Annotated in this window: 70 protein-coding genes and 1 pseudogene (2 of these 71 running past the window's edge); 38 read left to right on the plus strand and 33 right to left on the minus strand. The window is 49.7% G+C overall.

Annotation, left to right across the window (positions count from 1 at the left end; all coding sequences use genetic code 11):
* The 10 genes from A9180_RS12960 to A9180_RS13000 form a co-directional block, all read right to left on the minus strand.
* Nucleotides 1–244: the 5' portion of a recombination protein NinB gene (locus tag A9180_RS12960; RefSeq protein ID WP_062867350.1), read on the minus strand. 167 nt of this gene lie to the left of the window's left edge; 244 of the gene's 411 nt are visible here — the first part of the coding sequence; its start codon is at nt 242–244; its stop codon lies beyond the left edge, outside the window.
* A gap of 2 nt (nt 245–246) precedes the next feature.
* Nucleotides 247–567 (minus strand): hypothetical protein, encoded by a 321-nt coding sequence (locus A9180_RS12965; protein WP_064529142.1) that lies wholly within the window; start codon nt 565–567, stop codon nt 247–249.
* Nucleotides 568–578: 11 nt separating this feature from the next.
* On the minus strand, nt 579–779 hold the full coding sequence (locus tag A9180_RS12970) for a hypothetical protein (protein WP_000049638.1): 201 nt from the start codon (nt 777–779) through the stop codon (nt 579–581).
* A complete protein-coding gene (locus tag A9180_RS12975) occupies nt 776–1,102 on the minus strand; it encodes a hypothetical protein (protein WP_000796282.1) in 327 nt (108 codons plus the stop codon). The genes A9180_RS12970 and A9180_RS12975 overlap by 4 nt, the downstream gene beginning before the upstream one ends.
* A 12-nt stretch (nt 1,103–1,114) precedes the next feature.
* A complete protein-coding gene (locus A9180_RS12980; RefSeq protein WP_064529143.1) occupies nt 1,115–1,321 on the minus strand; it encodes a hypothetical protein in 207 nt (68 codons plus the stop codon).
* A gap of 72 nt (nt 1,322–1,393) precedes the next feature.
* The gene (locus A9180_RS12985; protein ID WP_064529144.1) at nt 1,394–2,770 is read right to left on the minus strand and encodes a replicative DNA helicase; all 1,377 of its coding nucleotides are present in this window, start codon (nt 2,768–2,770) and stop codon (nt 1,394–1,396) included.
* Nucleotides 2,767–3,588, minus strand: a complete 822-nt coding sequence (locus A9180_RS12990) for a replication protein (RefSeq protein WP_001608293.1) — start codon at nt 3,586–3,588, stop codon at nt 2,767–2,769. Before A9180_RS12990 ends, A9180_RS12985 begins: the two co-directional genes overlap by 4 nt.
* Nucleotides 3,575–3,736, minus strand: a complete 162-nt coding sequence (locus tag A9180_RS24530; protein ID WP_000166961.1) for a hypothetical protein — start codon at nt 3,734–3,736, stop codon at nt 3,575–3,577. The genes A9180_RS12990 and A9180_RS24530 overlap by 14 nt, the downstream gene beginning before the upstream one ends.
* Before the next feature lie 34 nt (nt 3,737–3,770).
* Complete coding sequence (locus tag A9180_RS12995) at nt 3,771–4,052, minus strand: CII family transcriptional regulator (RefSeq protein WP_000536662.1); 282 nt, start codon at nt 4,050–4,052, stop codon at nt 3,771–3,773.
* A 116-nt stretch (nt 4,053–4,168) separates the two neighbouring features.
* Entirely contained in the window at nt 4,169–4,399 is a 231-nt protein-coding gene (locus A9180_RS13000; protein WP_064529145.1) for a transcriptional regulator, read from the minus strand.
* Between the two features lie 108 nt (nt 4,400–4,507).
* Here A9180_RS13000 and A9180_RS13005 point away from each other — a divergent pair, with 108 nt between their 5' ends.
* The 13 genes from A9180_RS13005 to A9180_RS13075 all read left to right on the plus strand — a co-directional run bounded on the left by A9180_RS13005 (nt 4,508) and on the right by A9180_RS13075 (nt 10,228).
* Nucleotides 4,508–5,194 carry a S24 family peptidase gene (locus A9180_RS13005; protein ID WP_061357740.1) on the plus strand — a complete coding sequence of 229 codons (687 nt, stop codon included), beginning with the start codon at nt 4,508–4,510 and terminating at the stop codon, nt 5,192–5,194.
* A 677-nt stretch (nt 5,195–5,871) separates the two neighbouring features.
* Nucleotides 5,872–6,198, plus strand: a complete 327-nt coding sequence (locus tag A9180_RS13020) for an antitermination protein N (protein ID WP_000340008.1) — start codon at nt 5,872–5,874, stop codon at nt 6,196–6,198.
* Nucleotides 6,199–6,276: 78 nt separating this feature from the next.
* Nucleotides 6,277–6,477 (plus strand): antirestriction Ral family protein, encoded by a 201-nt coding sequence (locus tag A9180_RS13025; RefSeq protein ID WP_000213975.1) that lies wholly within the window; start codon nt 6,277–6,279, stop codon nt 6,475–6,477.
* A 28-nt stretch (nt 6,478–6,505) separates the two neighbouring features.
* Nucleotides 6,506–6,748, plus strand: coding sequence for a hypothetical protein (locus A9180_RS13030; RefSeq protein WP_064529146.1), 243 nt, complete (start codon nt 6,506–6,508; stop codon nt 6,746–6,748).
* 167 nt (nt 6,749–6,915) lie between these two features.
* Nucleotides 6,916–7,332 (plus strand): hypothetical protein, encoded by a 417-nt coding sequence (locus A9180_RS13035; RefSeq protein ID WP_064529359.1) that lies wholly within the window; start codon nt 6,916–6,918, stop codon nt 7,330–7,332.
* 83 nt (nt 7,333–7,415) lie between these two features.
* Nucleotides 7,416–7,550, plus strand: coding sequence for a hypothetical protein (locus A9180_RS24260; protein WP_000972063.1), 135 nt, complete (start codon nt 7,416–7,418; stop codon nt 7,548–7,550).
* Nucleotides 7,535–7,687: a host cell division inhibitory peptide Kil gene (kil, locus tag A9180_RS13040; RefSeq protein ID WP_001243355.1), complete on the plus strand. Its 153-nt coding sequence runs from the start codon at nt 7,535–7,537 to the stop codon at nt 7,685–7,687. Before A9180_RS24260 ends, kil begins: the two co-directional genes overlap by 16 nt.
* Before the next feature lie 75 nt (nt 7,688–7,762).
* Entirely contained in the window at nt 7,763–7,933 is a 171-nt protein-coding gene (locus A9180_RS24535) for a hypothetical protein (RefSeq protein ID WP_170171918.1), read from the plus strand.
* Between the two features lie 8 nt (nt 7,934–7,941).
* Nucleotides 7,942–8,649 carry a Rad52/Rad22 family DNA repair protein gene (locus A9180_RS13055; protein ID WP_064529148.1) on the plus strand — a complete coding sequence of 236 codons (708 nt, stop codon included), beginning with the start codon at nt 7,942–7,944 and terminating at the stop codon, nt 8,647–8,649.
* On the plus strand, nt 8,650–9,165 hold the full coding sequence (gene ssb, locus A9180_RS13060; protein WP_064529149.1) for a single-stranded DNA-binding protein: 516 nt from the start codon (nt 8,650–8,652) through the stop codon (nt 9,163–9,165).
* 8 nt (nt 9,166–9,173) lie between these two features.
* Entirely contained in the window at nt 9,174–9,722 is a 549-nt protein-coding gene (locus A9180_RS13065) for a 3'-5' exonuclease (protein WP_016248935.1), read from the plus strand.
* 16 nt (nt 9,723–9,738) lie between these two features.
* On the plus strand, nt 9,739–10,032 hold the full coding sequence (locus A9180_RS13070; protein WP_064529150.1) for a phage anti-RecBCD protein: 294 nt from the start codon (nt 9,739–9,741) through the stop codon (nt 10,030–10,032).
* A gap of 10 nt (nt 10,033–10,042) precedes the next feature.
* Nucleotides 10,043–10,228 carry a DUF2737 family protein gene (locus A9180_RS13075; protein ID WP_064529151.1) on the plus strand — a complete coding sequence of 62 codons (186 nt, stop codon included), beginning with the start codon at nt 10,043–10,045 and terminating at the stop codon, nt 10,226–10,228.
* Between the two features lie 129 nt (nt 10,229–10,357).
* On the opposite strand, the gene A9180_RS24270 is transcribed toward A9180_RS13075, so the two are convergent.
* The gene (locus A9180_RS24270; RefSeq protein WP_149025977.1) at nt 10,358–10,633 is read right to left on the minus strand and encodes a hypothetical protein; all 276 of its coding nucleotides are present in this window, start codon (nt 10,631–10,633) and stop codon (nt 10,358–10,360) included.
* Nucleotides 10,634–10,761: 128 nt separating this feature from the next.
* Here A9180_RS24270 and A9180_RS13080 point away from each other — a divergent pair, with 128 nt between their 5' ends.
* The 4 genes and pseudogenes from A9180_RS13080 to A9180_RS23125 all read left to right on the plus strand — a co-directional run bounded on the left by A9180_RS13080 (nt 10,762) and on the right by A9180_RS23125 (nt 12,330).
* Nucleotides 10,762–11,061, plus strand: coding sequence for a PerC family transcriptional regulator (locus A9180_RS13080; RefSeq protein ID WP_021560271.1), 300 nt, complete (start codon nt 10,762–10,764; stop codon nt 11,059–11,061).
* 434 nt (nt 11,062–11,495) lie between these two features.
* Nucleotides 11,496–11,561: pseudogene (locus A9180_RS24770) on the plus strand (hypothetical protein); the annotation flags it as partial.
* A 72-nt stretch (nt 11,562–11,633) separates the two neighbouring features.
* Nucleotides 11,634–11,978 (plus strand): hypothetical protein, encoded by a 345-nt coding sequence (locus A9180_RS24275; RefSeq protein WP_001608296.1) that lies wholly within the window; start codon nt 11,634–11,636, stop codon nt 11,976–11,978.
* Between the two features lie 121 nt (nt 11,979–12,099).
* Nucleotides 12,100–12,330 (plus strand): hypothetical protein, encoded by a 231-nt coding sequence (locus A9180_RS23125; RefSeq protein WP_001354056.1) that lies wholly within the window; start codon nt 12,100–12,102, stop codon nt 12,328–12,330.
* Here A9180_RS23125 and A9180_RS13090 read toward each other — a convergent pair.
* Nucleotides 12,288–13,496, minus strand: coding sequence for a tyrosine-type recombinase/integrase (locus A9180_RS13090; protein ID WP_001196928.1), 1,209 nt, complete (start codon nt 13,494–13,496; stop codon nt 12,288–12,290). The genes A9180_RS23125 and A9180_RS13090 overlap by 43 nt on opposite strands.
* A gap of 453 nt (nt 13,497–13,949) precedes the next feature.
* Here A9180_RS13090 and yniD point away from each other — a divergent pair, with 453 nt between their 5' ends.
* Nucleotides 13,950–14,057, plus strand: a complete 108-nt coding sequence (gene yniD, locus A9180_RS13095) for a small membrane protein YniD (RefSeq protein ID WP_064529152.1) — start codon at nt 13,950–13,952, stop codon at nt 14,055–14,057.
* 61 nt (nt 14,058–14,118) lie between these two features.
* On the opposite strand, the gene A9180_RS13100 is transcribed toward yniD, so the two are convergent.
* The gene (locus tag A9180_RS13100; protein WP_064529153.1) at nt 14,119–14,877 is read right to left on the minus strand and encodes a YdiY family protein; all 759 of its coding nucleotides are present in this window, start codon (nt 14,875–14,877) and stop codon (nt 14,119–14,121) included.
* Nucleotides 14,878–15,163: 286 nt separating this feature from the next.
* Here A9180_RS13100 and pfkB point away from each other — a divergent pair, with 286 nt between their 5' ends.
* From pfkB to A9180_RS13115, 3 genes are all read left to right on the plus strand, one after another.
* Nucleotides 15,164–16,093: a 6-phosphofructokinase II gene (pfkB, locus tag A9180_RS13105; protein WP_064529154.1), complete on the plus strand. Its 930-nt coding sequence runs from the start codon at nt 15,164–15,166 to the stop codon at nt 16,091–16,093.
* 101 nt (nt 16,094–16,194) lie between these two features.
* Nucleotides 16,195–16,482: a type V toxin-antitoxin system endoribonuclease antitoxin GhoS gene (gene ghoS, locus A9180_RS13110; RefSeq protein WP_064529155.1), complete on the plus strand. Its 288-nt coding sequence runs from the start codon at nt 16,195–16,197 to the stop codon at nt 16,480–16,482.
* Between the two features lie 105 nt (nt 16,483–16,587).
* Complete coding sequence (locus A9180_RS13115; protein ID WP_064529156.1) at nt 16,588–17,448, plus strand: fructosamine kinase family protein; 861 nt, start codon at nt 16,588–16,590, stop codon at nt 17,446–17,448.
* Nucleotides 17,449–17,488: 40 nt separating this feature from the next.
* On the opposite strand, the gene A9180_RS13120 is transcribed toward A9180_RS13115, so the two are convergent.
* Nucleotides 17,489–18,025, minus strand: coding sequence for a YniB family protein (locus A9180_RS13120; protein WP_064529157.1), 537 nt, complete (start codon nt 18,023–18,025; stop codon nt 17,489–17,491).
* Between the two features lie 146 nt (nt 18,026–18,171).
* Here A9180_RS13120 and hxpB point away from each other — a divergent pair, with 146 nt between their 5' ends.
* The 3 genes from hxpB to tcyP all read left to right on the plus strand — a co-directional run bounded on the left by hxpB (nt 18,172) and on the right by tcyP (nt 21,116).
* Complete coding sequence (gene hxpB, locus A9180_RS13125; RefSeq protein WP_064529158.1) at nt 18,172–18,840, plus strand: hexitol phosphatase HxpB; 669 nt, start codon at nt 18,172–18,174, stop codon at nt 18,838–18,840.
* Nucleotides 18,841–19,001: 161 nt separating this feature from the next.
* A complete protein-coding gene (locus A9180_RS13130; protein ID WP_064529159.1) occupies nt 19,002–19,592 on the plus strand; it encodes a metal-dependent hydrolase in 591 nt (196 codons plus the stop codon).
* Between the two features lie 132 nt (nt 19,593–19,724).
* A complete protein-coding gene (gene tcyP, locus A9180_RS13135; protein WP_064529160.1) occupies nt 19,725–21,116 on the plus strand; it encodes a cystine/sulfocysteine:cation symporter in 1,392 nt (463 codons plus the stop codon).
* Nucleotides 21,117–21,163: 47 nt separating this feature from the next.
* Here the strand turns inward: tcyP and cedA are convergent, their stop codons facing one another.
* Nucleotides 21,164–21,427 carry a cell division activator CedA gene (cedA, locus tag A9180_RS13140; RefSeq protein WP_074399577.1) on the minus strand — a complete coding sequence of 88 codons (264 nt, stop codon included), beginning with the start codon at nt 21,425–21,427 and terminating at the stop codon, nt 21,164–21,166.
* 182 nt (nt 21,428–21,609) lie between these two features.
* Between cedA and katE the strand changes: the two genes are divergently transcribed.
* Nucleotides 21,610–23,871, plus strand: a complete 2,262-nt coding sequence (gene katE / locus A9180_RS13145; protein WP_064529161.1) for a catalase HPII — start codon at nt 21,610–21,612, stop codon at nt 23,869–23,871.
* 47 nt (nt 23,872–23,918) lie between these two features.
* Here the strand turns inward: katE and chbG are convergent, their stop codons facing one another.
* The 7 genes from chbG to osmE form a co-directional block, all read right to left on the minus strand.
* Nucleotides 23,919–24,677: a chitin disaccharide deacetylase gene (gene chbG, locus A9180_RS13150; RefSeq protein ID WP_064529162.1), complete on the minus strand. Its 759-nt coding sequence runs from the start codon at nt 24,675–24,677 to the stop codon at nt 23,919–23,921.
* Between the two features lie 12 nt (nt 24,678–24,689).
* Nucleotides 24,690–26,042, minus strand: a complete 1,353-nt coding sequence (gene celF, locus A9180_RS13155) for a 6-phospho-beta-glucosidase (protein ID WP_064529163.1) — start codon at nt 26,040–26,042, stop codon at nt 24,690–24,692.
* Nucleotides 26,043–26,161: 119 nt separating this feature from the next.
* Entirely contained in the window at nt 26,162–27,001 is an 840-nt protein-coding gene (chbR, locus tag A9180_RS13160) for a transcriptional regulator ChbR (RefSeq protein WP_064529164.1), read from the minus strand.
* Between the two features lie 10 nt (nt 27,002–27,011).
* Nucleotides 27,012–27,362: a PTS N,N'-diacetylchitobiose transporter subunit IIA gene (gene chbA, locus A9180_RS13165; protein ID WP_064529165.1), complete on the minus strand. Its 351-nt coding sequence runs from the start codon at nt 27,360–27,362 to the stop codon at nt 27,012–27,014.
* 53 nt (nt 27,363–27,415) lie between these two features.
* Nucleotides 27,416–28,774: a PTS N,N'-diacetylchitobiose transporter subunit IIC gene (gene chbC / locus A9180_RS13170; RefSeq protein ID WP_064529166.1), complete on the minus strand. Its 1,359-nt coding sequence runs from the start codon at nt 28,772–28,774 to the stop codon at nt 27,416–27,418.
* Nucleotides 28,775–28,855: 81 nt separating this feature from the next.
* A complete protein-coding gene (chbB, locus tag A9180_RS13175) occupies nt 28,856–29,176 on the minus strand; it encodes a PTS N,N'-diacetylchitobiose transporter subunit IIB (protein WP_000412160.1) in 321 nt (106 codons plus the stop codon).
* A 298-nt stretch (nt 29,177–29,474) separates the two neighbouring features.
* Nucleotides 29,475–29,813, minus strand: a complete 339-nt coding sequence (osmE, locus tag A9180_RS13180; RefSeq protein WP_064529167.1) for an osmotically-inducible lipoprotein OsmE — start codon at nt 29,811–29,813, stop codon at nt 29,475–29,477.
* A gap of 200 nt (nt 29,814–30,013) precedes the next feature.
* Here osmE and nadE point away from each other — a divergent pair, with 200 nt between their 5' ends.
* Together nadE and cho are read left to right on the plus strand one after the other, a co-directional pair.
* On the plus strand, nt 30,014–30,841 hold the full coding sequence (nadE, locus tag A9180_RS13185) for an ammonia-dependent NAD(+) synthetase (RefSeq protein ID WP_064529168.1): 828 nt from the start codon (nt 30,014–30,016) through the stop codon (nt 30,839–30,841).
* A 229-nt stretch (nt 30,842–31,070) separates the two neighbouring features.
* Entirely contained in the window at nt 31,071–31,958 is an 888-nt protein-coding gene (gene cho / locus A9180_RS13195) for an excinuclease Cho (RefSeq protein WP_064529170.1), read from the plus strand.
* Here cho and ves read toward each other — a convergent pair.
* From ves to astC, 7 genes are all read right to left on the minus strand, one after another.
* Nucleotides 31,918–32,493 (minus strand): environmental stress-induced protein Ves, encoded by a 576-nt coding sequence (gene ves / locus A9180_RS13200; protein ID WP_064529171.1) that lies wholly within the window; start codon nt 32,491–32,493, stop codon nt 31,918–31,920. The two genes, cho and ves, sit on opposite strands and share 41 nt — an antisense overlap.
* Nucleotides 32,494–32,690: 197 nt before the next feature.
* Entirely contained in the window at nt 32,691–33,176 is a 486-nt protein-coding gene (gene spy, locus A9180_RS13205) for an ATP-independent periplasmic protein-refolding chaperone Spy (protein ID WP_064529172.1), read from the minus strand.
* 325 nt (nt 33,177–33,501) lie between these two features.
* Entirely contained in the window at nt 33,502–34,473 is a 972-nt protein-coding gene (gene astE / locus A9180_RS13210; RefSeq protein WP_064529173.1) for a succinylglutamate desuccinylase, read from the minus strand.
* Nucleotides 34,466–35,809 carry an N-succinylarginine dihydrolase gene (astB, locus tag A9180_RS13215; protein ID WP_064529174.1) on the minus strand — a complete coding sequence of 448 codons (1,344 nt, stop codon included), beginning with the start codon at nt 35,807–35,809 and terminating at the stop codon, nt 34,466–34,468. Before astB ends, astE begins: the two co-directional genes overlap by 8 nt.
* Nucleotides 35,806–37,284 (minus strand): succinylglutamate-semialdehyde dehydrogenase, encoded by a 1,479-nt coding sequence (astD, locus tag A9180_RS13220; protein WP_064529175.1) that lies wholly within the window; start codon nt 37,282–37,284, stop codon nt 35,806–35,808. Before astD ends, astB begins: the two co-directional genes overlap by 4 nt.
* Nucleotides 37,281–38,315: an arginine N-succinyltransferase gene (gene astA, locus A9180_RS13225; protein ID WP_064529176.1), complete on the minus strand. Its 1,035-nt coding sequence runs from the start codon at nt 38,313–38,315 to the stop codon at nt 37,281–37,283. The genes astD and astA overlap by 4 nt, the downstream gene beginning before the upstream one ends.
* Nucleotides 38,312–39,532, minus strand: a complete 1,221-nt coding sequence (gene astC / locus A9180_RS13230) for a succinylornithine/acetylornithine transaminase (RefSeq protein ID WP_064529177.1) — start codon at nt 39,530–39,532, stop codon at nt 38,312–38,314. The genes astA and astC overlap by 4 nt, the downstream gene beginning before the upstream one ends.
* Before the next feature lie 444 nt (nt 39,533–39,976).
* On the opposite strand from astC, the gene xthA reads away from it, so the two are divergent.
* The 9 genes from xthA to ynjE all read left to right on the plus strand — a co-directional run bounded on the left by xthA (nt 39,977) and on the right by ynjE (nt 48,325).
* Nucleotides 39,977–40,783, plus strand: coding sequence for an exodeoxyribonuclease III (gene xthA / locus A9180_RS13235; protein ID WP_064529178.1), 807 nt, complete (start codon nt 39,977–39,979; stop codon nt 40,781–40,783).
* Between the two features lie 167 nt (nt 40,784–40,950).
* Complete coding sequence (locus tag A9180_RS13240) at nt 40,951–41,661, plus strand: TVP38/TMEM64 family protein (protein WP_064529179.1); 711 nt, start codon at nt 40,951–40,953, stop codon at nt 41,659–41,661.
* 4 nt (nt 41,662–41,665) lie between these two features.
* Nucleotides 41,666–42,343, plus strand: coding sequence for a lipoprotein YdjY (gene ydjY / locus A9180_RS13245; RefSeq protein ID WP_064529180.1), 678 nt, complete (start codon nt 41,666–41,668; stop codon nt 42,341–42,343).
* A gap of 15 nt (nt 42,344–42,358) precedes the next feature.
* Nucleotides 42,359–43,066 carry a TVP38/TMEM64 family protein gene (locus A9180_RS13250; RefSeq protein WP_064529181.1) on the plus strand — a complete coding sequence of 236 codons (708 nt, stop codon included), beginning with the start codon at nt 42,359–42,361 and terminating at the stop codon, nt 43,064–43,066.
* Nucleotides 43,066–43,614, plus strand: coding sequence for a carboxymuconolactone decarboxylase family protein (locus A9180_RS13255; RefSeq protein WP_064529182.1), 549 nt, complete (start codon nt 43,066–43,068; stop codon nt 43,612–43,614). Before A9180_RS13250 ends, A9180_RS13255 begins: the two co-directional genes overlap by 1 nt.
* Before the next feature lie 9 nt (nt 43,615–43,623).
* Nucleotides 43,624–44,790 carry an ABC transporter substrate-binding protein gene (locus A9180_RS13260; RefSeq protein ID WP_064529183.1) on the plus strand — a complete coding sequence of 389 codons (1,167 nt, stop codon included), beginning with the start codon at nt 43,624–43,626 and terminating at the stop codon, nt 44,788–44,790.
* Complete coding sequence (locus A9180_RS13265; RefSeq protein WP_064529184.1) at nt 44,763–46,298, plus strand: ABC transporter permease subunit; 1,536 nt, start codon at nt 44,763–44,765, stop codon at nt 46,296–46,298. The genes A9180_RS13260 and A9180_RS13265 overlap by 28 nt, the downstream gene beginning before the upstream one ends.
* Nucleotides 46,298–46,951 (plus strand): ATP-binding cassette domain-containing protein, encoded by a 654-nt coding sequence (locus A9180_RS13270; RefSeq protein WP_064529185.1) that lies wholly within the window; start codon nt 46,298–46,300, stop codon nt 46,949–46,951. Before A9180_RS13265 ends, A9180_RS13270 begins: the two co-directional genes overlap by 1 nt.
* Nucleotides 46,952–47,017: 66 nt before the next feature.
* Entirely contained in the window at nt 47,018–48,325 is a 1,308-nt protein-coding gene (ynjE, locus tag A9180_RS13275) for a thiosulfate sulfurtransferase YnjE (protein ID WP_064529186.1), read from the plus strand.
* An 8-nt stretch (nt 48,326–48,333) separates the two neighbouring features.
* On the opposite strand, the gene A9180_RS13280 is transcribed toward ynjE, so the two are convergent.
* Complete coding sequence (locus A9180_RS13280) at nt 48,334–48,954, minus strand: CDP-alcohol phosphatidyltransferase family protein (protein WP_064529187.1); 621 nt, start codon at nt 48,952–48,954, stop codon at nt 48,334–48,336.
* An 87-nt stretch (nt 48,955–49,041) separates the two neighbouring features.
* Here A9180_RS13280 and A9180_RS13285 point away from each other — a divergent pair, with 87 nt between their 5' ends.
* A complete protein-coding gene (locus tag A9180_RS13285) occupies nt 49,042–49,449 on the plus strand; it encodes a pyrimidine (deoxy)nucleoside triphosphate diphosphatase (protein WP_064529188.1) in 408 nt (135 codons plus the stop codon).
* Here A9180_RS13285 and A9180_RS13290 read toward each other — a convergent pair.
* Nucleotides 49,415–49,687, minus strand: coding sequence for a YnjH family protein (locus tag A9180_RS13290; RefSeq protein WP_064529189.1), 273 nt, complete (start codon nt 49,685–49,687; stop codon nt 49,415–49,417). The genes A9180_RS13285 and A9180_RS13290 overlap by 35 nt on opposite strands.
* A gap of 323 nt (nt 49,688–50,010) precedes the next feature.
* On the opposite strand from A9180_RS13290, the gene gdhA reads away from it, so the two are divergent.
* Nucleotides 50,011–51,354: an NADP-specific glutamate dehydrogenase gene (gene gdhA, locus A9180_RS13295; RefSeq protein ID WP_064529190.1), complete on the plus strand. Its 1,344-nt coding sequence runs from the start codon at nt 50,011–50,013 to the stop codon at nt 51,352–51,354.
* A 160-nt stretch (nt 51,355–51,514) separates the two neighbouring features.
* Here gdhA and topB read toward each other — a convergent pair whose 3' ends face one another.
* Nucleotides 51,515–53,476: a DNA topoisomerase III gene (gene topB, locus A9180_RS13300; RefSeq protein WP_064529191.1), complete on the minus strand. Its 1,962-nt coding sequence runs from the start codon at nt 53,474–53,476 to the stop codon at nt 51,515–51,517.
* Between the two features lie 4 nt (nt 53,477–53,480).
* On the minus strand, nt 53,481–54,197 hold the 3' portion of the coding sequence (gene selD / locus A9180_RS13305) for a selenide, water dikinase SelD (protein ID WP_064529192.1). The gene runs 327 nt beyond the window's last position; only the last 717 of its 1,044 coding nucleotides appear in the window; the start codon falls outside the window, past its right edge; the stop codon is at nt 53,481–53,483.

Genomic DNA, 54,197 nt, shown 5'->3' on the forward strand with positions numbered 1-54,197 from the left:
CCACTGCATGACCGCTGATCAACAAAACCTTCCATTGTTCTGGTTTTAACCATTTATCGCACCATTGAACCTGACGTGCGATATCCGCCAGCATCGCGTGAAATTTTGCGTTCTGGTCAAGGTTGCGCTTGTAGTCAGTAATGCGGATGGTGACTGGCTTGTCTTTATCGAGTGGTGTTGCGAGGATGGCATTTATTGCAGCTTGCTGTTGTTGCTTAGTTCGGAGGAAGATTGTTTGCTTCATCGTTACTCCTTCACTTTGACTCCAACAGCGCGGATGTTTTCCTCATAAGCATCCATTGCATCACCGAAGCCATTGGAATAATCAACAGTAAACCCTTTGGCTAATGCTTCTCTGCTGTCGATAAACTTTGGCGCGGTTATTTCAATAGCTGATCGCGATGCCTGCCACGTTTGCCAGTGGCCTTGAACATCGACCATCACGTATTGACCACCAATATTACCGCTGCCAATTTCATGGTGATTTTCAGGGTAACGGATAAGGTCTGAAGATTCGCCCCCACGTCGCAACCAGCTTTCTTCAAACTGCTTTCTTGATTCGTCCATATCAATCCCCGTTATGACAGGTTAATTTTCACCCAACCCTTCCCACGCACATTTGCAACAAGCCCTTTCTTTCTCAGGTATTGCATACGGCGATCGATGGTTTCGATATACATTCCATTGCTCCGCCATTTAAGCCAGATATCAAAAACAGGTGTTGGTCTTTCACTCAGCATTGAAAGAATGTTTTGATCTAATTTTTCGTACTTGCTCACAAATACCCTCTCTCACTTAATCGCGCCCACGCTTCGTTAAACTCTTCTCGGGTTGCGCCGGATTTTCTTTCTTCAAACATCATGCATTCGCTGATGTCTCCCCATGACTTTGGTCGCTTTTCAGCGAACAGATCATCCCATTCGAATACCCAGCGGCCTGATTTTCGGTAGTGGTAAATGGTCAGCCATGTTGTGCTGTTCGCTGGATACCCATAGAGAACTTCGACTTTTTGATCACGGTCTTTATGCTTTTTCAGCAGGATAAAGCCAGCAACCAGCGAAGCTCCGGCAAGAATGATGATTGGAATTTGCCAGTCAGCCACGCTTACCTCCGCTTAACTCACAAAACGCCACGCCATTTTTGCTACGACAACAGGCATAACACCGATAATCACCCACAGGTGAATGCTACCGAAAAGCACACCCACCAGGTCTTTACCTTCGCCTACCAACCGGACAAAACTGCTGGCAACCACAATGAACGTCACCACCATCCACGACGCACCGAGAAGTCTCAATGCAGAGAAAATCAACTCAACCACGATTTACTCTCCCCCAAATAAAAAGGCCTGCGATTATCAGCAGGCCTGTTATTAGCTCAGTGATGTAGATGGTCATACGTCAGCCCCTTGTGCATATCGTCTGCCACGCGCAGCAGGTGCATTTGATGCTGTGCAAATCTGTCTGGCTTCATCCTGGTCACATGCAACAAAGTGTCCGTTACAGAACCGCTGGTAAACCGTACCAAGCGAGCCAAAACGGTTTTTCGTCACGATGATTTCAGCAAATGGCGCGGCGCTACTGTTCTCGTCATATACCGCTTCCCGATAGAGCATGATGATTGAGTCTGCGTCCTGTTCAATGCTTCCTGAATCACGCAAATCTGCGTTTGTCGGGCGTTTGTTTGGTCGCTTCTCAACATCGCGCGAAAGCTGGCTCAGGGAGATAACAGGCGTTTTCAGGTCTTTCGCCATCGCCTTCAGGCCTCCGGAGATGTGAGCAATTGCAAGGTCGTTGCGATCTGCTTTCGGCTTCTCAATCAGGCCAAGATAATCCACCATGATGAGTGACAGGTTTGGATTTTCCTGTTTGTGCCGTTCTGCGATTGAGCGTATTTCTTCGACCGATAACCGCGAGGCATCGACTACCCATACATCCAAATCTGCAAGCTGACTCATGCCATTAGCAACGCGCGCCCAGCCTTCGTCATCCATCGAAGCAGGATTTCGCAGCACGCTAACCGACATCCTCCCGGCGTTGGCAATGCTTCGCTCTGCAATCTGCAATGCGCTCATTTCCATCGAGAAAATCAACACTCCGCGCCGGACGTCAGAACCAGGAATAACGCGGCTTGCAACGCCTTCGGCAATCTTCAGCGCCAGTTCGGTTTTCCCCATACCAGGACGAGCAGCGATTATCACAAGGTCTTCTGCGTTCATCCCTCCGGTGATGGCATCAAGTTCTTCGATTCCGGTCTTCAGGGTATCTGACTCTTCTCCGTTCCTCAGACGCCTGTCAAGCGTGTCAGTGTAGTCAGTGATGATTTCCCCTAACCGTACCGGTTTAACCTCGTCACGGGGCTTTCTGATGGCTGAGAGACGCTTTACAAGCTCATCCATCGCCTGACTCGATGCGTCGATGGTTCCGCTCTGAATTGGTTCACGCATTTCATCCATGATTTCCAGCACCAGACGGCGGTGATAGTTATCCGCGACCATTCCGGCATATCCCTTCAGGTTTGCGGCACTCGGGCAGTTTTTGCTGGTCATCAGGATTGACGTGAAATGCTCCTCTCCGCACTCCTCGGCAACCATCAGCGCGTCGATTAAGTTTCTGTTTCGCGCCTGCTTACGGATAACCTCGAAGGCTTTCCGGTAGAGCGGAATTGAAAACGCTTCCGGCTCCAGCGTTGCCAGAACGTCGCTGGCGGTTGGTGTTAATCCACCAATCAGCAGGCCACCGATAACGCTCGCTTCGATATCCTGTCTCATGCAATCCCCCTGTCTGCAAACTTCCCTTCCCGAACTCCCGTTAACGAGTCTTCCCTCAGCAGGTAATCAAAATCGGCCGTCCAGCCCGTGTCGTTGTCTCCGAAGTAAAACGGCTTGGCCTGATGCACAAACGCCCTGACATACGCTCTGAAACCGTCTACGTTTGGCGTTTTCAGTTGCGGGATGATTTTCTTCAGGCGGCGTTTGCGTTTCTCGTTGACCGCAACAGCGTGCGGCAGTCTGTCACCGACTTCGGTGTTGTAGGCGTTCAGGAAGGATTCGTAGTCGATTCGTTCTGCCTTGCGACGTTCAGGTTTAACCTGCCCATCGCCGCCCCCGTTAGGGGGTAAGGGGGTATTTGTATTTATTGTCTTTTGTATATTGTCTTTTGTGTTTAGCTGACTTGGCTTATACCCATTAGCCGACTTGGCTAATGTTTTATTAGCTGTTTTAGCTAATGTTAAGCTGTCCTGGCTAATCCACTGAGAAACCACCTTGTTCACTCCGATTTTCACGCCATCAGCAATGAGGAATTTACGCTCAATAAGCTGGCGCTTGGCAGCGCAAACATGAGTGTGATGAATACCTGTCATGGCTGCTATCTGCGTGTTTGTGAGTCGATCCATCGGCTTATTGAATCCGTATGTCTTGCGCATGATAGCGAGCATCACCTTCAACTGCCGGACGGTTAAATCAGCCATCAGCAGACTGTCGGTAATCTCGTTAGCAACGCGCATGAAACCATCTTCGGTATCTGCCACGCGATGCTCCACGACCTCCAGTTGAGGCCTGTAATCAGCTAACTTAACGACGCCCATGTTTCACTCCTGCTTTGGCTAGTCTGTAAACACCAACAAGGCGCTCTGCGAACGCCCTGTTATTTGCTGCGGCTACCACTAATCCCTCAGGTGAATCAGGGTGTCGAATCTCTTCTTTTTCCTGGTATTTCTTACGACGTTTTGTCATAATTACTCCTGTGGATTGATCCAGTCTTTCTACATCAGGCCTCGAAGAATTCGCCGTTCTTCGGGGCTTTTTCTTTTGTCAGGTAATCGGCAAGCCGCTTAGTCAATTCAGCCATTTCATCGTCTTCGATTCCGTATTCCAGAACAGCCAGCATCATGCTTACCTGCGAGAAGAAACCATTCTTCCATCGGCTTACCTGATATTCAGGAACCCCCATTGCTCGAGCGAATGTCTTCTGCCCCATCAGTGCCAGTTTGTTCAGCAAGGCTGACTCGATGCGAGCCGCTTTCTTGCTTTTAGTTGCAATAGTACCCATAGATAATTTCCTTAATGATTAGATAGAGTTGGCTTCGCAAAGAAACGCAAAACCATAGAGATTTGTTTCTGGTAATGCCCTTTTTCAGGGCGGGGATGTGTAAGAGCGTTAATAACTTAAGCGACCATTAATTCAGGCCAGATGCTTTCCCAATCAACCGGATGAAGGTCTTTGCGAGTCACTTCACCATTGCTGAACTTCTCAATCAGAACACAAAGTGCTGCGCCCAATTCATGATTACGGCTAAGTGCTTTCCTCAAATAGCCGATAGAAGTTCCGCACTTGGTGGCAAATTCTCTCTGCTCTTCCAGTGAAAGGGAGTTCAGATACAAGCGGAGTTCTTCCATTTGCTATCTCCTTCCCGTTGTTGAATAAGGTGAGTTTACCTGTAGGTAAAAAGCAAATCAATACCCATAGGTTATTTACCGACAGGTAATCAAAGATAGAATTAAATCATGGATAAATACGAACAAAGACGACTAAGGCTGATAGAGATAAGAGACCGATTCTGTAATGGAAAGGCCTCAGAGTTGGCTCGTCGAATAGAAAGGGAACCATCATACGTTTCCAGAATGCTGTATCCGGAAGGAAAAAGCGGAAAAAAACGCATTGCTGACGATATGATGGAACTAATTGAAAAATCTTTTAATCTCCCACGCGGATGGATGGACATGCTTGTAGATGGTAAAGCTGGAGCTACAGACCATCTTGAGTTTGCGGGTAACGTTCGTGCGGGTTTTGTTCCGGTAATTGGTGAAGCCGTTTTGGGAGTTGATGGCTCAGTGGATATGATTGAATTCAGATCCGGTTGGTTAAGCATCTACAGCGGCGATAAAGATGCTTACGGTCTGAAGGTTAAGGGTGACAGCATGTGGCCAAGGATTCAGTCAGGAGAATATGTTGTTATTGAACCAAATACGCCAGTACATCCAGGTGATGAAGTCTTTGTAAGGACCAAAGACGGTCACAACATGATAAAGATCATGAACAAAACAAGAGACGGTGATTATCAGTTTAGTAGCATAAACAGTGATCACCGCCCAATCACTCTTCCTGTTGAAGAAGTTGATAAAATGCATTTTGTTTCAGCTATTGTGAAACACACCAGGTACGTAGACCAGGACGATCTGCCAAAAGTTTGAGGATAAAGCAGCAAATGTTTATACCCGGCATAGTAGTCGCTGTTGTAATCATCTGCTTCATATGGGCAAAGTTATCTCCTGTAAGCTCTAAGCATACAGCTGAACTCATGAGGAAGAAGCATCTTATACATGAGGCAGAATCGATAATTAAAAAGTTCAAAGGCATGTCATACGACGACATGTCATCAGAGCAGATTGCTATGTATAAATGCGCCATTGAGCGCCTTGACTACTTAAACGGACTCAAACCCAAACACACCCCAGTAGAATCAAAATTGCCGCAATGGCCAAGCAATCCAAATAGCTTCTGACATCTCCTTTCAGCCCGCAAAGCGGGCTTTTTTATATCAATCCAAAAAATTAATTACCTGAAAATTCAAGCAGGTAAACTCTCACATCAATTTTATTTACCTACAGGTATAGGCAGCGGTTTTACCTGTAGGTATATTTTAAGCCATCAGCAGGACGCACTAACCACCATGAAGGTGATGCTCTTAAAAATTAAGCCCTGAAGAAGGGCAGCATTCAAAGCAGAAGGCTTTGGTGTGTGTGATACGAAACGAAGCATTGGCCGGAAGTGCGAATCCGGATTAGCTGCCAATGTGCCATTGCGGGGTGTTTTCGTTCAGGACTACGACTCCCACACACAACCAAAGCTAACTGACAGGAGAATCCAGATGGATGCACAAACACGCCGCCGCGAACGTCGCGCAGAGAAACAGGCTCAATGGAAAGCAGCAAATCCCCTGTTGGTTGGGGTAAGCGCAAAACCAGTTAACCGCCCTATTCTCTCGCTGAATCGCAAACCGAAATCACGAGTAGAAAGCGCACTGAATCCGATAGACCTTACAGTGCTGGCTGAATACCACGAACAGATTGAAAGCAACCTGCAACGTATTGAACGCAAGAATCAGCGCACATGGTACAGCAAGCCACGCAGTGAAATGGGTGTGACTTGTGTTGGTCGCCAGAAAATGAAATTAGGCAGCAAACCACTTATTTGAGGTGATATATGGAAGAAGAATTTGAAGAGTTCGAAGAGCATCCTCAGGATGTGATGGAACAGTACCAGGACTATCCGTATGACTACGACTATTGATAAAAATCAATGGTGTGGACAATTCAAACGATGCAATGGATGCAAGCTGCAATCGGAATGCATGGTTAAGCCTGAAGAAATGTTTCCTGTAATGGAAGATGGGAAATATGTCGATAAATGGGCAATACGAACGACGGCAATGATTGCCAGAGAACTTGGTAAACAGAACAACAAGGCTGCCTGATGGTGGCCTTTATTTTTTAAGGATCTATATGAAAATTAAAACTATGGCAGCAAGCCCATTAAGCGGTCGTATTTTTCAAGGAACATTAAACACTGAAAAAGGAATGTGGGTAGGAAAGAAAGAAGATGTCACCGAACAAGCGATTAAGGCAGTAACTGAACACCTGATGATAAAAGACCGGAAATATGCATACGAAACGAATGATGGCAAATTGGTGATAATAATGCATCAACTGGTTGATGAATTACCAGAAGAGTTTATTGCTGATTAAAATTATTTTGGCATAAACAACAGAATAAACACTGCACTGTGTATTCATTCCAACGAGTGAATACACGGAGCAATGTCGCTCGTAACTAAACAGGAGCCGACTTGTTCTGATTATTGGAAATCTTCTTTGCCCTCCAGTGTGAGGGCGATTTTTTTGACGGAGAAATTATGAAAATTACAGATATTCTGGTTAATCCAGATAATTACGACCAATTCAATATCTCTACTAAATCGGTTGATTTGGGATGCGCAACTGTCAGCGCATGGCTACTTAATGGTAAACAGTTGGATAAATGCCTTGATGCACATATGACGGTTAACAGCTTCCTTGCAGAAAAGACACACTGGCAAGATGCTGGAGGGAAATATGCTGAATGGCTTGAAAGCATGGGATTTGAATATCAATCTGATGAAGGTTGGTGGAGCATTATAGCTGTAACGCCTGAGACAATAGAATGCTTCGTTAAATACTCCAACGACGATGACTATAAACACCAGATAGATTCTGCGATAGAAAGATATAAAAGAAAATCATTCAACCACGAAATATCATCAGTTCTTGATTTCATAGAAGTTTTCAAATAAGCCGCCAAGCGCGGCTTTACCGCATACCAATAACGCTTCACTCGAGGCGTTTTCGTTATGCAATCAAACAGAAGGAGTTACCCATGATGCACTTTCAGCTCGCGGGTAGCGGCGTCATGTCCGCTTTCTACCCGCACGAATCTGAATTATCACGCCGAGTTAAACAATTAATCAGAGCAGCAAAGAAACAACTGGAGGCGTTATGCGCAATGAAATAGCCATTAATCACCAGATGCTTCGTGCTGCACAGAACAAAGCAGTAATAGCCCGATTTATTGGTGATTCAAAAATGTGGCTTGAAGCAAATAAAGCGATGAAATCAGCTATCAACCTTCCATGGTATCGCAGGAAATGAGTTTTACAGATAACTGGTCAGACGAAGAATTCATTCGTCAGATGAAAGAATTAATCGGTAACGAAGGAGATATTCATGTCACTTGCAACCACAGTGAAGGAGAGCAAGTTACAGAGACGCATGTACACGCAGAAAGCTCTCTGGTATCGCCATAATGGCGACCGCGAAGGAATGCTGGTATGCCTTAATTTGTCCCGAGTCGAAGTATTAAATCAGCGTTATTTCCTTGGGCCGTGTCCATTCTGAGGTGAATTATGGATTTGAACAAATTCGATGAGCCATTCAGCCCTGAAGATATCGAATGGCGAATACAGCAAAGCGGTAAAACACGCGATGGCAAGGTGTGGGCTATGGTGCTGGCTTATGTCACGAACCGGGCAATCATGAAACGCCTGGACGATGTTTGCGGCAAAGCAGGATGGCGCAATGAATACCGCGATATTCCCAACAACGGCGGAGTTGAATGCGGCATATCAATCAAGATTGATTCCGAATGGGTAACCAAATGGGATGCTGCTGAAAACACGCAGGTAGAAGCCGTCAAAGGTGGTCGTTCAGGTGCAATGAAGCGTGCTGCCGTTCAGTGGGGAATCGGTCGGTATCTGTATAACCTTGAGGAAGGTTTCGCACAAACATCTCTCGATAAAAAGCAGGGGTGGCACAGGGCAAAACTGAAGGATGGAACAGGATTTTACTGGCTCCCTCCATCGCTGCCGGGATGGGCAATCCCAGCATCAGATAACAAACCATCACCAGAAAATACCAACCAGAAATCTCTATCGGTTGACTGCGAACGAATCCTGAAAGACTTCAGCGATTATGCTTCGACAGAAACTGACAAGAAAAAACTCATCGAACGTTATCAGCATGACTGGCAATTAATGGCTGGCAATGAGGATGCGCAGGCTAAATGCGTTCAGGTAATGAACATCAGAGTTAACGAACTAAAACAGGCGGCATAAATGGCAAGCAGAGGCGTAAATAAGGTGATCATTATTGGTCGCCTTGGGCATGATCCAGAAATCAGATATTCACCATCAGGAACGGCATTTGCAAACCTTACCGTTGCTACGTCAGAACAATGGCGTGATAAGCAAACTGGAGAGCAAAAGGAGCAGACGGAGTGGCACCGTGTGGTAATGAACGGGAAACTGGCAGAAATTGCCAGCGAATATCTGCGAAAAGGCTCTGAGGTTTATCTTGAAGGCAAATTGCGGACAAGAAAATGGCAGGATCAAAGCGGACAGGATCGGTTCACTACCGAAGTCATCGTGGGCGTTGGTGGAACCATGCAAATGCTTGGTGGCAAGCAAGGAGGCAATGAACAGTCTTCACCTCAGCGAAATAACGGTCAGCAACAAAGACAGCAACCTCAGCAGCAAGGGAATCACAGCGAACCACCTATGGATTTTGACGACGATATCCCCTTTGCACCAGTAACTCTCCCCTTCCCTCGTCACGCTATTCACGCAATTTAAGGACTTACATGAATCACTTAATGGTTGACCTTGAAACAATGGGCAACGGGCCATACGCGCCAGTTATTTCTATTGGGGCGGTATTCTTTGACCCGAATACCGGAGAAACAGGAGAAGAGTTCTCGGTAAATATCTCGCTTGAGTCATCAATGCGATATCGGGCACGTCCTGACGCTTCAACGATTTTATGGTGGATGGAACAGAGTGAAGAAGCCAGAAAATCGCTAACCAGCAACACTCAAGAGCTTTCAACGGCTCTTTCATGGTTATCTGAATTCATCATAAAGAACGCCAACCACAAACTCGTTCAGGTTTGGGGGAATGGAGCATCATTTGACTGCGTTATTCTCCGCAACAGTTATTCGCTGACAGGGCAGCCAGTTCCGTGGCAGTGGTGGAATGACCGCGACGTAAGAACAATCGTCGAACTTGGGAAGGTAATAGGATTCGACCCTAAGCGAGATATGCCATTCAAAGGAACTCGCCACAACGCGCTTGATGATGCCATTCACCAAGCCAAATACGTTTCAGCGATCTGGAAAAAGTTAGCTAAATAATCAACAGGAGAAAACCATGCCAGCGCCTCTATATGGTGCGGACGACGCGCGCCGCTGTTCCGGCAATTCCGTATTGGAGGTGCTGGATAAATTCAGAAAAAACTACGACCTGATAATGTCGCTACCGCAGGAAACGAAAGAGGAAAAGGAATTTCGCCATTGTATATGGCTTGCAGAGAAAGAAGAACGCGAGCGAATTTACCAGACATCAATCCGACCATTCCGCAAAGCCACATATACCCACTTCCCTGAAATTGACCCGCGCCTGCGTAATTACCGCTCACGCTATGGTGCTATCAGTAATGACTGAGGAATTTACCATGAGAGGACTTGCATACAATCCCGGCATTCTTCCGGCAGAAATGATTATTCGCCAACGCGTAAAGCCAATGCCATCGAGAGAGGAATTACTTAAGCGAGAGAGTTTCGGTTCTGTTAATGACAACAAATATCTGAATGCGATGCAATCAATTGGATGTCGCTGCCAGAACCGCTGCAGGAGGTGAGTCAATGAGCTGGCCTGAAGCATTCGCAACGGTAGGAATTGCAATGGCGGTAGCACTGGTTGTGTTTTCGATTTGCCGCTGGGGTGATAAGTAGAATAGCGCGGGGCATCGTGCGCCACGCTCATTTGATTATTTATTGGGGATAATATCCTGAAGTGTGACGTTCATTTCTTTGTCTGTATCTGTATCTGTATTTTTGAGGTGATATGTAATGTCGCCATTTTTAATAATGTGCAACACAAGCCATTCTCCATTTTTTTCACGTAAGTGAACAATACTGTTTTCTGATATGCCATACACTGTCATTTCTATGCCTTTTGTGTTGTGTGAACAATGAGTATAGCTGGGAATGAGACAAATGAATAGTGAGATAAAAAGCAACAGCTTATTTCTGTTGAGTTGCATAACGGCATCTGGCTTGAATTTCACCACCATCTTAGATTATTATTACCGCCCCCTATACTTAACTGTAATAATAACTATCTGATAAACCTGATAGTTATTATTTAATATTTAGTGTGATAGGAGACTGTATGGTTAAAGATAAAAAAGCTGAAGAACTTGAAAATAAAGGGCTTTGGCGCAGAGCTGCGGCTCGCTGGCAAGATGTGCTGATGGATTATCGTCAGGAGACTCAGACAGACCAGCGGATGTATATCCAGAGGCAAATTCAACGTTGCATTAAATCGGCTACATTAAAAAATGTAAGTTCAAGAGAAGTCGCGACCTCAAGAGCATTACGCAATGCAGCAATACGCGTAGAGAAAGAAATGGGAATACATCGCAATCGCAAGGTTGCACATGATGAACTATATACCTATCGGGAAAGGTAAATTAAATAATGTGATAGCGTTAAGAAAATTTTTATAAATTGTTTATATGTGACGGGTTAATCGGGGTATTACAGACATTCTTGATAAGACAATAAATATTTAAAAAAATCATTGACATAGCCTATCAAAAATATGCATGTTTTATTTCTACATCGTAATAGTGTACAGGTATATGAATTCGCCCATGCTGATGGAGCTTACCGTGGTGGCTACACCTTGCAGCCAAAAGTGAATAAGATATGAGGATTCGCCTCATTAATAACACCGACAAGCACCCGGGGAATTATTTGAATTGCTCATTAGCAGAGTGTGGAGTTTCCGTATGGGATGAGTTCGATGTGATGCATAAAACTGTTTACGGCTATGTCGCAATACATAACGGAGAAGAGTTATTTATTCGTCGGTCAGAATGCGCGGGATTGATATAAACGAAGCATCCGCACTTCGGCGATAAACCGGTAAAGGTATTCGCGATAAAGGTAAATATCGGCAATAAATAACAATCCTCGCACTCGCGGGGATTTCTTTTATCTGAACTCGCTACGGCGGGTTTTGTTTTATGGAGACAAGAAATGTCAGATTTGGCTATGAAGATTTTGAAATGGCAAACGACTGGCGATGTCGGCATCAGTAGCGCAACTCTTGCCTCAATCGCATGTGGACTGAAAAAGAATATCTATGGTCATCACTTCGGCGCTCCACATGACGCAGCCGATTTCCGACGATGCGTTGCACTTGTTGAGCAGATTCCAGAAATCAGAGATTCATTCGACAAGGTTGCAAAGCGCGTTCCGGCATTCAAAGGCATCCTCAACGAATGGGATTCCCTCGTTGCTCTGTTGAAGTCTGAAATGAAGATACACGGAAACAAAGCACCAGAGACTTACAGAAGAATCAGAGAACTACGCAAGGACTAACTATGGAATCATACAGCCTCACACTCGATGAGGCCTGACAGTTTCTCAAGATCGCCAGATCTACCGCAACCGACAATAACCGCCACTGAACGGTTTATTTCTTTATGGAGAAACCATACAAATGACAATCAATATTCAGCCGATTCTAATAAACCGCGAGCGTGTTCAGGAGATGCTTGGTGGTATCTCCAGAACTACTTTTTACCGGAAGCGTAAACAGTGGGAGCAATCAGGGACACCATTCCCTCGGGAAGTGGAAGAAATCCACCCACCGAAAGGCGGCGCCCTCTTTCGCTACAAGGAAGTTATTCAGTTTTGCAAAGATAAAGGATTGATTTCCGAACACTCTTGAATTTTCTTAGCCCATAATTCTGCTGCGTCCTGCTGCTCGGGGATGTAGTCATACTGGTCATAAACAGCCAGCATCCCCGTGAGCTTATGCCCGAGAATTTTCTCCGAAACATGAGGTGCTACTCCAAGTTCAGCCATTTTTGTTTTGCACGTTCTGCGCAGATCGTGCAATGACCAGTGCTCGCCCCCCATAACATCTTCTACCTGTTCTGCAATAGAAATTAGGGTGCTGGCAGACATTGGGCGATTTTCCTGTAACTTAGCCGGAGGAAATACGATTGACAGATCAGGGTATAGATCAAATACCTGCTGCAAATAATCTGCTGCGAGTTTTGAAATACCGCGAACAAATCGCTTACGCGTTTTTGAGTTCTCTTTCGGTATAGTCCATTCTCTAGACTTCAGATCAAAATCAGTCTTCTTAGCCAACCGCAATTCAACACCACGACAACCAGTTAACGCAACAATTCGAATAAACATTTTGTTTTGCCACGACATTTTCGTTTTGTCGATGGCATTCCAGAATGCGCCTATCTCAACATCGTTAAGAAAACGTTCGCCATTATTAGGTCTACTGCCGATATCATTAATCTCAAGAAGCATCAGTGCATTTGATGTTATGCGTTTTCTGCGTAACGCATAGCGGATCACTTGCTTCATCTTCACCAGTACATTTCCCGCCTGTACGGGTGACCCACCTTTTGTTATGCGAATGAATATTTGCTCCCACTCTACAGGACTCATTTCATCTGCAATCAGCTTACCGTAATTGTCGGTGATGTGAAGTTTCAGCATCCGCTTCCAGTATTCGTACTTCACCATCTCTTTTACTGAAGGAGTATCAAACCACTCGTCAACTAGGGTACTGATGCTTGGGGAACTTGATGCAATATCTTTGGCTTTCTTCCTTTGCATGGCTGGGTCTTTACCCTTCTCCAACCACCCTTTACACTCCTCCAATGCATCGCGAGCTTCCTTAAGCGACATCTTCCCGTACGTTCCGAGCTTTAACCTGGCGGGTTTTCCATTGAAACGATAGCGGTATTGAAAGGTGATAAGTCCCTTCGGGCTGATCCTGACAGAAAGTCCGCCTCCGTCAGCTATCTCCTCAGGTCCCTCATATGCTTTTCCGGATATACGTCGCAGCTTTGTATCGTTGAGTGCCATCCTAATACCTGTTCGTCATCGTCAAAATTGGTACACAATTTGGTACACAAATTTTACGACACGAGAACGATTGAGATGAACTAATTTGAAACAGATAAATCCAGAAAATCAAGGTGTGGCGCGGGATGTATGAAACAGGCAGAAACAAGAGTGAATGCAATGAAATCTCTGATGTTACTTACACGAAAGATCACATACAAAGATTCATATGAAATTTATCAAAAAGGTTTGGGCTGATTCCCGCTTCACTCTGCGAAATATGTCACAGCATGCTGATTGGCGATGCCAGACCTACACCCACTTTCTGATAATACCGCTTGGCGGTTTACACGGTAATTGTTATCGGGCAAAGCGACAATCATCATGTTCGATATGATATAAATCAATACAGGCAACACCTGACCCTTTTGTTACACTCGATTATTGAAGACTGGAAATCCCCTGGAAAAACGCATGCCGACAAAACGTTTCAACAAAAAACACTGGAAGATGGTGGTGGTCCTGCTGTCTATATGTGGCGCGATGCTGTTGCTACGCTGGGCAGCGATGATTTGGGGCTGAATGGTGAGACGCTATCAACAAACAAATGCAGCCAGACCGCATAACACGGCCCGGCACATAATTACATCCTGTAGCCCAACGATAACGTTGTGCGGCGATCGGTGTGTTCCGGCGCAGACTCAGGTGGTTCAGAGTTCCATGTGACGTTGTAGGCCACCTTCAGACCGAAATGTTCATTGATGGCAACATTTAATGCACTTTCCGAGTTTAACGTCGTGTCTTCCGCACCAAAAACGGATACCCCCTGGGTAAATTTAGCGTTGTCGGTCAACTGCCACGCATAAGCCCCGGAGGCATACCCCAGCGGTTGGGTTTCACTGGCATTGTCGGTATATTTGTCGTAACGCACACCTGGACCGAATTCAAAGCGGAAACTGTGTACCGGACCATTCAAAAACTGGCGACCATAACCCGCAGTCAATACATCTCGTTCACGATAACCGTTATAACGGTCTGTCAGCCAACTTGCCTGTCCAAACAGATAGTCATAGTCAGTTAAGTTAAAACGGCTACGCCCGCCCGCCGCATATTTTTCCGAAGAACGCTCATCATTAGAAGAAGTATTGCTGGCATTCCCCCACAGCGACCAGGCTGTGGTATGCCCATACCAGGTCATGGTGGTATCAGCCGTTAGTGAGGAACTTTTCGTGTTGCCTGATTGTGCAAGGTAACCTGCATTCAGATTACCTTCGAAAGGTTTTTTTGCGCTGGCAGGATCGTCCATGACAGTAAAAACGGAATCATCGGCAGTTGCATTCAGAGACGCAAACATACCCCCCGCCAACATAACGATGGCAGGAACTGTCTTCAAAAGCTTCATTTATTAAAAGTCCGAACAACAAAAAAAGAGACCATCGCGGTCCCGGAAACTTTCTTGAGGATCAAAGAGTAGCGTCCCTGGAAAGGTAACAAATTATAAAAAGGAGTGAAAAACTTAGCAATGACTTCTTATTTCATTTTTTGAATAAGCGCGTTGCGAAAACAGATATTTATTTATATATCTTTACCTTGTTAATTTTATATAAATATCCAATAAATCATATTGTTAATTTCTTCACTTTCCGCTGATTCAGTGCCAGACTGAAATCAGCCTATAGGAGGAAATGATGGTACGTATCTATACGTTGACACTTGCGCCCTCTCTCGATAGCGCAACAATTACCCCGCAAATTTACCCCGAAGGAAAACTGCGCTGTACTGCCCCCGTGTTTGAACCTGGTGGCGGCGGTATTAATGTCGCTCGCGCCATTGCTCATTTGGGCGGTAGCGCGACGGCTATATTCCCGGCCGGCGGCGCGACCGGCGAACATCTCGTCTCTCTGCTGGCCGATGAAAATGTCCCTGTCGCCACTGTCGAAGCGAAAGACTGGACCCGCCAGAATCTGCATGTCCATGTGGATTCCAGCGGTGAGCAATATCGCTTTGTCATGCCCGGCGCAGCTTTAAGCGAAGATGAATTTCGTCAACTTGAAGAACAAGTTCTGGAAATCGAGTCAGGGGCTATTCTGGTTATTAGTGGAAGCCTGCCACCAGGCGTGAAACTGGAAAAGTTAACGCAGCTTATTTCTGCTGCGCAAAAACAAGGGATTCGCTGCATCGTCGACAGCTCCGGCGAAGCGTTAAGTGCAGCACTGGCGATTGGTAATATCGAGTTAGTTAAACCTAACCAAAAAGAACTCAGCGCACTGGTAGGTCGCGAACTCACTCAACCTGATGATGTGCGTAAAGCCGCGCAGGAAATCGTTAATAGTGGTAAGGCCAAACGGGTCGTCGTTTCCCTTGGTCCACAAGGAGCGTTGGGGGTAGATAGCGAAAACTACATTCAGGTTGTGCCACCGCCGCTAAAAAGCCAAAGTACCGTCGGAGCTGGCGACAGCATGGTAGGGGCAATGACGCTGAAGCTGGCAGAGAATGCCTCTCTTGATGAAATGGTTCGTTTTGGCGTAGCTGCGGGGAGTGCCGCCACCCTCAATCAGGGAACACGCCTGTGCTCTCATGACGATACACAAAAAATTTACGCTTACCTTTCCCGCTAATTGAGACATTCCCCCATCGGTTGGGGGAATCACCACAAACCTGTCGGCAACGCGTTTCTGCGACTATGCTAAAAAATCACGTGATAACAAAGAGGTGAATTATGGCTGGTGGCGATCTTGTCCGTTATGTCATTACCGTCATGTTGCATGAAGATACATTAACTGAAATTAATGAGTTAAATAACGTTCTGACACGCGATGGCTTTTCACTGACCATGACCGACGATGATGGGAATATCCATGAACTAGGGACGAATACCTTTGGACTTATCAGTACGCAAAACGAAGATGAAATAAGAGAACTCGTTGCCGGCCTCGCCCAGAGCGCTACAGGCAAAGACCCCGAGATAATGATCACCACCTGGGAGGAATGGAATAGCAACAAATAAAGAGTTTTTGAGCAATAATCAGTCTGTGGTGTGCGTTAGCTCGTGTTTTTACACCTTATTCTTGCGCTAACCTTATGATCTGGCGGACAACATGGGAGAGACATCATGTGGCAGGTAATCAGTCGTCTTTTGAGCGAGCAGTTAGGTGAAGGCGAAATCGAACTGCGTAATGAACTGCCTGGCGGGGAAATTCATGCCGCATGGCATTTGCGCTATGCAGGACGTGACTTTTTCGTCAAATGTGATGAAAGAGAATTGCTTCCCGGTTTTACCGCCGAAGCCGACCAACTGGAGTTATTGTCTCGCAGTAAAACCGTCACCGTACCCAGAGTTTGGGCAGTTGGCGCTGACCGTGACTACAGTTTTCTGGTGATGGATTATCTCCCTCCACGGCCGTTGGATGCACATAATGCCTTTATTTTAGGGCAGCAAATTGCGCATCTACATCAATGGAGCGACCAGCCACAATTTGGCCTCGATTTCGACAACGCCCTTTCTACTACTCCTCAACCCAATACCTGGCAACGTCGCTGGTCAACGTTTTTTGCTGAACAGCGGATTGGCTGGCAACTGGAGCTGGCAGCAGAAAAAGGGATCGCCTTCGGCAATATTGACGCCATCGTCGAGCATATCCAGCAGCGCCTGGCCTCACACCAGCCGCAACCATCACTGTTACACGGCGATCTATGGTCCGGGAATTGTGCGTTAGGTCCGAATGGTCCGTATATTTTCGACCCTGCTTGTTACTGGGGCGACAGAGAGTGCGATCTGGCGATGTTGCCGCTACATACCGAACAGCCTCCGCAAATCTATGATGGTTATCAATCAGTTTCACCGTTACCGACCGGTTTCCTCGAACGCCAACCGATTTACCAGCTATACACTTTGCTAAACCGTGCAAGGTTGTTTGGCGGGCAACATATGGTTATTGCTCAACAATCATTGGATAGAGTGTTAGCTGCATGACGGGAGTCGATGATAATGGCCGCACCGCGCGGCCTTTGTATTAAATGAAACCGAGCAGAGAAAAGAACACGTACCCCGCAGCAATACAAATTACCGGCAGGATATACAGTGAAAAAAACTGCGTGAAGATAGTATGGCGTGGAACGACTACGCGCGACTCGATCTGTTCACGCGTTAACCCCTCTTCCCCTTTAGCCTTCTCCAGAATGAGTTGATCTTCAACGCCTTCGCGCAAGAAGCGCGCCTGACGACTCATGCGTGCTCCAGAGTCTTGCAACGCCAGCCCGATAAAAATCAGAATGAAAATCACCCAGAACATAACGTTCACACCACCATTAAAATTGGGCGTCGGTGAGTTATACCAGAACAGATTCAAAAAAGGCGTATTCGCCTGCATCATATCAATCATGACATGGGCAAAGTCGAGCATTACCGCATTAATGCCTTCCTGGGTTTCTTGCCGGGTATTCATAAACTTCAGCAAGGAAATCAACGTGGAAACAAGTGTTGGTATAAAAATCACCCAACCGGAAATCCTTTTCAAAATAGCAATGCGTCCAGCTTGTTGATACGTCATGAGTTCTCCTTGATTAAGACGCGTCGATTCACTTAGTTTACCTGTAGATATCTGTTTTCGCCCATTCTTTAAAGGCGATATGATAGGCGCTCAATCATAAGCACTGCTTAATACCTTACACATAATGCTCTAAAGGAGAGGTTGTAATGTCAACCCCACGACAGATTCTTGCTGCAATTTTTGATATGGATGGATTACTTATCGACTCCGAACCATTATGGGATCGGGCCGAACTGGATGTGATGGCAAGCCTGGGGGTGGACATCTCCCGTCGTCATGAGCTACCGGACACCTTAGGTTTACGCATCGATATGGTGGTTGATCTGTGGTATGCCCGGCAACCGTGGAATGGCCCGAGTCGTCAGGAAGTGGTAGACCGGGTGATTGCCCGCGCCATTTCGCTGGTTGAAGAGACGCGTCCATTACTGCCTGGCGTGCGTGAAGCCGTTGCTTTATGTAAAGCGCAGGGCTTACTGGTTGGTCTGGCTTCAGCGTCACCGCTGCATATGCTTGAAAAAGTGCTGGCCATGTTTGACCTACGTGACAGTTTCGATGCCCTCGCCTCCGCCGAAAAATTGCCTTACAGCAAGCCGCATCCGCAGGTTTATCTCGACTGCGCTGCAAAACTGGGCGTTGACCCAATCGCCTGCGTAGCGCTGGAAGACTCTGTTAATGGCATGATTGCCTCAAAAGCAGCACGAATGCGCTCCATCGTCGTTCCAGCACCGGAAGCGCAAAATGATCCCCGTTTTGTGTTGGCGAATGTAAAACTTTCATCTTTAACCGAACTTACTGCGAAAGAGCTCCTCGGTTAAAAAAAAGGGGCGTGGTGACACTGCCCCTGGTTGCTTATCTGAAATTACGTTCAACTGACGATTTTATCATCATAATGTGATGAAGAGTTACACCGTCACCACTTCCGCGCACTGTATAAAAAACCTATACTGTACGTATCGACAGTTTAGTGAGTTTTATCATGACGGCGGAAGGTCACCTCCTCTTTTCTATTGCTTGTGCGGTGTTTGCTAAAAATGCCGAACTTACGCCCGTGCTGGCACAGGGTGACTGGTGGCATATTGTCCCTTCCGCAATATTAACTTGTCTGTTACCGGACATCGACCACCCAAAATCGTTTCTTGGGCAGCGATTAAAGTGGATATCAAAACCCATTGCCCGCGCTTTTGGTCACCGTGGCTTTACCCACAGTCTGCTGGCGGTGTTCGCTCTACTGGCGACCTTTTATCTGAAAGTCCCGGAAAGCTGGTTTATTCCGGCTGATGCTTTGCAAGGTATGGTTCTCGGTTATTTGAGTCATATTCTTGCTGATATGCTGACCCCCGCAGGCGTTCCCCTACTCTGGCCGTGCCGATGGCGTTTCCGTCTGCCAATTCTGGTTCCACAAAAAGGCAACCAGTTAGAACGTTTTCTCTGCATGGCGTTGTTTGTCTGGTCAGTGTGGATGCCCCATTCACTGCCCGAAAACAGTGCCGTGCGTTGGTCATCGCAAATGATTAATACCTTGCAGATCGAGTTTCATCGCCTTATTAAGCATCAGGTTGAATACTAAAAAAACAAAAATTGCTTTTATGGAATAAGCCATTCCATTTGAATATAAGAGCCAGCTCACAGTTCTGTTAATCTTGCGTCAACACTATGGCTACTGCGTAGCGATAGAAATAATAAGATCAGGAGAACGGGGATGAACTTTCCATTAATTGCGAACATCATAGTGTTCGTTGTGCTGCTGTTTGCGCTGGCCCAAACCCGCCACAAACAGTGGAGTCTGGCCAAAAAAGTGCTGGTAGGTCTGGTGATGGGTGTGGTTTTTGGCCTTGCCCTGCATACCATTTATGGTTCCGACAGCCAGGTACTTAAAGATTCTGTGCAGTGGTTTAACATTGTCGGTAACGGCTACGTTCAGTTACTGCAAATGATCGTCATGCCACTGGTATTTGCCTCCATTTTAAGTGCGGTTGCCCGCCTGCATAACGCGTCTCAACTAGGCAAAATCAGTTTTCTGACTATTGGTACGCTACTGTTTACCACGCTGATTGCGGCGCTGGTCGGTGTGCTGGTCACTAATCTGTTTGGTCTGACCGCTGAGGGTCTGGTTCAGGGTGGCGCTGAAACTGCGCGTCTGAACGCTATCGAAAGCAACTATGTCGGTAAAGTCTCTGACCTGAGCGTTCCGCAGCTTGTCTTGTCCTTTATCCCGAAAAACCCGTTTGCCGATCTGACCGGTGCCAATCCGACGTCAATTATCAGCGTGGTAATTTTTGCGGCTTTCCTTGGCGTTGCAGCACTGAAACTGCTGAAAGATGATGCGCCGAAAGGTGAACGCGTCTTAACCGCTATCGATACGCTGCAAAGCTGGGTGATGAAACTGGTTCGCCTGGTCATGCAACTGACGCCATACGGTGTTCTGGCACTGATGACCAAAGTCGTTGCTGGTTCCAACCTGCAGGACATCATTAAACTGGGTAGCTTTGTTGTCGCATCCTACCTGGGTCTTATCATTATGTTTGCAGTGCATGGCATTCTGCTGGGCATTAATGGTGTAAGCCCGCTGAAATACTTCCGTAAAGTATGGCCAGTGCTGACGTTTGCCTTCACCAGTCGCTCCAGCGCTGCGTCTATTCCGCTGAATGTAGAAGCACAAACGCGTCGTCTGGGTGTTCCTGAGTCCATCGCCAGTTTCGCCGCCTCTTTCGGTGCGACCATTGGTCAGAACGGCTGTGCCGGGCTGTATCCGGCAATGCTAGCAGTGATGGTTGCACCTACGGTTGGCATTAACCCACTGGACCCAATGTGGATTGCGACACTTGTTGGTATCGTTACTGTGAGTTCAGCAGGCGTTGCAGGCGTTGGTGGCGGTGCAACATTCGCCGCACTGATTGTACTCCCGGCAATGGGCTTGCCGGTAACGCTGGTGGCATTGTTAATTTCCGTAGAACCCCTTATCGATATGGGCCGTACGGCACTGAACGTCAGTGGTTCTATGACCGCAGGTACGCTGACCAGCCAGTGGCTGAAGCAGACCGATAAATCCATTCTGGATAGCGAAGATGACGCCGAACTGGCTCACCGTTAACCCTGCCTTATGACGCAAAACGCCTGTCATCCCGACAGGCGTTTTTTTTACTCTTCGACCTCATTCTCTTGTCGAATCTGATTCGCCCAACGCTGGGCGGACTCCGGCACACTAAACGCTGGTGAGCGCAAGAATGATTCCGCCACCAGGACAAACGCCACATATTTGCCACGTAGTATCCAGACATCACGAAACGAATCCATTTTAATCGCGTGCTCTGGCGGTGCAGGTTCCGTGCGCGGGACATAGCTAATAATCGGGCGGTTTTGCTGACGTAGCGGTTTCTTCATTACTGGCTTCACTAAACGCATATTAAAAATCATAAAAACTGTAGTTTAGCCGATTTAACCCACGTCCGTCCTGCTTCGCGTACATCTTCAAATACTTTCGCCAGCTCCACTTCCGGAGCGAGATCCCCCTGCTGGTCTATAGTTAGATGGTTTTTTGACCAAAAAAACGCCCCTTTCAGCAATGAATTAAGGAGACGAGTTCAATGTCGCAACATAACGAAAAGACCCCACATCAGCACCAGTCCCCCCTGCACGATTCGAACGAAGCGAAACCAGGAATGGACTCACTGGCACCTGAGGACGGCTCTCATCGTCCAGCGGCTGAACCGACCCCACCAGGTACGCAACCTACCGCACCAGGCAGTCTGAAAGCTCCTGATACGCGTAACGAAAAACTCAATTCCCTGGAAGATGCACGTAAAGGTAGTGAAAATTATGCGCTGACCACCAATCAGGGCGTGCGCATCGCTGACGATCAAAACTCACTGCGTGCCGGTAGCCGTGGTCCAACGCTGTTGGAAGATTTTATTCTGCGCGAGAAGATCACGCACTTTGACCATGAGCGTATCCCGGAACGTATTGTTCATGCGCGAGGATCTGCGGCTCATGGTTATTTCCAGCCGTATAAAAACTTAAGTGATATAACCAAAGCCGATTTCCTGTCTGACCCGAGCAAAATTACCCCGGTGTTTGTCCGTTTCTCGACCGTTCAGGGGGGCGCTGGCTCGGCAGATACCGTGCGTGATATTCGCGGTTTTGCCACCAAATTCTATACCGAAGAGGGTATTTTTGACCTTGTCGGCAACAATACGCCGATCTTCTTTATTCAGGATGCGCATAAATTCCCCGATTTTGTTCATGCGGTAAAACCGGAACCGCACTGGGCGATCCCACAGGGAGGTAGCGCCCACGACACATTCTGGGATTATGTTTCCCTGCAACCGGAAACGCTGCATAACGTGATATGGGCGATGTCGGATCGCGGGATCCCTCGCAGCTACCGTACGATGGAAGGTTTCGGCATCCACACTTTCCGCCTGATTAACACCGAAGGGAAAGCAACGTTTGTGCGTTTCCACTGGAAACCGCTGGCAGGCAAAGCCTCGTTGGTATGGGATGAAGCGCAGAAACTCACCGGACGTGACCCGGACTTCCACCGCCGCGAGATGTGGGAAGCCATTGAGGCAGGCGATTTCCCGGAGTACGAACTGGGCTTCCAGTTAATCCCGGAAGAGGACGAATTCAGGTTCGATTTCGACCTTCTCGATCCAACCAAACTTATTCCGGAAGAACTGGTGCCAGTACAGCGCGTCGGCAAAATGGTGCTTAACCGCAACCCGGACAACTTCTTTGCCGAAAACGAACAGGTGGCTTTCCATCCAGGGCATATTGTCCCCGGTCTGGATTTCACTAACGACCCGCTATTGCAGGGGCGTTTGTTCTCTTATACCGATACACAAATCAGTCGTCTTGGTGGGCCGAATTTCCATGAAATTCCGATTAACCGCCCGACCTGCCCTTACCATAATTTCCAGCGTGACGGCATGCACCGCATGGGAATCGACACAAATCCGGCAAACTACGAACCGAACTCGATCAACGACAACTGGCCGCGCGAAACACCGCCGGGGCCGAAACGCGGTGGATTTGAATCATACCAGGAGCGCGTAGAAGGCAACAAAGTCCGCGAGCGCAGCCCATCGTTTGGCGAATATTATTCCCATCCGCGTCTGTTCTGGCTGAGTCAGACGCCATTTGAACAACGCCACATCATCGACGCTTTCAGCTTTGAATTGAGTAAAGTTGCTCGTCCGTATATTCGTGAACGCGTCGTTGATCAGTTAGCGCATATCGATCTTAACCTGGCGCAGGCGGTAGCAAAAAATCTCGGTATCGAACTGACTGACGACCAGCTGAATATTACGCCGCCACCGGACGTAAACAGGCTGAAGAAAGATCCGGCGTTAAGCCTGTATGCCATTCCTGACGGTAATGTGAAAGGCCGTGTGGTAGCGATTTTGCTTAATGATGAAGTGAGATCGGCAGACCTGTTGGTCATTCTCAAGGCGCTGAAAGCCAAAGGCGTTCATGCCAAACTGCTTTATTCACGGATGGGCGAAGTGACCGCCGATGACGGCACGGTGTTGCCAATAGCCGCTACCTTTGCCGGAGCGCCTTCGCTGACGGTGGATGCGGTCATTGTCCCTTGCGGCAATATCGCCGATATCGCAGACAACGGCGATGCAAACTATTACCTGATGGAAGCCTACAAGCACCTTAAACCGATTGCGCTGGCGGGCGATGCACGCAAGTTCAAAGCGACAATTAAGGTAGATGACAAGGGTGAAGAAGGGATTGTAGAAGCCGACAGCGCAGACGGCAGTTTTATGGATGAACTGTTAACGCTAATGGCAGCGCACCGCGTGTGGTCACGTATGTCTAAGATTGACAAAATTCCGGCGTAAATATGAATAAAGTCACTCCCCCCCAGGGAGTGACTTTACCAACATCCTTACACATCCAGATAACTACCCAACCGATAACCACGCTCGGCAATGGCATACTTCAACGACGCCGACGTTAACACATCCAGTTCCGCTAACCGTGGGAAACAGTAAGCACTCTGGCGAATTGTATTATCGACAAACGCCGGATGGCACATCACTTCCAGCGAGCGTTCACCGCGATGACTGGAATCATCCAACACTTGCAGGAACAGTGATTCACTGATCTCTTCACCATAGAATGCACTGCTGAAGCCCTGAGAACTGCGCAGATTTGCGGGTAAATCACCGTCGTTAAATACTGGCTGGCGATCAATACGCAACGCAATCCCCTCTTCAGCCGCAAACTTCGCCACAATCGGGAAAATCTGCGGGAACATATGCACATGATGATGGCTATCAAGATGTGTTGGTTTGCGGCCAAACAATTCAATGAATCGCAGATACTGGCGGGCGAGTTCCTGGGAAATCTCTTCCAGTGGTAAGGCATCTTCTTCTGCCAGCTGCCAGATCCATTTCCCCAGGACGCCTTGCCGGGTCAGCCCCGGCATCGCAGTCAGCGGCTTGCCCAGTGTAAGGACAAAGTGCATCCCAACAGCCAGACTCGGCTCATCACGACTTAACCGCACCGCATGGTCGATAGCTTCCCCATTCACCAGCGCCGTCGTTGACGTGACAATACCGTTACGACAGGCCTCGATAATGCCGTAGTTCTGGCCTTTACTTAAGCCAAAGTCATCGGCATTAACAATCAGTAAGCGTTCCATAATCAGCCTCAATCAATGTGCTTTTTTGAGTTCCGTAATGCAGTCAGCAAAGTTTGGCAACCACTTCTCATGCGCCAGAATCATCTCTCTTGCCAGCAATTCCGCATCACGATCGGAATGCACCAGCGGGCTAAGGTTGAGCGCCAGTAACACATCGTTAAATTCACCGCTAAGGGCTGCGTGGCTGGCGGCAATCTCAAAGCCTTTGATGGTGTGAATCAAGCCCATGACTTTGTCATCGAAGTGTGTAATGCGCGGATGTGGCGTCGCGCCGTTGCGCCCCAGTGTACAGGTCATTTCTACCGCCCAGTCTGCCGGAATATTATCAATATGCCCATGATGAGGAATATTTATGTAATGTTCCGCTTGCTTGTCATTGTAGATAGCATTAATCACTTCACACGCCGCATCTGAGTAATATGCCCCGCCGCGCTGTTCCAGTTCTTTCGGTTTAATTTTCAGATCCGGATTTTTATACAGGTCAAAGAGCTGTTTCTCAACTTTCTGTACCACCTGTGCACGTGCGCCGCCTTTATAATACTCACCCATTTCAATCGCCAGCATCTCTTTCTGCTTAAAGTAATAAAGCAGATACGAGCATGGCAACAGATTCAGCGAACGAATTAAGCCTTCGCTAAACGGCAGGTCGAAAATATTTTTAACACCAGATGCTTTTAACTGCCCGGATGCCACACCATCAAGTAATTCGGCAAAGCGAGACTTGCCATTTACCAGCACATCTTTAATAAATACCATGTGGTTCAGCCCGAACAGATCGATAGATAAATCATCGTTCTCATTCAACGCTAAAACATCGCTGATAAACATCTTCATGCCAATCGGAATATTACACACGCCGATAAAGCGTTTAAATCCGGTATGACGATAAACGGCTTCGGTGACCATTCCCGCTGGGTTCGTAAAGTTAATCACCCATGCATTGGGGCAAAGTTCTTCAACATCTTTGACTATGTCAAAAATTACCGGAATGGTACGCAGACCTTTAAACAGGCCACCTGCACCGTTGGTTTCCTGGCCGAGATAACCATGACTTAACGGAATACGTTCATCGAGTTCGCGTGCTGGTAATTGACCTACGCGCAGCTGAGTGGTGACGAAATCGGCATCTTTCAATGCTTCGCGGCGATCCAGTGTTTTATAAAGCTTCATTGGTACACCAGCGTTATCAATCATCCGCTGGCAGAGATCAAAAATAATATCCAGCTTCGCTTTACCACCGTCTACGTCCACCAGCCATAATTCACTTACCGGCAGTTCGTGGTAACGTTTAATAAACCCTTCCAGTAATTCCGGGGTATAGCTGCTCCCGCCACCAATAGTGACGACTTTTAATTTCTGGCTCATAATTTCTCCCTTTATTAGGAAATACTGATATTCGTCGTGCCTGCCGTTAAGTCAGGAATAACCTGGAAACACCAGATTATACAGAGCAAGCATGTAAATTTAGTGTTCTGATACAACGGCTACTGATTAAATTCGGTCAATTTTTTACGATAGCTATTGGGTGTAAACGAGGTCAGTTTCTTAAACGTTTTAATAAACAGACTTGGGCTACTATAACCGGCTTCAAATGCAATATCCGTTACCGAATAGTTGGTCATTTCCAGTTGTTTTTTGGCAAAATTAATGCGAATTTCATTAATAATCTGCATTGGTGTTTTGCCATAATATCGCTGGGTCGCTCGTGTCAAATATTCCTGCGATTTCGCCGACAGTATCACCATATTTTCCAGCGCATTTTCACTAAACCGCTCTTTATCATGCATCTTTTCAACCGTGCTTTTCAGCCACTGCGGCACATCATCAATTACCTGTTCCTCACGGTAATGACGTAAGCGGTTGATAACATAAAAAGTAACTGTCTCAACAAACTCTTCCAACCCGGTTTCACGGAAATTCAGTGAAGAGATGACTGTTTCCACATAGGTGAGAAAGGCGTTATTGGTCCGGTATACCTGTGATGCGACAAAGCAATAAGGCAACAACGGCAGATAATGCTGCTCAAAAAAACGTTTGCTGATCCCAACATTTAATATACGTGTGGCGCCAAACTCATAAAAACTTTGATGGTGCGATCCCAACGGAATAAAGACAAAATCGCCCCGCTCCAGCAACACACGTTTACCGTTTATCTCCTGGTAATAACGACCAGTTAACACAAGGGTGAATTCATAATAGTCGTGTTGGTGCAGCCCACTGATACTCTCAGTTTTGTTGTAGATAAACACATGGAAGTTTTTGCCATTAAACAGTTGTTGTTCACGGGCTGTGGCAATTTCCGGCGCGTTAATCACTGGCTGCATCTTTCACTCCTTATGCCTTCAATTTTTCATGAAGCTCAATCAATTCGCTAATCAGTTCACGCGCGAGCATTGAGGTCATTAAATGATCCTGGGCGTGGACCAGCACCAGACTCACTTTCATCTTACCCTCGCCTGCGTCGCCTTCAATCAATTTCGTCTGTACCAGATGCGCTTCATTCAACGCCATTCGTGACTGATCCATCATCGCTTTTGCTGCGGCAAAATCGCCCTGCTTTGCCTGTTTCAGCGCCGCATACGCCAGACTGCGCGCCTGCCCGGAGTTAATGATAAGCCCCATCACCACTTCTTCCAGCTCTTCGGCTTCAGTTTGCGTATCTGGAATATTGTCGAGATCCATCATACTCATTTCCTCACTTTCCTTACCCGGCACAGAGTTACCTGTGCCGATATCGATTAAAATTTCAGAGCGTTAGCAATATCTTCTTCACTCTCTTCTTTATCCATCACGTTTTGTGCTTTGTTAGCCACCACAACAAATGGCAGATAAATCAGCGTGGCAATACCGAGGTTGAAGAGTGCGACCAGTAAGGCGGCAACGCTACCGTTGGTGTTAAAGAAGGCTCCCAGACCGGTTGGCATGGTCCACGGCGCGATGTTGGTCACTGGTGGAATAATACCCATGTAATATGCCGCCAGGGTGATTGCCGCCAGAATCGGTTGTACCAGCACAAACGGGATAAACATCACCGGGTTCATAATAATCGGCAGACCAAACAGAATCGGTTCGTTAATCTGGAAGATACCAGACGGCAGCGCCAGTTTTGCCACCTGACGGTAATCAGCACGGCGAGAAGCAATAAAGATTGCCAGAATCAGGCCCAAAGTCGCGCCACTGCCACCGAGGAAAATAAAAGAGTCCAGCATCGGCTTGGCCCAGATATGGAAGGTCTTGCCGGCTGCCAACGCCGCTTCGACAGAACCATATTGCTGGTAGGTCGCGATGTTTTCCAACGCCCACGGCGTCATGATGCCGTTGTCCAGAGCGGTCAGCGCCAGCGCGCCGTGAATACCGAAGAACCAGAGCAGTGGAACAAAAATCACATACGCCCAGCCGACCACACTCCCCAACGATGCCAGCGGCGTCGAGATAGTATCCATAATGATCTGATGGAAGTTTGTACCCCAGGTCGTCAGCGCCCAGGCAATAATCCCCATCACGGAAAGAATAATAAAGCCAGGAATTAATGCAGAGAAAGAACGCGATACCGACGCAGGTACGCTATCGGGTAATTTAATTACCCAGTTGCGGTGGACAATAAAGGTAAACATTTCGGCCACCACCAGGCCGATAATAATCCCGGAGATGATATTTGCGCCGCCTAACCAATTAGCGCCGACGGCATAAGCCTCGCCGACGCTATAAGGCGTGACGGTCATAAACGCCGCAACGGATAGCAATCCCGCAGCCAGCGCATCGACTTTACGCTCTTCTGCCAGCGCCATGCCGATAAAGAACGGTGTCATTAAGGACATAATCCCCAATGTTCCGTTATAAACATTTCCGCCAATACCTTTCAGACCATTGAGTGTTTCAATAGTCGAGGCGTCGAGGCGAATACCTAAGGAATAAAAAAATGACCCCTCCCCAAAGCTAAGGAAAACGTTATTAATTAATACAAACATAGCCCCTGCGAGGGTTAACGGCATTAAGCGAATAAAACCGTTTTTGATTGCATTAACGTGCGGCTGCTTTCCTATTTTAACAGCAAAAGGGAGGAGTACCTTTTCAAGCGATGCAATAACATTACTCATAGAAAAATACCCTTAAAAACCGCAATTCAAATATTGCAGTATAGATTTATGAAATAACTCTTTGACGGAAAAATTTAAAAATTAATTTGCTGCGGCTTTTTTAATTGCTGCAACTGCAGCCTTAAGCACGCCTAAACCATCGACTTTGCCATATAACAGCGAGTCAATTACTTCCACCGGTTTGTTGGGTAACAAACGCTGAATTTCAGGCAACATATAAGCAATCTGCGGCCCTAATAAAACAACATCGGCATTCAGCCCTTTTTCACCAGCCAGCGTTTCTGGAAATGCTTCAATAATGACCGGAACTTCATATTTTTCTGCCTGCGCGCGCATTTTTGATACCAATAAAGAGGTAGACATGCCCGCAGAACAAAACAGATAAATGTGTTTCTTTTCCATAAAACTGCCCTCATCGACGATTATCTGTCAGCCAGACACTCCGCAAGCCTTCACCTGCTTCCATGCTCTGGGTAACTTGCGAAACCAACATGACTTTTTTTGGTGGCTGAAAAGAGTATACGGTATTGACCTGAGCAATAGTATTTCTTTGACTATACAAATTGTCTCTCCTTGACCTGCCGTTTTGACCACCTTCACATTTCGGTTAAATAATTCGCGTCAACAAATAAGCTTCCCCCATAAAAAAACCGGCACAATGGCCGGTTTTCGTTGTAACTCAAGCTTTCAGATGAAGGAATTACTTCGCAGCCTGCGGATCAGTGTCGTATTCGGCACAGGTCTGATAGCCAGTGTTGATCACATGCCCGGTATCATCTAACGCGACAAAATAGGTTTCTGCTTTACCATCACGTTGACCCAGAATGTAGGTCTGGCAAGTACCACGAGCGTGGATCATGCTCACTTCAGACGAAGGTTTACCCGCAATTTGCGCAACCTGCGCCCGGCTCATGCCTTTTTTGACGTCTTTCACCACAGGCTGTACAAACTGGTCTTTGGTACGATCATACGCCGTACAACCTGCCAGCATGGTTAATACCGCCGCTGCACCCAGAATTCCTGCCATATTCTTGTTCATATTCCGTCCTCTTGTTTATCAGCGTGTTAGATAAGCCTGGAATACATCGGAGGCTTTTTCAAGCCTGAGAGCGAAACGGTTTCGCTTTCAGAGGATTCCTGTATGACGTTTTAACCACCATTCAACCTGCTGTCGCTTGTCGTTTCTGTAGCAACGGGTTAGCTTTAAGGAAGTTTTATTTTTCTGTCTGGAGGGGTTCAATGACATTGCAGCAACAAATAATAAAGGCGCTGGGCGCAAAACCGCAGATTAATGCTGAAGAGGAAATTCGTCGCAGCGTCGATTTTCTGAAAAGCTATCTACAAACCTACCCTTTCATTAAATCACTGGTACTCGGCATTAGTGGCGGTCAGGACTCTACCCTTGCCGGTAAGCTGTGTCAGATGGCAATTAATGAACTGCGCCAGGAAACCGGTAACGAATCACTGCAATTTATCGCCGTGCGCCTGCCCTACGGTGTTCAGGCCGACGAACAAGATTGCCAGGACGCCATTGCCTTTATTCAGCCGGATCGCGTATTAACCGTCAATATCAAGGGCGCGGTACTCGCCAGCGAACAGGCATTGCGGGAAGCGGGTATTGAACTGAGCGATTTTGTGCGTGGCAATGAAAAAGCGCGTGAGCGAATGAAAGCGCAATACAGCATTGCGGGCATGACTAACGGCGTCGTGGTTGGCACCGATCATGCGGCAGAAGCCATTACTGGATTCTTCACGAAATATGGTGATGGTGGCACAGACATTAACCCATTGTATCGTCTGAACAAACGCCAGGGTAAACAGTTACTGGCAGCGTTAGGTTGCCCTGAGCATCTCTATAAGAAGGCGCCAACAGCCGATCTGGAAGATGACCGCCCGTCACTGCCGGATGAAGTCGCGCTCGGCGTAACGTATGAGAATATCGATGACTATCTGGAAGGGAAAAATGTCCCGGAACAGGTCGCCAGAACGATTGAGAACTGGTATCTGAAAACCGAGCATAAACGCCGCCCACCAATTACGGTTTTCGATGATTTCTGGAAAAAGTAATAATCTGCACATATTAGTTTGTGCGAAAAAGAGTACTTTGTTCATGCCGGATGCGGCGTGAACGCCTTATTCGGCCTACAAAACTTTGCAAACTCAATACATTGCAGGAGTCGAGTAGGCCTGATAAGTATAGCGCATCAGGCGGTGTTACCTTTGTCATCGCCCCGCCTCTTTTTTAATCGTTTCCCGCCTGCTACACTGGATAGATAACCAGCATTTGGAGTAAACAGTGGTACGGCGTTTAACTTCCCCGCGGCTCGAATTTGAAGCGGCGGCAATTTACGAATATCCCGAACATCTACGTTCATTTCTTAATGAATTACCCACCCGACCAGGGGTATATCTGTTTCATGGCGAAAGTAACACCATGCCGCTCTATATCGGCAAAAGTGTTAACATCCGCAGCCGCGTCCTTTCTCATTTACGTACCCCGGATGAAGCGGCCATGCTGCGACAATCCCGACGCATTAGCTGGATGTGTACCGCGGGAGAAATCGGCGCCCTGCTCCTTGAAGCGCGTCTAATCAAAGAGCAACAGCCATTGTTTAATAAACGGCTGCGCCGCAATCGTCAACTCTGCGCCCTGCAACTGAATGAAAAGCGCGTAGATGTGGTGTACGCCAAAGACGTGGATTTTTCTACTGCGCCAAACCTGTTTGGCCTGTTTGCCAATCGCCGCTCGGCATTACAGGCATTACAGACAATCGCCGATGAACAAAAGCTCTGTTATGGTCTGCTCGGGCTGGAACCGTTAAGCCGCGGTCGTGCTTGCTTTCGTTCGGCGCTAAAACGTTGCGCCGGAGCGTGCTGCGGAAAGGAGAGCCATGAAGATCATGCTCAACGTCTGCTCCAGTCACTGGAACGTTTGCGGGTGATCTGCTGGCCATGGCAAGGGGCGGTGGCATTGAAAGAACAGCATCCGGAAATGACCCAATACCATATTATTCATAACTGGCTGTGGCTGGGGGCAGTTGATTCGCTGGAAGAGGCGACAACGTTGATCCGTACGCCCGCCGGATTCGATCACGATGGTTATAAAATTCTTTGTAAACCACTCCTTTCCGGTCGCTATGAAATTACTGAACTTGATCCGGTGAATGGCCTGCAAGCCAGTTAATTTCACTGAACAGCAGTTTGCCTTGCGGTTGCAAAAGCCGCAGGGTGTGTTTGCCATCGTACCAGCACGCGCCCTGGTCGGTGGTTAACAATTTTTCGCCCAGTTGCCATGCCCCGCTAATCACAAACACGACCCCACCGCGTGAACCAAATGTGGTGAACGTACGATCGGCAATTCTGACTTTCGCCTTACAGGCATCCAGGCGCGTCATAATGTTGAAATCCATCGACATCTGCCCTTCCGTCAGTTTCGCTTTTACCACCTGGTCCGCCGCGAAAGCAAAAGGCTGTAACGGCTTTAAGGTATGGCTAAAACGATCTGCGCTTTCAAGAAGCATCTCACCGCCTTCCAGCAGCGTCACACATCTTTCCATCCCAGGAAATAAAGAAAATTCACCATTGGCCGCAATGGACGCAATGCTGGCACGCCAGTAAAAATCACGTTTCGCAGGGGGAAAGCTACAGATCTCACGAGTTTCACCAGCAGCGTTTCGCCACAGGTTCACCGACATTTTACGCATATCAAAGTATTCCATACTCGCTCCGGGCATGCTCTTTTCATTGTTATCGCTCAGGCAACCGTGGATTGTTATCGGCAACTCGTGTGATTTACATTAGCGTTTTTGCAAAAATGACAGGCACAGGCGCATAAAAGAAAACCGCCGATCCTGTCCACCGCCTTACTGCAAGGTAGTGGACAAGACCGGCGGTCTTAAGTTTTTGGGCTGAAAGATTATTCAGCAGTTGCAGGCATTTTACCTTTTGCCGCAGGGCGTTCTGTCAGACGCTTCTCAAAATTAGCATTAAATTGCTTTTTCTGCTCCGGCGTCAGGATGTTGTAAATCTTGTTCTGGGTTTCCATGTGCGCCAGCATGTTAGCTTTGCGCTGTTCTTCCATTTTAGCAATCTGCGCTTCAGCTTTTGCTTTGTCGAAAGTATCGCTGGCGATGATGTCATGCATTGCGCGGCGTTCTTCCAGCGGCGGACGTTTCATCTGGTCACGCTGGCCTTTCATGATTTCACGAATCTGCTGTTTCTGCGCGTCGGTCAGGTTCAGGTCTTTGAACATCATGTCATGATGCGGGCCGAACTTGCCTTTATGGTGCATCATCGGCTTCGCATCAGCCGGTGCTGCGGTAGTGGTATCAGCGGCGTGGGCCAGGTTAGCCGCGCCAAGAGCCAGGGTAGAGGCAACAAACAGTGCAGTTAATTTACGCATATTCTATATCCTTCCTTTCAGTTATTTGTTACGGCTTTCTTTAGTAGCGTGCCGTGTTGACGAGATTAACTTTACTGAGTTTAGCGTCAATTAATCAGAGCAACGGTAAATCAATGAAAGTGTAAAAAACACTTTTTCGCCAATTATGGAGAAAAAAAGAAAATTTGAAGAAAAGTGATGAATAAATATTACAACACAATGATTTTGCAGAAATTATGAAGGACTATACCTGATAAATGGCGATAAATAAAGCAAACACCCAGGATTAATCCGTATTATTCCGAAAGCCGTTATTAAATACCCGCAGAAACCTTTCTGCGGGCAATTACCAGGTTATTTTTTCCAGCATTAATCCCGCGCGTAATCCTGACGCTACCAATGGATTGGGGAATAACACATATTCAATATCATGAGTCACGGTAAAACGTTCCTCACCATCCTGCGCCAATAACGTCCCTTTCTTAAATGGCGTGAAATTCAGCGTCTCGCTCGCCATATGCATTTCGAAGGCAGCAGAGTGACGGGTAATTTGCGAAACCACCCGGTAACGCAGGGGCTGTTTTCTCTCGTTACCGACACTCGCCCCTGCTAACAGCGCAGCAATTGCATCGGTGGTTGGCACAAACTGACGAAGATCGTTTTGCCCAAACGGCAGTGCTTTGCCGAGCTCCAGCGTACACGCCAGTGCGCCAAAATGTTTGCAGCTGAAATGGGTAAACGTGCCGCCTGGCGCCTGATGAAACACCAACGCCTCCAGCCCTGCCACGCCCAGCCAAGTCAGAAAACTTTCGTCCCAGGGAATGTCTCGTTGCGGTAAAACACCAAACCGCTGGTGATACGAACCGCGAATAGCAGTATGCAGATCAAGATGCCAGCGAACAGACTCTTTGCCCTGCTGATAAAAATCTTCCAGGCACTGTTCCAGCTCGCGGGCGCGACAGGTTTCGCCGCTTTCGGCAAACTGCTGCCAGCGTCCGCCAAACATCCGGTTCATATCGCTATGGCAATAGCGCTTTCCTTGCTTCAGCGCTGGGGGATTTCCAAGGATTGCCAACAAGCGCCAGCGTAACTTAATTTCGCCGTGATAAATTGCGCCAAGTAGGGCGTCCAGCATTTCTACAGGTGCCGTTTCATTACCGTGGATCCCCGCCGAAATTACCAACGCGCCTTGCGGTGGGGTTAATGGCGTCAGTTCCAGCACGCCATCCCCCAGCCAGCGCCAGCGAATACCGTTGATTTCTCTCTCGGTGATGGCAGGTTTTTTACCCTCCAATGTCAGGGTGAGAAAATTATCCATTGCCTCCTCCCTCGCGCTGGAACGGGTAAACTGAACCGAGATTCAGTAATTGAGTCAACGCATCCAGCGCTTCCCGCCCTTCGCGCAGCAATTGCGGGTCGGCCAGATCGGCAGCGGTAAGACGATCGCGGTAGTAACGATCCACCCAGTCATTAAGCGCATTAAACAAGGTATCATTCATCATCACCGCCGGATTGACCGCCCGTCGTTCTTCTTCCGTCAACACAACGCGCAATCGCAGGCACGCCGGGCCACCGCCGTTTGCCATGCTTTCGCGTAAATCAAAGACTTTTAACTCGCTGACTGGATTGTCAGCAGTAAGCAGTTCATTGAGATAACGCCATACTCCGGCGTGTTCCCGGCACTCCTGCGGCAGCACCAGCAGCATGGAGCCGTCATCGCGGCTCAACAGCTGGCTGTTAAACAAATACGTAGACACCGCATCTGACACAGAAACCTGCGACGCCGGAACTTCTATCGCCGTAAAACCGTTGACCCGCGAACGCAGGTTTGCCAGTAACTGTGCCTGGCGAGCAAATGCCTGCTGATGGCAAAACAGCAGCTGGCGGTTGCTTACGGCAATGACATCATTATGAAAGACGCCCTGGTCGATAACGTCCGGGTTTTGCTGGGCGAAAATAACCTGCTGCGGATTAACCTGATTCAGCCTGGCTACCGCCTCGCTGGCTTCGCGGGTCTGCCGCGCCGGATATCGGGAAGGCCGCGAACCGTTACCCTCTTCTCGCCCGTAAACAAAAATTTGCATACCGGGTTCGCCGTAATGACCGCCAAGACGATTGTGATTTGCCGCCCCTTCGTCACCGAGCAACGCGACCTGTGGCAACGCCGAATGGACGGTGAATTTCTCTTTATCGTTAAAAATGGCGTTTAACAGCGATTCGGTAATCGGTGCTTCCAGCGAACGGTGAAATTTATTGTTCAGGTTGGCGACCGTGAAATGCACTTTGCCATCCAGCGTATCGGCGGATGGCGCTACCGTGGCCGCATTCGCTACCCACATTGGCGATGCTGAACTGACGCTGGAAAGCCAGTGTGGTGCCTGGCGGGCAACCTTTTCCAGTACCTGCTCATCGCTGCCGCTGAAGCCCAGCTGACGCAGCACCGGAATAAACGGACGCTCGTGCGGTGGGATCACCGCCTGGGGAAATCCCACATCGGCAAGGGTTTTCATTTTTAGTAAGCCCTGCTTCGCTGCCAGTCGTGGGTTAGATACCTGAAAACGGTGGCTGGTGGAGGCTTGATTACCAAACGACAGGCCCGCGTAATGGTGCGTCAGCCCCACCAGTCCGTCGAAATTGACTTCCCAGGCGTTCATCGCACCACCTCATCGGAAAAATCCAGACCGGGGTTAAGCGTCGCAGGCAACGTTAACGAGTCTGACTCCAGGCTTGCCATCGGCCAGGCACAATAATCCGCCGCATACCAGGCACTGGGGCGATGGTTGCCGGAAGCGCCAATGCCACCGAATGGTGCGGTACTGGCGGCTCCGGTAAGCGGTTTGTTCCAGTTAACAATCCCTGCCCGCGCTTCCAGTAACAGTTGCTCGAACTTTTCCCGTTTTGGGGAAACCAGCCCACAAGAGAGGCCAAAGCGGGTGTTATTCGCCATCTTTATCGCGCCATCAAAGGTGTCATAACGCCATACGCGAAGTAGCGGCCCAAACACTTCTTCATCCTGCACGCCTGAAACGCCCGTCATTTCAACGATCCCTGGCGTCAGAAGCGATGTTCCCGCTCGTAGCAAACGTGGTGCAAGCAGCGTTTTCCCGCCCAATGCTTCCAGTTCCTGCCAGGCAGTGACAACCTGCTGTGCGGCCTGTTCAGAAATCAGCCCGCCAATAAACGGTTGCGGTTCGTCATCCCAGTTCCCCGGCATTAACCGCTGGCTGACGACAACAAGGCGAGCAAGAAACGCATCGCCCTGCGCCCCGCTTTTCACCAATAAACGGCGGGCGCAGGTACAGCGTTGCCCCGCGGTGACAAATGCCGACTGGATAGTCAGATGGACAGCGGCGTCGACATCTACCACGTCATCAATAATCAGCGGGTTATTACCGCCCATTTCGAGGGCGAGGATTTTTTCCGGCTGACCGGAAAGCTGGCGATGTAGCTGGTAGCCGGTATTGGCGCTACCAGTAAACAGCAAACCGTCGAGATCCTCCAGCGCACTGAGTGCCTGGCCGGTTTCGCGCCCGCCCTGGACCAGGTTCAGCACGCCCGACGGCAAGCCAGCCTGCTGCCATAAACGCATTACTGCCTCGCCGCTCCAGGGTGTCAGTTCGCTGGGTTTAAAGATTACCGTGTTGCCTGCCAGCAGCGCCGGAACAATATGCCCGTTAGGCAGGTGACCGGGGAAATTGTACGGTCCAAACACCGCCAGCACGCCGTGTGGACGATGGCGCAAGCTCGCCGCTCCATCCGGCATTTCACTACGCTGCTCTCCCGTGCGAACGTGATACGCCTTGATTGATATAGCGATCTTATTAATCATCGCCGTCACTTCGGTTGCCGCTTCCCAGCGCGGCTTACCCGTTTCTCTGGCAATAATCGCCGTTAATTCGGCTTTATTGCTTTCCAGCAGTGCGGCAAATCGTTCAACTCTTACCTGACGATCGCCAAAGGAGAGCTGCGCCCAACGTGGAAACGCTGCACGAGCGGCCCGACAAGCCAGCTCTACCTGAGCGGCCTCGGCATCATTGCCCTGCCATAACACCTCGCCAGTTACCGGATTACGCTTCACGCGCAGTGCACCCAGGCCCGTCACCCAGTCACCGTTAATCCATAAAGTCATGCTGTTTTCTCCTCTGCGCACAGGCGCACCAGTCGAACGTGATCCCCGGCGTGGCATTTGAGGGCATCCAGTTGTGCGGCGGTTAATATCAAACGTTCGGTCGCCGGATCGGCACGCACCAGCAACACGCGGAAATGGTGATAATTTTCATTGGCGACGAGGCAAGCCGGAAAATCGCTCTGTGCAGGTTGTCCTTCGGCTACTTCCACCAGCCGACTTTTGCGGATAGCGCGAACGCGGTCAATGTCACACTCCAGCGTCGGCCCGCCGTCGAAGATGTCGATATAGTTGCGGTAGCGAAAGCCCTCTTTTTCCAGCACCGCCCGCGCGGGCGCAGTTTGCGGATGCACCTGGCCGATAACGTCCTGCGCTTCCTGGGATAAAAAGTCCGTATAGATCGGATGTTTTGGCATCAGTTCAGCGATAAACGCCTTTTGCCCGGTGCCGCAGAGAAAATCAGCGCGGCTAAAATCCATCGAAAAGAAGCGTTTACCGAGGCTTTGCCAGAACGGTGAATAGCCGTGTTCGTCAATCACCCCGCGCATTTCGGCAACCACTTTGTCGTTAAACTTGTCGCGAAAGGCCGCCATAAACATAAAGCGCGATTTCGACAGCAAATAGCCGTTGCCCTCTTTGCGCCACTCCGGGTCGAGAAACAAGGTACACAGCTCGCTGCTGCCGGTGTGATCGTTACTGAGAAACAGCGTCGGCAATGCGTTATAGACATTCAGCTCTTTTGAGGCGTGGACCAGTGTGCCGACACGATAGTTATACCAGGGATCGTTCAGCCCGACAGCCACCTCAATAGCGCAAATCCCTGCCACAGTCCCTGTCTCACTCTCTTCCAGCACGAACACATAGCCCTGCTCGCTTTTGGGCAGTTCGCCCTGCCAGGTTTTGATGGCCCTTTCGATACGTGCCAAAAGCGTGGCTTCATTGGCGGGAAGCGACGTCAGACCGCCGCCCGTTTTGCTGGCAAGCTGCATTAACGCCGAGACATCTGAGCGCTCAACGGGACGGATGACCATCATGATGAACCTCCACTCACAAAGCGTTCGCAAGCCACCGTAAAGCGATCCAGTCCGGTCGTCACCTCTTCTTCGCTGACATTCAGTGCCGGAGCAAAACGCACCACATTGCCGCCAGCAATAAGCACCATCACGCCCGTTTTCGCCGCCTCCTGAGAAATTTGTTTCGCTTGCCCGGCGTAATCCGCATTCAGCACACAGCCAATCAGCAGACCTAAGCCGCGAATTTCACTGAACAAACCGCAGCGGTGATTAATGGTATTAAGACGTTCAACAAACCAGTCATGACGCTGCTTAACACCGTTAAGCATTTCTGGCGTGTTGATGAGATCAAGTACTTTACCCGCCACCGCCGATGCCAGCGGATTGCCGCCATAGGTGGTGCCGTGGGTGCCAACGGTCATCACGCGGCCGCACTCTTCGGTTGCCAACAGAGCGCCAACGGGGAAACCGCCGCCCAGCGCTTTGGCGGTAGTCAACAGATCAGGCGTTACACCGTAGTGCATATAGGCATACAGTTCCCCTGTGCGCCCGACGCCCGTTTGTACTTCATCAAAAATCAGCAATGCATTGTGGCGGTCACACAATTCACGCAGACCTTGTAAAAACGCGTTGCTGGCTGGCACCACACCGCCTTCCCCCTGGATGGGCTCGACAATCACCGCACAGGTGGCGTCGTCAATCAGCGCACTGGCAGAATTGAGATCGTTATACGCAGCATGACGGATATCCGGCGGCAGTGGCGCAAAATCCTGTGAATAGGCTGGCTGTCCGCCCGCGCTGACGGTAAATAGCGTGCGACCGTGAAACGCATTTTTAAACGCCACAATACCGCTCTTATGGCTGCCGTAGCGGTCGTGGGCGAATTTACGCGCCAGTTTCAGGGCCGCTTCGTTGGCTTCCGCGCCGGAGTTACAAAAGAAGACGCGCTCGGCAAAAGTGGCGTCGATTAATTTTTTCGCCAGTCGCAGTACCGGTTCGTTAGTGTAACCATTGCCGGTATGCCAGAACTTACTCGCCTGTTCGTTCAGCGCCTCGCGCAGTTCCGGATGCGCATGACCCAGTGCATTTACCGCTATGCCCCCCGCGAAGTCGATATACTCTTTTCCCTGCTGATCCCACAAGCGCGAACCTTCGCCACGTACCGGTATAAACGGCGCCGGAGCGTAAACAGGTATCATCCATTCATCAAAGTTTTCACGCGTAATTGGCTGAGACATAGCGACCCCTACGGTAAATAAATAGTTATTTATATGTTAATAATAAGTAATGTTTGCACTATAAATGTAGATTGCAGGGTTCGTGCCAGCCAGTGAAAAATTGCATAAACGGCGGCAGTTAACTGGAAATCAAGACGTTACAACCCAGCGATATGCACCTGAAGTGCATATAAAGTGAATACGTTTGCGATACAGATGAATAAAAAGAATAAAAAACGAAATGTTATGCAGCAGTAAAATATAATTCTGGAATTGTGATCATTGACGAAATTTACTGGAAATTGCTGCGCCATTCTGACGCAACTCGCACCAAAAGCGGGCATTTTCTGCGCCATCGTTGACATCATTAACAACCATCGATCAAATCACTTAACAACAGGCAGTAAGTCAGACGAATTTCTGCTAACATCCACGCACTCATTATCAGAATAAATGGCAGCGACTATGAAATTTGTCTCTTTTAATATCAACGGCCTGCGCGCCAGACCACACCAGCTTGAAGCTATCGTCGACAAGCACCAGCCTGATGTGATTGGCCTGCAGGAGACAAAAGTTCATGATGATATGTTTCCGCTCGAAGATGTGGCAAAGCTCGGCTACAACGTGTTTTATCACGGGCAGAAAGGCCATTACGGTGTGGCGCTGTTGACCAAAGAGACGCCGATTGCCGTGCGTCGTGGCTTTCCTGGCGACGGCGAAGAGGCACAACGGCGTATTATTATGGCGGAAATTCCCTCACCGCTGGGTAATGTCACCGTGATCAACGGCTACTTCCCGCAGGGCGAAAGCCGCGACCACCCCATAAAATTCCCGGCTAAAGCACAGTTTTACCAGAACCTGCAAAACTACCTGGAAACCGAACTCAAACGTGATAATCCGGTACTGATTATGGGCGATATGAATATCAGCCCTACAGATCTCGATATCGGCATTGGTGAAGAGAACCGCAAACGCTGGCTGCGTACCGGTAAATGTTCTTTCCTGCCAGAAGAACGCGAATGGATGGACAGACTGATGAGTTGGGGGCTGGTGGATACCTTCCGCCATGCGAATCCGGAAACAGCAGATCGTTTCTCATGGTTTGATTACCGCTCAAAAGGTTTTGACGATAACCGTGGTCTGCGTATCGACCTGCTACTTGCCAGCCAGCCGCTGGCCGCATGCTGCGTAGAAACTGGCATCGACTATGAAATCCGCAGTATGGAAAAACCGTCAGATCACGCCCCTGTCTGGGCCACCTTCCGCCGCTAATTTCTCCGTTCTCCTGGCTCGCACTGGGTCAGGAGAATTAACCTTGAGAAAAATCAACAAACTGTCAGTAATGATTTGTTGCCCGCCGTCCTTTGTTATACCGTCACTGCGTTTTTTAGTTGTCTGACCACTTCTCTATTATCAAGTTTGATATAGGAAACTCCACGATGAACGCTGAGCGTAAATTTATTATTGCCTGTCTGTTTTTTGCACTGATAATTTACGCTATCCATGCTTTCGGTTTATTCGATCTGCTCACCGATTTACCCCACTTACAGACACTCATTCGCCAGAGCGGATTTTTCGGTTATAGCCTCTATATTCTGTTATTTATCATCGCCACCCTGTTTCTGTTACCGGGTAGCGTACTGGTGATCGCCGGTGGAATAGTTTTTGGTCCGCTAACAGGAACGCTACTTTCGTTAATTGCCGCCACGCTGGCCTCATCCTGCTCGTTCCTGTTGGCGCGCTTTCTGGGGCGTGATTTACTGCTGAAATACGTCGGTCATAGCCACACTTTTCAGGCCATTGAAAAAGGCATTACGCGTAACGGTATCGATTTTCTTATTCTGACCCGCTTAATCCCGCTGTTTCCTTACAATATTCAAAATTACGCTTACGGATTAACCGCCATCGCCTTCTGGCCTTATACCCTTATTTCGGCATTAACCACTCTGCCGGGAATAGTGATTTATACCGTGATGGCGAGCGATCTCGCCCGTGAAGGCATTACGCTGCGCTTTATTTTACAACTCTGTCTGGCTGGCCTGGCGCTGTTTATTCTCGTCCAGCTTGCCAAACTCTACGCTCGTCACAAACACGTGGATCTGTCTGCTTCGCGCCACAGCCCACTCACTCACCCTAAAAATGAAGGATAGAACGATGTTGCAACATTATTCAGTGTCATGGAAAAAAGGACTGGCTGCACTGTGTTTACTGGCCGTTGCGGGGCTGAGTGGCTGCGATCAAAAAGAGAGTACGGCGGTAAAAGTGGAATACGACGGGCTTTCGGACAGCCAGCCGCTACGTGTCGATGCAAATAACCATACGGTAACCATGCTGGTGCAAATTAATGGGCGTTTCCTCACCGACGATACCCGCCACGGCATTGTGTTTAAAGATGGCTCCAACGGACATAAATCACTGTTTATGGGTTATGCCACGCCGAAAGCATTTTATGAAGCCCTGAAGCAGGCCGGTGGTACGCCTGGCGAAAACATGACGATGGATAATAAAGAAACGACTCACGTCGCAGGCAGCAAACTGGATATTTCGGTTAACTGGCAAGGAGCGGCAAAAGCGTATTCCTTCGATGACGTGATTGTCGATAGTAACGGTAAAAAACTGGACATGCGCTTTGGTGGTAACTTAGCGGCGGCGGAAGAGAAAAAAACAGGATGCCTGGTATGTCTGGATAGCTGCCCGGTCGGTATCGTCAGCAATGCGACATACACTTATGGTGCGGTCGAAAAACGCAGCGAAGTGAAATTCAAAGGCAATGCGTCGGTTCTCCCGGCAGATAACACGCTGGCAACGGTTACCTTTAAAATCGCCGAATAACAACCTTGATTAAGGATGATGAAGATGCAATCGCGTAAAATCTGGTACTACCGTGCCACCATCATCATCCTGTTGTTCGCTACGCTGCTCGCATGGGCGCTGCTACCCGGCGTTCATGATTTTATCAATCACAGCGTTGCGGCGTTTGCCGCCGTGGACCAACAGGGTATTGAACGTTTTATTCAGTCTTACGGCGCGCAGGCGGCTGTCGTCTCATTCTTTTTGATGATTTTGCAGGCCATTGCCGCGCCGCTACCCGCGTTCCTGATTACTTTTGCTAACGCATCACTTTTTGGTGCGTTCTGGGGCGGTTTGCTGTCGTGGACCAGTTCGATGGCCGGCGCGGCGCTGTGCTTCTTTATCGCCAGAGTAATGGGCCGTGAAGTGGTGGAAAAGTTAACCGGTAAAACGGTACTCGACAGCATGGACGGCTTTTTTACCCGCTATGGCAAACACACCATTCTGGTCTGCCGGTTATTGCCTTTTGTCCCTTTCGATCCAATCAGCTATGCTGCCGGTTTGACTTCAATACGTTTTCGCCAGTTTTTTATCGCCACCGGGCTTGGTCAGTTACCGGCGACCATTGTCTATTCCTGGGCGGGTAGCATGTTAACGGGCGGTACATTCTGGTTTGTCACCGGGTTGTTTATTCTGTTTGCCCTGAGCGTGGTGGTTTTTATGGCGAAAAAAATTTGGCATGAGCGCCAGAAGAGGAATGCCTGATGGGGTTACCGCCGCTTAACAAAATTCCTTTAATTTTACGGCCGCAGGCGTGGCTGCATCGTCGCCATTACGGCGAGGTGCTAAGTCCTATTCGCTGGTGGGGGCGAATTCCGTTTATCTTTTATCTGGTGTCGATGTTTGTCGGCTGGCTGGAGCGCAAACGCTCACCGCTCGATCCGGTGGTGCGTTCGCTTGTCAGTGCGCGTATTGCGCAAATGTGCTTGTGTGAGTTTTGTGTGGATATCACTAGCATGAAAGTCGCGGAGCGTACCGGCAGCACTGACAAACTGCTGGCGGTGGCTGAGTGGCGGCAAAGCCCACTCTTCAGCGACGAAGAACGGCTGGCGCTGGAATATGCCGAAGCCGCCAGCGTTACGCCACCAACGGTCGATGATGCCCTGCGCACCCGACTGGCTGCCCATTTTGACGCTCAGGCGCTCACCGAACTGACGGCGCTGATCGGCTTACAAAACCTGTCGGCTCGTTTTAATTCTGCCATGGCCATTCCTGCCCAGGGCCTGTGCCGACTTCCTGAAAAACGTTCTTAAGGAGAGATGATGCGCCATTGTGTGTGGTTGCTGGGATTGTTATCGCTGTTTTCTTTAACAACGCATGCGAACGACTGGCAGGAAATTAAAAACGAAGCCAAAGGGGAAACCGTCTGGTTTAACGCCTGGGGCGGCGACACCGCGATTAACCGCTATCTCGACTGGGTTAGCGGCGAGATGAAAACCCATTACGATATAAACCTGAAGATTGTCCGTCTGGCTGATGCCGCGGACGCAGTGAAACGCATTCAGACAGAAGCCACTGCTGGACGAAAAACGGGCGGCTCGGTGGATCTACTCTGGGTAAACGGCGAAAACTTCCGCACCTTAAAAGAGGCTAACTTACTGCAAACCGAGTGGGCGGAAACACTACCCAACTGGCGCTATGTCGACACTCAACTGCCTGTGAGGGAAGATTTTTCTGTGCCTACAGAAGGCGCTGAATCGCCCTGGGGCGGCGCGCAACTGACGTTTATCGCCCGCCGCGATGTTACGCCACAGCCGCCACAAACACTGCAAGCCTTACTGGAATATGCTAAAGCCAATCCCGGCACGGTGACTTATCCGCGCCCACCGGACTTTACCGGCACCGCGTTTCTTGAACAGCTGCTGATTATGCTGACGCCAGACCCCGCAGCATTAAAAGAAGCGCCGGACGATGCGACTTTCGCCCGTATCACTGCGTCTCTTTGGCAATATCTTGATGCGTTGCATCCGTATTTATGGCGCGAAGGAAAGGATTTCCCCCCCTCGCCCGCGCGAATGGATACTCTGCTGAAATCCGGCACATTGCGCCTGTCGCTGACCTTTAATCCTGCTCATGCGCAACAAAAAATCGCCAGCGGCGATTTGCCAGCCAGTAGTTACAGTTTTGGCTTTAGCGAGGGAATGATTGGCAACGTGCATTTCGTCACCATTCCTGCCAACGCTAATGCCAGTGCTGCGGCGAAGGTCGTCGCCAACTTCCTGCTCTCACCAGAAGCGCAACTGCGTAAAGCAGATCCCGCTGTCTGGGGCGATCCTTCTGTTCTCGATCCGCAAAAACTGTCTGCCGGGCAGCGTGAAACATTGCAATCAAGAATGCCGCAGGATCTGCCGCCGGTACTGGCGGAACCGCACGCAGGTTGGGTAAATGCGCTGGAACAAGAATGGCTACGCCGTTACGGTACGCATTAATTTTTTTGCTGTGGGTGGTGATGGCGGTGATTTACGCACCGCTGGTTCCGTCGGCTTTCACGCTGATAACGCCTGCCTTGTCGCTGACGCACTGGCAGGCGTTATTTGCCGACCCGCAGTTACCGCAGGCATTACTGGCGACGCTGGTGTCGACGACTATCGCCGCGGTCGGCGCTTTGTTTATTGCCCTGCTGGTGATTGTCGCGCTGTGGCCTGGCGCAAAATGGCTGCATCTGTGCGCCCGTCTGCCGTGGCTGCTCGCCATCCCCCACGTGGCTTTTGCCACCAGCGTTCTTCTGCTCTTTGCTGACGGAGGGTTGCTGTATGACTATTTCCCGTATTTCACCACGCCAATGGACAAATTGGGTATTGGTCTGGGTTTCACCCTGGCAGTGAAAGAAAGCGCATTTCTGCTGTGGATCTTATCGGCAGCACTGAGTGAAAAACGCCTGATGCAGCAAGTTATTGTACTGGATTCGCTGGGCTACAGCCGCTGGCAATGTCTGAACTGGCTGTTGTTGCCCTCCGTCGCGCCTGCGCTGGCAATGGCGATGCTGGCGATTGTGGCATGGTCGTTGTCGGTCGTGGATGTGGCGATTATTCTTGGTCCAGGTAATCCACCGACGCTGGCGGTAATTAGCTGGCAGTGGTTAACCCAGGGCGATATTGACCAACAGACAAAAGGCGCGCTCGCCAGCCTACTGCTGATGCTGTTACTCGCCGCTTACGTTTTGCCTGGTTATCTGTTGTGGCGCGCCTGGCGACGCATGATCCCCCAGGAAGATGGCATTCGCAAGCCAGCTACACCTTTGTTGCCCGGGATGATGCTGGCTAAGTTGTTACCATTTACTGGCGTACTCTGTGTGATTCTGCTATCGATCCTCGCGGATCAGTCGACGATCAATAATGAAGCGCTTCTCAACAGCCTGACGATGGGACTGGTGGCGACATTCATCGCTTTGCTTCTATTACTGCTGTGGCTGGAATGGGGGCCACAGCGTCGCCAGTTGTGGCTATGGGTGCCCATTTTATTACCGGCACTGCCGCTAGTGGCGGGCCAGTACACGCTGGCGCTATGGCTGAACCAGGATGGAAGCTGGACGGCGGTGGTCTGGGGGCATCTGCTGTGGGTAATGCCCTGGATGCTGTTCATCCTGCAACCGGCCTGGCGGCGCATCGATTCACGATTAATATTGATTGCGCAAACGCTGGGGTGGTCACGGGCCAAAATCTTCTTTTACGCGAAATGCCCGCTAATGCTGCGCCCTGCGCTGATTGCCTTCGCTGTCGGATTTTCAGTGAGTATTGCGCAATATATGCCAACGCTGTGGCTGGGCGCCGGGCGTTTCCCGACGCTAACCACCGAAGCGGTAGCGTTAAGTAGCGGCGGTAGTAACAGCATCCTCGCCGCTCAGGCCCTGTGGCAACTGCTATCACCGCTTATTATTTTTGCCCTGACCGCCCTGCTTGCGAAATGGGTAGGTTTTATCAGACAAGGACTCCGCTAATGCTCTGCGTGAAAGATGTTTCGCTGCGTTTGCCTGAAACCTGTTTACTGGAAAACGTTAACTTTACAGTCAATAAAGGTGACATTGTCACGTTAATGGGTCCTTCAGGCTGTGGTAAGTCTTCTCTGTTTTCATGGATGATTGGTTCACTAGCCGGGCAATTTTCTTGTACAGGTGAGCTATGGCTCAATGATCAACGTATCGATACCCAGCCCACAGCCCGGCGTCATATGGGTATTCTTTTCCAGGATGCACTGTTATTTGACCAGTTCAGCGTCGGACAAAATTTACTGCTGGCGCTACCGGCGACACTCAAAGGGAATGCTCGACGTAATGCCGTGAATGATGCACTTGAGCGGGCAGGCCTTGGCGGAGCTTTCCATCAGGATCCCGCCACTTTGTCTGGCGGTCAGCGAGCGCGCGTTGCTCTGCTACGCGCCCTTCTCGCCCAGCCAAAAGCGTTGCTACTGGATGAACCGTTCAGCCGTCTTGACGTGGCTCTGCGCGATAATTTTCGTCAGTGGGTATTCAATGAAGTTCGCGAACTGGCGATCCCGGTCGTTCAGGTCACCCACGATCTTCAGGATGTTCCTGCCGATAGTCCCGTGCTGGATATGACGCAATGGTCAGAAAATTACAACAAACTGCGATAACGCAAAGTTTTTCCTCATGCGCCAGTTCAGAATGGCGCACTCAAAACTACAATGTCGGGATTTTCGATGAAACGTGTTTCTCAAATGACCGCGCTGGCAATGGCTTTAGGGCTGGCTTGCGCTTCTTCGTGGGCCGCTGAACTGGCGAAGCCTCTTACACTTGACCAGCTTCAACAACAAAATGGCAAAGCGATTGATACTCGCCCCAGCGCATTTTATAACGGCTGGCCACAAACCCTAAATGGCCCCTCCGGTCATGAACCTGCCGCCTTAAACCTTTCTGCTAGCTGGCTCGACAAAATGAGCGCCGAACAGCTCAACGCGTGGATCAAGCAACATAACCTGAAAACCGATGCCCCGGTGGCGTTATACGGTACTGACAAAGACGTCGAAGCCGTCAAAACGCGACTGCAAAAAGCAGGCTTTACGCATATCTCCATCCTGAGTGACGCGCTAAACGAACCTTCCCGTCTGCAAAAACTGCCTCACTTTGAGCAGCTGGTTTATCCGCAATGGCTGCATGACCTACAACAAGGTAAAGACGTTACGGCGAAACCTGCCGGTGACTGGAAAGTGATCGAAGCAGCCTGGGGCGCGCCAAAGTTTTACCTTATCAGCCATATTCCCGGCGCTGATTACATCGATACCAACGAAGTGGAAAGCGAACCGCTGTGGAATAAAGTTTCTGATGAACAACTAAAAGCGATGCTGGCAAAACACGGCATTCGCCATGACACCACGGTCATTCTGTACGGGCGTGACGTATACGCGGCAGCGCGTGTGGCGCAGATTATGCTTTATGCAGGCGTGAAAGATGTGCGCCTTCTGGATGGCGGCTGGCAAACCTGGTCCGACGCAGGCCTGCCCGTTGAGCGCGGTACGCCACCGAAAGTGAAACCGGAACCGGATTTCGGCGTGAAAATCCCGGCGCAACCGCAACTGATGCTCGATATGGAACAGGCGCGTGGTCTGTTGCATCGCCAGGATGCCTCACTGGTCAGCGTACGCTCCTGGGCGGAATTTATCGGCACCACCAGCGGCTATGACTACATCAAGCCAAAAGGTGACATTCCGGGCGCACGCTGGGGTCATGCGGGCAGCGACTCAACGCATATGGAAGATTTCCATAACCCAGACGGCACCATGCGTACTGCCGATGACGTCGCGGCAATGTGGAAAGAATGGAATATCCGGCCAGATCAACAAGTCTCGTTCTACTGCGGCACCGGCTGGCGCGCCTCAGAAACCTTTATGTATGCGCGCGCAATGGGCTGGAACAACGTCTCCGTATATGACGGTGGTTGGTACGAATGGAGTAGCGACCCGAAAAACCCGATAGCAACAGGTGATCGCGGCCCGGACAGTAGCAAATAACGGTGCAATTACTGACGCTGAAGCGACTTCAGCGTCAGATACCCACTCCACACCCGCGTAAATGTCGTCATCCAGCATAGCGCGCCAAATACCCACGCAAACCACATGAAATACGCCGGAAAGAGACAACTTAATACAAACAGTAAAATCGTCTCCGTGCCTTCGGTTAACCCGCCCAGATAATAAAACGATTTGTGCGCATAACCGGGATTATCAATCTGATGTTTTGCCGCAAGCGTTGCAAAGGCGAGAAAACTGCTGCCCGTACCGATAAACGCAAACAGCAGCCAGCCGCCTGCCAGCGCATTTTGTTCCGGTGCGGCGAGAATAAACCCGAACGGCACCAGCGCGTAAAAAAGAAAATCCAACGAAATATCGAGAAAGCCACCTGCGTCGGTTAACCCTCTGCGCCGCGCCAGCGCGCCGTCCAGACCATCAAGCAACCTGTTCAGTAAAATGGCAATCAGCGCCGCCAGATACCAGCCCAGTGCCAGAAACGGCAGTGCCAGCACGCCGATAGCAAACCCCACTAGCGTTAAACCATCTGGTGTAATGCCAGGTTTATCCAGAACCCGCACGCACTGATGCAGCAAAGGTTTAATTCGGGGATGAAGATGGCGATCTAACACGGGTACTCCTTAAGAAATAAAACCCTTCAGCTCGGGCAACACTGCGGATATTATGGCATTTTTCCTGTATTCGACCGTGTGTAATTTATGAAAATGATTGATGTTGTTGCCGCCATTATCGAACGGGATGGCAAAATTTTAATCGCACAACGCCCTGAGCATAGCGATCAAGCGGGATTATGGGAATTTGCTGGCGGTAAAGTCGAACCAGGAGAAAGCCAGCCGCAGGCGCTAGTACGGGAATTGCGCGAAGAATTGGGCATTGAAGCAACGGTTGGTGAATATGTTGCCAGCCATCAGCGAGAAGTATCTGGTCGGATTATCCATCTTCATGCCTGGCACGTACCGGACTTCCACGGTACGTTACAGGCACATGAACATCAGGCGTTGGTCTGGTGCTCACCTGAAGAGGCGATGCAATATCCGCTGGCCCCTGCTGACACTCCGCTTTTACAGGCGTTTATGGCTTTACGCGCCGCCAGACCAGTGGATTAGTGCTAATGGTTTTGTCATCCCTCTGACATTGCAACAGTATTCCCTCTGCTTTAATCACCGCCCCTTCGGAATAGTTTTGATCCTGATAAACGCAGCACTGGCTACAGGGCTGCGCCGACTGTCCGCCAGAACTAAACACTTCCGGCGGCACATTCACTTCCACATCCGGACGATACTGCTGATTAGCCAGCGCAAAGAACGGGAATACCAACGCTACGGCGAACAATGCTCGACTCACAGGAAACTCCTTATTTTTCGTTGTCTCTGCTACTGATAACGGTAACCAGTTGGAAAAACTTTAGCGTCTGGTTGCCGGATGCGGCGTGAACGCCTTATCCAGCCTACGGATCACTCTTGAAAATGCGCCCGGTTTTTCAGGTCCGATAAGACACACCAGACATTAGGTGGCGTTTATAAATTCCACACATTATTAATTTGCTTTCCTGCGTCATTTTTTTCTTGCTTACCGTCACATTCTTGATGGTATAGTCGAAAACTGCAAAAACACCTAACACAAACAACATACGCACAATCGTCTTAATATATAAGGGTTTTATATCTATGGATCAGACATATTCTCTGGAGTCATTCCTCAACCATGTACAAAAGCGCGACCCGAATCAAACCGAGTTCGCGCAAGCCGTTCGTGAAGTAATGACCACTCTCTGGCCTTTTCTTGAACAAAATCCAAAATATCGCCAGATGTCGTTACTGGAACGCCTGGTTGAACCGGAGCGCGTGATCCAGTTTCGCGTCGTCTGGGTTGACGATCGCAATCAGGTGCAGGTCAACCGCGCATGGCGCGTCCAGTTCAGCTCCGCCATCGGCCCGTACAAAGGCGGTATGCGTTTCCACCCATCCGTAAACCTTTCCATTCTCAAATTCCTTGGCTTCGAACAAACCTTTAAAAATGCCCTGACTACCCTGCCAATGGGCGGCGGTAAAGGTGGCAGCGATTTCGATCCGAAAGGCAAAAGTGAAGGCGAAGTGATGCGTTTCTGCCAGGCGCTGATGACCGAGCTGTATCGTCACCTCGGTGCAGACACCGACGTTCCAGCGGGTGATATCGGCGTTGGTGGTCGTGAAGTCGGCTTTATGGCGGGGATGATGAAAAAACTGTCCAACAATACCGCTTGCGTCTTTACGGGTAAGGGACTTTCTTTTGGCGGCAGCCTGATCCGCCCGGAGGCCACCGGCTACGGTCTGGTTTATTTCACGGAAGCGATGCTGAAACGTCACGGTCTGGGTTTTGAAGGCATGCGTGTTTCTGTTTCTGGCTCCGGCAACGTTGCCCAGTATGCTATCGAAAAAGCGATGGAATTTGGCGCACGTGTGATTACTGCGTCAGACTCCAGTGGCACTGTAGTTGACGAAAGCGGATTCACGAAAGAGAAACTGGCGCGTCTTATCGAAATCAAAGCCAGCCGCGATGGCCGCGTTGCGGATTACGCCAAAGAATTTGGCCTGGTCTATCTCGAAGGGCAACAGCCGTGGTCTGTACCGGTTGATATCGCACTGCCTTGCGCGACTCAGAACGAACTGGATGTTGACGCTGCGCACCAGCTTATCGCTAATGGCGTTAAAGCGGTTGCGGAAGGGGCAAATATGCCAACGACTATCGAAGCGACTGAACTGTTCCAGCAGGCAGGCGTACTGTTTGCACCGGGTAAAGCGGCTAATGCTGGCGGCGTAGCAACATCGGGTCTGGAAATGGCGCAGAACGCCGCGCGTCTGGGCTGGAAAGCCGAGAAAGTCGATGCGCGTTTGCATCACATCATGCTGGATATCCACCATGCATGTGTTGAACACGGCGGTGAAAGTGAGCAAACCAACTACGTACAGGGCGCGAACATTGCTGGCTTTGTGAAGGTTGCCGATGCGATGCTGGCGCAGGGTGTGATTTAAGTTATCCGGCCTACGAAAACCTTCTGAATCAGAGAACAGATCTGTAGGCCTGATAAGACGCGCAAGCGTCGCATCAGGCATTTGTGCCGGATGCGACGTAAACGCCTTATCCGGCCTACGAAAAGTGATGTATCAGTGAGTTGGAATTCTGGCATCCGGCCTATGTTATCACTCCACTGCCCGCTTCATCTGCTGGCGGGCTTTTTTTCGCCGCTCGCTTGCGTGGAGCTGCCTTTTTCTTATCACCACTACCGCCACTGCCCGGAGCGACTATGCCGCGAAACTGTCGCACCGGCGTACGCTTCGCCTGATCAATCAATTGGTAAAGCGTCCCCACCAGTGGCTGCATAAAGTCCTGGTAGCGACAGTGTTTTTCGCTGATTTGCGTCAGCACCGATTCCCAGTGTGCGGTCATATCCGGTCGCGTCGCCATTTCTGGCAGCGAATGGAATAACGCTTTTCCGGCGTCGGTGGAATGGATATAGCGCCCTTTTTTGGTCAGGAAACCACGCTTGAACAACAGTTCAATAATCCCGGCTCGGGTCGCTTCTGTCCCCAAACCATCGGTGGCACGAAGGATCTTTTTCAGATCTTTATCCTGAACAAAACGCGCGATCCCGGTCATTGCTGAAAGCAGTGTTGCATCAGTGAAATGGCGCGGCGGCTGGGTTTGTCGCTCCACCACTTCACCTTTTTCGCACAACAATTCATCGTCCTTCGCGACTACAGGCAGCGGCGTACCGTCGTTTTCTTCATCACGCTCTTTGCTGCCTAACAGCGTGCGCCAGCCTGCTTCGGCAAGAAAACGGGCTTTAGCAACAAATTTGCCTTTGGCTATTTCCAGCTCAATGACACACTTGCGGAACACCGCATCCGGGCAGAACTGCATCAGGTATTGACGAGCAATCAGGTTATAGACCTTCGATTCGTTCTCCGTCAGGTTGATGGCAGAACTACGCGCGGTCGGGATGATGGCGTGGTGAGCATCCACCTTTTTGTCATCCCAGCAGCGGTTGCGTAAATTGGGGTCAACCACCGGCTGTGGCAATAGCCCCGGTGCATGAACGCTGATGGCATTCATCACCGCATGACGTCCGGCAAAATGCTCTTCTGGTAGGTAGCGGCAGTCGGAACGCGGATAAGTGATCAGCTTGTGCGTTTCGTACAACTTCTGGCAAATATCAAGCACGTTCTGTGCACTAAGCCCAAAACGTTTTGCGGCTTCAATCTGCAACGCGGAAAGCGAAAACGGCAGCGGCGCAGATTCTGATTCCCGTTTATCGTTATAGCTGGTGACGATCGCCGGTTGACCACTGATACGGTTAACCACATGCTCCGCCAGCGGGCGATGCAACAAACGCCCTTCTTCATCCTGGTACGGCTCGCACGCTTCACTCGGCTGCCAGATGGCCGTAAATCGTTCATCGGCAGGCGTCACAATATGCGCTTTGACTTCAAAGAAGTCTTTCGCCACAAAGTTTTCTATTTCTTCGTCACGCCGAACCACCAGCCCAAGTACGGGAGTCTGTACGCGCCCAACGGAAAGCACCCCCTGATAGCCAGCATTGCGACCGAGAATGGTATACGCGCGGGTCATATTGATACCGTACAGCCAGTCGGCACGCGCTCGCGCCAGTGCGGAAACACATAGCGGTACAAACTCGCTGTTGGAGCGGAGACGCTCGATTGCCCGCTCAACCGCCTGCGGGTTCAGGTCGTTGATCAGGCAACGCTGAACTTGCTGGCGCTTTTCCGGTGCCAGTTGCAGGTAGTCCAGCACTTCATCCACCAGCAATTGCCCTTCACGATCCGGGTCACCGGCGTGAATCACTTCGCTGGCTTCATGCAGAAAGCGTTTGATGACGTTAAGTTGTTTGGTTACGGAGGGGCGTGGTTGCAGTTGCCACTTTTCCGGGACAATCGGCAAATCCGCCAGATTCCAGCGCGCATAGCGGCTGTCGTAGACGTCTGGCTGCGCCTGCTCAAGCAGGTGACCGATACACCAGGTCACCACCTGGCCATTGCCGCACTCGATAAAGCCATCGCCTTTACGGTGCGGTTTGGGCAGGACATCAGCAATAGCGCGTGCCAGACTCGGTTTTTCGGCTATAAACAACCGCATTGAATTAACGAATCTCAACCATGGCACGACCGCCACGCGCAGGCACCAGCTCGCCAATCGCCGTCAGTTCAATGCCAAACTCGGCTGCGGTAGCTTTGACTTCATTTTCTGCTTCCGGCATCACCGCCAACAGCAGGCCACCGGAGGTTTGCGGATCGCACAACAGATCCCGCACTTCTCGCGGCATTTCGCCCATCAAATGGCCGTAGCTGGCAAAGTTGCGTTCGGTGCCACCCGGTACAGCGCCCAGCTTAATGTACTCTTCCACGCCCGGCAGTTTCGGGATCGCTTCATAGTCGACGCGAGCCTGCACGCCTGCCCCCTGGCACATTTCACTTAGATGGCCCAGCAGACCAAAACCGGTGACGTCGGTCATCGCTTTTACGCCTTCAATGTTGGCAAATGACGCACCTGCGATATTCATCCGGCACATCACTTCCGTCGCCAGCCCCTGATGTTCTGGCTTGAGCAGTGATTTTTTCTCAGCCGTGGTGAGAACGCCAATCCCCAGCGGTTTAGTCAGGAACAGTTTACATCCGGCTTGTGCGGTGCTGTTTTTCTTCACTCGTTCAGTCGGTACGATCCCCGTCACCGCCAGACCAAAAATCGGTTCCGGCGCGTCGATGGAGTGACCGCCTGCCAGCGCAATCCCCGCCTGACGACACGCATAGCGACCACCTTCGGTCACTTCGCGGGCAATTTCCGGGGAAAGTTTGTTAAT

Source organism: Escherichia sp. B1147, assembly GCF_001660175.1.
Taxonomy (GTDB): domain Bacteria; phylum Pseudomonadota; class Gammaproteobacteria; order Enterobacterales; family Enterobacteriaceae; genus Escherichia; species Escherichia whittamii.

What these genes read in the sequence shown, in the direction of transcription:
- A9180_RS12965 (WP_064529142.1), bottom strand. Translation starts at nt 567, where the DNA reads ATGGACGAATCAAGAAAGCAGTTTGAAGAAAGCTGGTTGCGACGTGGG.
- A9180_RS12985 (WP_064529144.1), bottom strand. Translation starts at nt 2,770, where the DNA reads ATGAGACAGGATATCGAAGCGAGCGTTATCGGTGGCCTGCTGATTGGT.
- A9180_RS12990 (WP_001608293.1), bottom strand. Translation starts at nt 3,588, where the DNA reads ATGGGCGTCGTTAAGTTAGCTGATTACAGGCCTCAACTGGAGGTCGTG.
- A9180_RS24530 (WP_000166961.1), bottom strand. Translation starts at nt 3,736, where the DNA reads ATGACAAAACGTCGTAAGAAATACCAGGAAAAAGAAGAGATTCGACAC.
- A9180_RS12995 (WP_000536662.1), bottom strand. Translation starts at nt 4,052, where the DNA reads ATGGGTACTATTGCAACTAAAAGCAAGAAAGCGGCTCGCATCGAGTCA.
- A9180_RS13000 (WP_064529145.1), bottom strand. Translation starts at nt 4,399, where the DNA reads ATGGAAGAACTCCGCTTGTATCTGAACTCCCTTTCACTGGAAGAGCAG.
- A9180_RS13005 (WP_061357740.1), top strand. Translation starts at nt 4,508, where the DNA reads ATGGATAAATACGAACAAAGACGACTAAGGCTGATAGAGATAAGAGAC.
- A9180_RS13020 (WP_000340008.1), top strand. Translation starts at nt 5,872, where the DNA reads ATGGATGCACAAACACGCCGCCGCGAACGTCGCGCAGAGAAACAGGCT.
- A9180_RS13025 (WP_000213975.1), top strand. Translation starts at nt 6,277, where the DNA reads ATGACTACGACTATTGATAAAAATCAATGGTGTGGACAATTCAAACGA.
- A9180_RS13030 (WP_064529146.1), top strand. Translation starts at nt 6,506, where the DNA reads ATGAAAATTAAAACTATGGCAGCAAGCCCATTAAGCGGTCGTATTTTT.
- A9180_RS13035 (WP_064529359.1), top strand. Translation starts at nt 6,916, where the DNA reads ATGAAAATTACAGATATTCTGGTTAATCCAGATAATTACGACCAATTC.
- A9180_RS24260 (WP_000972063.1), top strand. Translation starts at nt 7,416, where the DNA reads ATGATGCACTTTCAGCTCGCGGGTAGCGGCGTCATGTCCGCTTTCTAC.
- kil (WP_001243355.1), top strand. Translation starts at nt 7,535, where the DNA reads ATGCGCAATGAAATAGCCATTAATCACCAGATGCTTCGTGCTGCACAG.
- A9180_RS24535 (WP_170171918.1), top strand. Translation starts at nt 7,763, where the DNA reads ATGTCACTTGCAACCACAGTGAAGGAGAGCAAGTTACAGAGACGCATG.
- A9180_RS13055 (WP_064529148.1), top strand. Translation starts at nt 7,942, where the DNA reads ATGGATTTGAACAAATTCGATGAGCCATTCAGCCCTGAAGATATCGAA.
- ssb (WP_064529149.1), top strand. Translation starts at nt 8,650, where the DNA reads ATGGCAAGCAGAGGCGTAAATAAGGTGATCATTATTGGTCGCCTTGGG.
- A9180_RS13065 (WP_016248935.1), top strand. Translation starts at nt 9,174, where the DNA reads ATGAATCACTTAATGGTTGACCTTGAAACAATGGGCAACGGGCCATAC.
- A9180_RS13070 (WP_064529150.1), top strand. Translation starts at nt 9,739, where the DNA reads ATGCCAGCGCCTCTATATGGTGCGGACGACGCGCGCCGCTGTTCCGGC.
- A9180_RS13075 (WP_064529151.1), top strand. Translation starts at nt 10,043, where the DNA reads ATGAGAGGACTTGCATACAATCCCGGCATTCTTCCGGCAGAAATGATT.
- A9180_RS24270 (WP_149025977.1), bottom strand. Translation starts at nt 10,633, where the DNA reads ATGCAACTCAACAGAAATAAGCTGTTGCTTTTTATCTCACTATTCATT.
- A9180_RS13080 (WP_021560271.1), top strand. Translation starts at nt 10,762, where the DNA reads ATGGTTAAAGATAAAAAAGCTGAAGAACTTGAAAATAAAGGGCTTTGG.
- A9180_RS24275 (WP_001608296.1), top strand. Translation starts at nt 11,634, where the DNA reads ATGTCAGATTTGGCTATGAAGATTTTGAAATGGCAAACGACTGGCGAT.
- A9180_RS23125 (WP_001354056.1), top strand. Translation starts at nt 12,100, where the DNA reads ATGACAATCAATATTCAGCCGATTCTAATAAACCGCGAGCGTGTTCAG.
- A9180_RS13090 (WP_001196928.1), bottom strand. Translation starts at nt 13,496, where the DNA reads ATGGCACTCAACGATACAAAGCTGCGACGTATATCCGGAAAAGCATAT.
- yniD (WP_064529152.1), top strand. Translation starts at nt 13,950, where the DNA reads ATGCCGACAAAACGTTTCAACAAAAAACACTGGAAGATGGTGGTGGTC.
- A9180_RS13100 (WP_064529153.1), bottom strand. Translation starts at nt 14,877, where the DNA reads ATGAAGCTTTTGAAGACAGTTCCTGCCATCGTTATGTTGGCGGGGGGT.
- pfkB (WP_064529154.1), top strand. Translation starts at nt 15,164, where the DNA reads ATGGTACGTATCTATACGTTGACACTTGCGCCCTCTCTCGATAGCGCA.
- ghoS (WP_064529155.1), top strand. Translation starts at nt 16,195, where the DNA reads ATGGCTGGTGGCGATCTTGTCCGTTATGTCATTACCGTCATGTTGCAT.
- A9180_RS13115 (WP_064529156.1), top strand. Translation starts at nt 16,588, where the DNA reads ATGTGGCAGGTAATCAGTCGTCTTTTGAGCGAGCAGTTAGGTGAAGGC.
- A9180_RS13120 (WP_064529157.1), bottom strand. Translation starts at nt 18,025, where the DNA reads ATGACGTATCAACAAGCTGGACGCATTGCTATTTTGAAAAGGATTTCC.
- hxpB (WP_064529158.1), top strand. Translation starts at nt 18,172, where the DNA reads ATGTCAACCCCACGACAGATTCTTGCTGCAATTTTTGATATGGATGGA.
- A9180_RS13130 (WP_064529159.1), top strand. Translation starts at nt 19,002, where the DNA reads ATGACGGCGGAAGGTCACCTCCTCTTTTCTATTGCTTGTGCGGTGTTT.
- tcyP (WP_064529160.1), top strand. Translation starts at nt 19,725, where the DNA reads ATGAACTTTCCATTAATTGCGAACATCATAGTGTTCGTTGTGCTGCTG.
- cedA (WP_074399577.1), bottom strand. Translation starts at nt 21,427, where the DNA reads ATGCGTTTAGTGAAGCCAGTAATGAAGAAACCGCTACGTCAGCAAAAC.
- katE (WP_064529161.1), top strand. Translation starts at nt 21,610, where the DNA reads ATGTCGCAACATAACGAAAAGACCCCACATCAGCACCAGTCCCCCCTG.
- chbG (WP_064529162.1), bottom strand. Translation starts at nt 24,677, where the DNA reads ATGGAACGCTTACTGATTGTTAATGCCGATGACTTTGGCTTAAGTAAA.
- celF (WP_064529163.1), bottom strand. Translation starts at nt 26,042, where the DNA reads ATGAGCCAGAAATTAAAAGTCGTCACTATTGGTGGCGGGAGCAGCTAT.
- chbR (WP_064529164.1), bottom strand. Translation starts at nt 27,001, where the DNA reads ATGCAGCCAGTGATTAACGCGCCGGAAATTGCCACAGCCCGTGAACAA.
- chbA (WP_064529165.1), bottom strand. Translation starts at nt 27,362, where the DNA reads ATGATGGATCTCGACAATATTCCAGATACGCAAACTGAAGCCGAAGAG.
- chbC (WP_064529166.1), bottom strand. Translation starts at nt 28,774, where the DNA reads ATGAGTAATGTTATTGCATCGCTTGAAAAGGTACTCCTCCCTTTTGCT.
- chbB (WP_000412160.1), bottom strand. Translation starts at nt 29,176, where the DNA reads ATGGAAAAGAAACACATTTATCTGTTTTGTTCTGCGGGCATGTCTACC.
- osmE (WP_064529167.1), bottom strand. Translation starts at nt 29,813, where the DNA reads ATGAACAAGAATATGGCAGGAATTCTGGGTGCAGCGGCGGTATTAACC.
- nadE (WP_064529168.1), top strand. Translation starts at nt 30,014, where the DNA reads ATGACATTGCAGCAACAAATAATAAAGGCGCTGGGCGCAAAACCGCAG.
- ves (WP_064529171.1), bottom strand. Translation starts at nt 32,493, where the DNA reads ATGGAATACTTTGATATGCGTAAAATGTCGGTGAACCTGTGGCGAAAC.
- spy (WP_064529172.1), bottom strand. Translation starts at nt 33,176, where the DNA reads ATGCGTAAATTAACTGCACTGTTTGTTGCCTCTACCCTGGCTCTTGGC.
- astE (WP_064529173.1), bottom strand. Translation starts at nt 34,473, where the DNA reads ATGGATAATTTTCTCACCCTGACATTGGAGGGTAAAAAACCTGCCATC.
- astB (WP_064529174.1), bottom strand. Translation starts at nt 35,809, where the DNA reads ATGAACGCCTGGGAAGTCAATTTCGACGGACTGGTGGGGCTGACGCAC.
- astD (WP_064529175.1), bottom strand. Translation starts at nt 37,284, where the DNA reads ATGACTTTATGGATTAACGGTGACTGGGTGACGGGCCTGGGTGCACTG.
- astA (WP_064529176.1), bottom strand. Translation starts at nt 38,315, where the DNA reads ATGATGGTCATCCGTCCCGTTGAGCGCTCAGATGTCTCGGCGTTAATG.
- astC (WP_064529177.1), bottom strand. Translation starts at nt 39,532, where the DNA reads ATGTCTCAGCCAATTACGCGTGAAAACTTTGATGAATGGATGATACCT.
- xthA (WP_064529178.1), top strand. Translation starts at nt 39,977, where the DNA reads ATGAAATTTGTCTCTTTTAATATCAACGGCCTGCGCGCCAGACCACAC.
- A9180_RS13240 (WP_064529179.1), top strand. Translation starts at nt 40,951, where the DNA reads ATGAACGCTGAGCGTAAATTTATTATTGCCTGTCTGTTTTTTGCACTG.
- ydjY (WP_064529180.1), top strand. Translation starts at nt 41,666, where the DNA reads ATGTTGCAACATTATTCAGTGTCATGGAAAAAAGGACTGGCTGCACTG.
- A9180_RS13250 (WP_064529181.1), top strand. Translation starts at nt 42,359, where the DNA reads ATGATGAAGATGCAATCGCGTAAAATCTGGTACTACCGTGCCACCATC.
- A9180_RS13255 (WP_064529182.1), top strand. Translation starts at nt 43,066, where the DNA reads ATGGGGTTACCGCCGCTTAACAAAATTCCTTTAATTTTACGGCCGCAG.
- A9180_RS13260 (WP_064529183.1), top strand. Translation starts at nt 43,624, where the DNA reads ATGCGCCATTGTGTGTGGTTGCTGGGATTGTTATCGCTGTTTTCTTTA.
- A9180_RS13265 (WP_064529184.1), top strand. Translation starts at nt 44,763, where the DNA reads ATGGCTACGCCGTTACGGTACGCATTAATTTTTTTGCTGTGGGTGGTG.
- A9180_RS13270 (WP_064529185.1), top strand. Translation starts at nt 46,298, where the DNA reads ATGCTCTGCGTGAAAGATGTTTCGCTGCGTTTGCCTGAAACCTGTTTA.
- ynjE (WP_064529186.1), top strand. Translation starts at nt 47,018, where the DNA reads ATGAAACGTGTTTCTCAAATGACCGCGCTGGCAATGGCTTTAGGGCTG.
- A9180_RS13285 (WP_064529188.1), top strand. Translation starts at nt 49,042, where the DNA reads ATGAAAATGATTGATGTTGTTGCCGCCATTATCGAACGGGATGGCAAA.
- gdhA (WP_064529190.1), top strand. Translation starts at nt 50,011, where the DNA reads ATGGATCAGACATATTCTCTGGAGTCATTCCTCAACCATGTACAAAAG.
- topB (WP_064529191.1), bottom strand. Translation starts at nt 53,476, where the DNA reads ATGCGGTTGTTTATAGCCGAAAAACCGAGTCTGGCACGCGCTATTGCT.